At 63.3% G+C, this 55195-nt stretch carries 54 protein-coding genes and 2 pseudogenes (1 of these 56 cut by a window edge); 30 read left to right on the top strand and 26 right to left on the bottom strand.

Annotated features, from left to right (window positions below):
* The 4 genes in view from HU770_RS20780 to lexA are tightly spaced (at most 6 nt apart) and all read right to left on the bottom strand, a layout consistent with a single transcriptional unit that may run on beyond the window.
* A protein-coding gene (locus HU770_RS20780) for an error-prone DNA polymerase (protein ID WP_186665265.1) crosses the window boundary here: on the bottom strand, window positions 1-1823 show its 5' portion. It extends 1258 nt beyond the left edge of the window; 1823 of the gene's 3081 nt are visible here — the first part of the coding sequence; the start codon lies at window positions 1821-1823; its stop codon lies beyond the left edge, outside the window.
* The gene (locus tag HU770_RS20775) at window positions 1820-3238 is read right to left on the bottom strand and encodes a DNA polymerase Y family protein (protein WP_186665263.1); all 1419 of its coding nucleotides are present in this window, start codon (window positions 3236-3238) and stop codon (window positions 1820-1822) included. The genes HU770_RS20780 and HU770_RS20775 overlap by 4 nt, the downstream gene beginning before the upstream one ends.
* 6 nt (window positions 3239-3244) lie before the next feature.
* The gene (gene imuA, locus HU770_RS20770) at window positions 3245-3865 is read right to left on the bottom strand and encodes a translesion DNA synthesis-associated protein ImuA (protein ID WP_047583090.1); all 621 of its coding nucleotides are present in this window, start codon (window positions 3863-3865) and stop codon (window positions 3245-3247) included.
* Window positions 3865-4482, bottom strand: coding sequence for a transcriptional repressor LexA (gene lexA / locus HU770_RS20765; RefSeq protein WP_033698044.1), 618 nt, complete (start codon window positions 4480-4482; stop codon window positions 3865-3867). The genes imuA and lexA overlap by 1 nt, the downstream gene beginning before the upstream one ends.
* A 93-nt stretch (window positions 4483-4575) precedes the next feature.
* On the opposite strand from lexA, the gene HU770_RS20760 reads away from it, so the two are divergent.
* Entirely contained in the window at window positions 4576-5232 is a 657-nt protein-coding gene (locus HU770_RS20760; protein ID WP_033698046.1) for an HAD-IA family hydrolase, read from the top strand.
* A 123-nt stretch (window positions 5233-5355) separates the two neighbouring features.
* Window positions 5356-6267, top strand: a complete 912-nt coding sequence (locus tag HU770_RS20755) for a LysR substrate-binding domain-containing protein (RefSeq protein WP_186653628.1) — start codon at window positions 5356-5358, stop codon at window positions 6265-6267.
* Window positions 6268-6302: 35 nt separating this feature from the next.
* On the opposite strand, the gene HU770_RS20750 is transcribed toward HU770_RS20755, so the two are convergent.
* Genes HU770_RS20750 through HU770_RS20735 form a run of 4 tightly spaced genes read right to left on the bottom strand, consistent with a single transcriptional unit; the run spans window position 6303 to window position 10569 of the window.
* On the bottom strand, window positions 6303-7646 hold the full coding sequence (locus tag HU770_RS20750) for an MFS transporter (RefSeq protein WP_186653630.1): 1344 nt from the start codon (window positions 7644-7646) through the stop codon (window positions 6303-6305).
* Window positions 7647-7694: 48 nt separating this feature from the next.
* Entirely contained in the window at window positions 7695-8024 is a 330-nt protein-coding gene (locus HU770_RS20745) for an NIPSNAP family protein (RefSeq protein ID WP_186653632.1), read from the bottom strand.
* On the bottom strand, window positions 8024-9742 hold the full coding sequence (locus tag HU770_RS20740) for an FAD-dependent oxidoreductase (RefSeq protein ID WP_186665261.1): 1719 nt from the start codon (window positions 9740-9742) through the stop codon (window positions 8024-8026). The genes HU770_RS20745 and HU770_RS20740 overlap by 1 nt, the downstream gene beginning before the upstream one ends.
* Complete coding sequence (locus HU770_RS20735) at window positions 9739-10569, bottom strand: SDR family oxidoreductase (RefSeq protein ID WP_186665253.1); 831 nt, start codon at window positions 10567-10569, stop codon at window positions 9739-9741. Before HU770_RS20735 ends, HU770_RS20740 begins: the two co-directional genes overlap by 4 nt.
* 180 nt (window positions 10570-10749) lie before the next feature.
* On the opposite strand from HU770_RS20735, the gene HU770_RS20730 reads away from it, so the two are divergent.
* Window positions 10750-11637 carry a helix-turn-helix domain-containing protein gene (locus tag HU770_RS20730; RefSeq protein ID WP_186653641.1) on the top strand — a complete coding sequence of 296 codons (888 nt, stop codon included), beginning with the start codon at window positions 10750-10752 and terminating at the stop codon, window positions 11635-11637.
* Window positions 11638-11652: 15 nt separating this feature from the next.
* Here HU770_RS20730 and HU770_RS20725 read toward each other — a convergent pair whose 3' ends face one another.
* The 4 genes from HU770_RS20725 to HU770_RS20710 form a co-directional block, all read right to left on the bottom strand.
* A complete protein-coding gene (locus HU770_RS20725) occupies window positions 11653-12426 on the bottom strand; it encodes an IclR family transcriptional regulator (RefSeq protein WP_033698056.1) in 774 nt (257 codons plus the stop codon).
* Between the two features lie 69 nt (window positions 12427-12495).
* On the bottom strand, window positions 12496-13953 hold the full coding sequence (locus HU770_RS20720) for an amidase (RefSeq protein WP_186665251.1): 1458 nt from the start codon (window positions 13951-13953) through the stop codon (window positions 12496-12498).
* Window positions 13950-15260, bottom strand: coding sequence for a citrate-proton symporter (locus HU770_RS20715; RefSeq protein ID WP_186653647.1), 1311 nt, complete (start codon window positions 15258-15260; stop codon window positions 13950-13952). Before HU770_RS20715 ends, HU770_RS20720 begins: the two co-directional genes overlap by 4 nt.
* A gap of 96 nt (window positions 15261-15356) precedes the next feature.
* A complete protein-coding gene (locus HU770_RS20710) occupies window positions 15357-16532 on the bottom strand; it encodes a M20 aminoacylase family protein (RefSeq protein WP_186665249.1) in 1176 nt (391 codons plus the stop codon).
* A 208-nt stretch (window positions 16533-16740) separates the two neighbouring features.
* On the opposite strand from HU770_RS20710, the pseudogene uvrA reads away from it, so the two are divergent.
* The 3 genes and pseudogenes from uvrA to HU770_RS20695 all read left to right on the top strand — a co-directional run.
* A pseudogene (gene uvrA, locus HU770_RS20705) lies at window positions 16741-19086 on the top strand (excinuclease ABC subunit UvrA); the annotation flags it as partial.
* Window positions 19087-19146: 60 nt separating this feature from the next.
* Window positions 19147-20796: an MFS transporter gene (locus tag HU770_RS20700; RefSeq protein WP_033698066.1), complete on the top strand. Its 1650-nt coding sequence runs from the start codon at window positions 19147-19149 to the stop codon at window positions 20794-20796.
* A complete protein-coding gene (locus HU770_RS20695; RefSeq protein WP_186665247.1) occupies window positions 20793-21926 on the top strand; it encodes an HlyD family secretion protein in 1134 nt (377 codons plus the stop codon). Before HU770_RS20700 ends, HU770_RS20695 begins: the two co-directional genes overlap by 4 nt.
* 403 nt (window positions 21927-22329) lie before the next feature.
* Here the strand turns inward: HU770_RS20695 and HU770_RS20690 are convergent, their stop codons facing one another.
* Genes HU770_RS20690 through fdnG form a run of 5 tightly spaced genes read right to left on the bottom strand, consistent with a single transcriptional unit; the run spans window position 22330 to window position 28750 of the window.
* Window positions 22330-23205, bottom strand: a complete 876-nt coding sequence (locus HU770_RS20690; protein ID WP_186665245.1) for an AEC family transporter — start codon at window positions 23203-23205, stop codon at window positions 22330-22332.
* Window positions 23206-23261: 56 nt separating this feature from the next.
* Entirely contained in the window at window positions 23262-24173 is a 912-nt protein-coding gene (fdhE, locus tag HU770_RS20685) for a formate dehydrogenase accessory protein FdhE (protein ID WP_186661398.1), read from the bottom strand.
* Window positions 24170-24805: a formate dehydrogenase subunit gamma gene (locus HU770_RS20680; protein WP_033698072.1), complete on the bottom strand. Its 636-nt coding sequence runs from the start codon at window positions 24803-24805 to the stop codon at window positions 24170-24172. Before HU770_RS20680 ends, fdhE begins: the two co-directional genes overlap by 4 nt.
* Entirely contained in the window at window positions 24802-25686 is an 885-nt protein-coding gene (gene fdxH / locus HU770_RS20675) for a formate dehydrogenase subunit beta (RefSeq protein ID WP_186665243.1), read from the bottom strand. The genes HU770_RS20680 and fdxH overlap by 4 nt, the downstream gene beginning before the upstream one ends.
* A 13-nt stretch (window positions 25687-25699) precedes the next feature.
* Window positions 25700-28750: a formate dehydrogenase-N subunit alpha gene (gene fdnG / locus HU770_RS20670; RefSeq protein WP_186665241.1), complete on the bottom strand. Its 3051-nt coding sequence runs from the start codon at window positions 28748-28750 to the stop codon at window positions 25700-25702.
* Between the two features lie 757 nt (window positions 28751-29507).
* Between fdnG and HU770_RS20665 the strand changes: the two genes are divergently transcribed.
* From HU770_RS20665 to HU770_RS20615, 11 genes are all read left to right on the top strand, one after another.
* Window positions 29508-30797, top strand: a complete 1290-nt coding sequence (locus tag HU770_RS20665) for an MFS transporter (RefSeq protein WP_033698075.1) — start codon at window positions 29508-29510, stop codon at window positions 30795-30797.
* Between the two features lie 229 nt (window positions 30798-31026).
* On the top strand, window positions 31027-31338 hold the full coding sequence (locus tag HU770_RS20660; RefSeq protein ID WP_186665239.1) for a hypothetical protein: 312 nt from the start codon (window positions 31027-31029) through the stop codon (window positions 31336-31338).
* Window positions 31339-31386: 48 nt separating this feature from the next.
* On the top strand, window positions 31387-31938 hold the full coding sequence (locus tag HU770_RS20655; protein ID WP_033698083.1) for a YbhB/YbcL family Raf kinase inhibitor-like protein: 552 nt from the start codon (window positions 31387-31389) through the stop codon (window positions 31936-31938).
* Window positions 31939-32486: 548 nt separating this feature from the next.
* Window positions 32487-33548, top strand: a complete 1062-nt coding sequence (locus tag HU770_RS20650) for a 3-deoxy-7-phosphoheptulonate synthase (protein ID WP_186661391.1) — start codon at window positions 32487-32489, stop codon at window positions 33546-33548.
* A gap of 79 nt (window positions 33549-33627) precedes the next feature.
* Complete coding sequence (locus HU770_RS20645) at window positions 33628-33909, top strand: peptidylprolyl isomerase (protein ID WP_186661390.1); 282 nt, start codon at window positions 33628-33630, stop codon at window positions 33907-33909.
* 64 nt (window positions 33910-33973) lie between these two features.
* Complete coding sequence (locus HU770_RS20640) at window positions 33974-35809, top strand: extracellular solute-binding protein (RefSeq protein WP_238347561.1); 1836 nt, start codon at window positions 33974-33976, stop codon at window positions 35807-35809.
* On the top strand, window positions 35806-36864 hold the full coding sequence (locus HU770_RS20635; RefSeq protein ID WP_186665236.1) for a microcin C ABC transporter permease YejB: 1059 nt from the start codon (window positions 35806-35808) through the stop codon (window positions 36862-36864). The genes HU770_RS20640 and HU770_RS20635 overlap by 4 nt, the downstream gene beginning before the upstream one ends.
* Window positions 36864-37880, top strand: coding sequence for an ABC transporter permease (locus tag HU770_RS20630; RefSeq protein ID WP_186661385.1), 1017 nt, complete (start codon window positions 36864-36866; stop codon window positions 37878-37880). Before HU770_RS20635 ends, HU770_RS20630 begins: the two co-directional genes overlap by 1 nt.
* A gap of 44 nt (window positions 37881-37924) precedes the next feature.
* Window positions 37925-38695, top strand: a complete 771-nt coding sequence (gene hbdH / locus HU770_RS20625) for a 3-hydroxybutyrate dehydrogenase (RefSeq protein WP_186661384.1) — start codon at window positions 37925-37927, stop codon at window positions 38693-38695.
* Window positions 38696-38750: 55 nt separating this feature from the next.
* Window positions 38751-39230: a serine protease inhibitor ecotin gene (gene eco, locus HU770_RS20620; RefSeq protein ID WP_033698096.1), complete on the top strand. Its 480-nt coding sequence runs from the start codon at window positions 38751-38753 to the stop codon at window positions 39228-39230.
* Between the two features lie 59 nt (window positions 39231-39289).
* Entirely contained in the window at window positions 39290-39565 is a 276-nt protein-coding gene (locus HU770_RS20615) for a peptidylprolyl isomerase (protein ID WP_016499499.1), read from the top strand.
* A gap of 20 nt (window positions 39566-39585) precedes the next feature.
* Here the strand turns inward: HU770_RS20615 and HU770_RS20610 are convergent, their stop codons facing one another.
* Window positions 39586-40209, bottom strand: coding sequence for a LysE family translocator (locus HU770_RS20610; protein WP_033698098.1), 624 nt, complete (start codon window positions 40207-40209; stop codon window positions 39586-39588).
* A 130-nt stretch (window positions 40210-40339) separates the two neighbouring features.
* On the opposite strand from HU770_RS20610, the gene HU770_RS20605 reads away from it, so the two are divergent.
* Window positions 40340-41152, top strand: a complete 813-nt coding sequence (locus HU770_RS20605) for an AraC family transcriptional regulator (protein WP_186665234.1) — start codon at window positions 40340-40342, stop codon at window positions 41150-41152.
* Between the two features lie 65 nt (window positions 41153-41217).
* Window positions 41218-41832: a LysE family translocator gene (locus tag HU770_RS20600; RefSeq protein WP_186661371.1), complete on the top strand. Its 615-nt coding sequence runs from the start codon at window positions 41218-41220 to the stop codon at window positions 41830-41832.
* On the opposite strand, the gene HU770_RS20595 is transcribed toward HU770_RS20600, so the two are convergent.
* The gene (locus tag HU770_RS20595; RefSeq protein WP_186661368.1) at window positions 41780-42505 is read right to left on the bottom strand and encodes a metallophosphoesterase; all 726 of its coding nucleotides are present in this window, start codon (window positions 42503-42505) and stop codon (window positions 41780-41782) included. The two genes, HU770_RS20600 and HU770_RS20595, sit on opposite strands and share 53 nt — an antisense overlap.
* A 75-nt stretch (window positions 42506-42580) precedes the next feature.
* Between HU770_RS20595 and HU770_RS20590 the strand changes: the two genes are divergently transcribed.
* The 3 genes from HU770_RS20590 to HU770_RS20580 all read left to right on the top strand — a co-directional run bounded on the left by HU770_RS20590 (window position 42581) and on the right by HU770_RS20580 (window position 44156).
* Window positions 42581-43096, top strand: a complete 516-nt coding sequence (locus tag HU770_RS20590) for a DUF3016 domain-containing protein (protein WP_186665232.1) — start codon at window positions 42581-42583, stop codon at window positions 43094-43096.
* Between the two features lie 77 nt (window positions 43097-43173).
* Window positions 43174-43917 (top strand): carbon-nitrogen hydrolase family protein, encoded by a 744-nt coding sequence (locus HU770_RS20585; RefSeq protein WP_186665230.1) that lies wholly within the window; start codon window positions 43174-43176, stop codon window positions 43915-43917.
* Window positions 43914-44156, top strand: coding sequence for a hypothetical protein (locus HU770_RS20580; RefSeq protein ID WP_186661361.1), 243 nt, complete (start codon window positions 43914-43916; stop codon window positions 44154-44156). The genes HU770_RS20585 and HU770_RS20580 overlap by 4 nt, the downstream gene beginning before the upstream one ends.
* 23 nt (window positions 44157-44179) lie before the next feature.
* On the opposite strand, the gene HU770_RS20575 is transcribed toward HU770_RS20580, so the two are convergent.
* Both HU770_RS20575 and HU770_RS20570 read right to left on the bottom strand, forming a co-directional pair.
* Window positions 44180-44680, bottom strand: coding sequence for a methylated-DNA--[protein]-cysteine S-methyltransferase (locus HU770_RS20575; protein ID WP_033698112.1), 501 nt, complete (start codon window positions 44678-44680; stop codon window positions 44180-44182).
* 77 nt (window positions 44681-44757) lie between these two features.
* Window positions 44758-45558, bottom strand: a complete 801-nt coding sequence (locus HU770_RS20570; protein ID WP_186665228.1) for a lipopolysaccharide biosynthesis protein — start codon at window positions 45556-45558, stop codon at window positions 44758-44760.
* 305 nt (window positions 45559-45863) lie between these two features.
* Here HU770_RS20570 and HU770_RS20565 point away from each other — a divergent pair, with 305 nt between their 5' ends.
* Window positions 45864-46070 (top strand): hypothetical protein, encoded by a 207-nt coding sequence (locus HU770_RS20565; RefSeq protein ID WP_033698116.1) that lies wholly within the window; start codon window positions 45864-45866, stop codon window positions 46068-46070.
* 61 nt (window positions 46071-46131) lie between these two features.
* On the opposite strand, the gene HU770_RS20560 is transcribed toward HU770_RS20565, so the two are convergent.
* Window positions 46132-46491, bottom strand: coding sequence for a hypothetical protein (locus HU770_RS20560; protein ID WP_156310050.1), 360 nt, complete (start codon window positions 46489-46491; stop codon window positions 46132-46134).
* A gap of 193 nt (window positions 46492-46684) precedes the next feature.
* Here HU770_RS20560 and HU770_RS27150 point away from each other — a divergent pair, with 193 nt between their 5' ends.
* The 3 genes from HU770_RS27150 to HU770_RS20550 all read left to right on the top strand — a co-directional run bounded on the left by HU770_RS27150 (window position 46685) and on the right by HU770_RS20550 (window position 47788).
* On the top strand, window positions 46685-46906 hold the full coding sequence (locus tag HU770_RS27150; protein WP_238347560.1) for a hypothetical protein: 222 nt from the start codon (window positions 46685-46687) through the stop codon (window positions 46904-46906).
* Window positions 46907-47008: 102 nt separating this feature from the next.
* Window positions 47009-47470, top strand: coding sequence for a GNAT family N-acetyltransferase (locus HU770_RS20555; protein WP_186665226.1), 462 nt, complete (start codon window positions 47009-47011; stop codon window positions 47468-47470).
* A gap of 75 nt (window positions 47471-47545) precedes the next feature.
* Window positions 47546-47788 carry a hypothetical protein gene (locus HU770_RS20550; protein ID WP_186661355.1) on the top strand — a complete coding sequence of 81 codons (243 nt, stop codon included), beginning with the start codon at window positions 47546-47548 and terminating at the stop codon, window positions 47786-47788.
* Here the strand turns inward: HU770_RS20550 and HU770_RS27145 are convergent.
* The 4 genes from HU770_RS27145 to HU770_RS20535 form a co-directional block, all read right to left on the bottom strand.
* On the bottom strand, window positions 47760-48059 hold the full coding sequence (locus HU770_RS27145) for a hypothetical protein (protein WP_238338687.1): 300 nt from the start codon (window positions 48057-48059) through the stop codon (window positions 47760-47762). The genes HU770_RS20550 and HU770_RS27145 overlap by 29 nt on opposite strands.
* 151 nt (window positions 48060-48210) lie before the next feature.
* Complete coding sequence (locus tag HU770_RS20545; protein ID WP_186661353.1) at window positions 48211-48408, bottom strand: hypothetical protein; 198 nt, start codon at window positions 48406-48408, stop codon at window positions 48211-48213.
* 63 nt (window positions 48409-48471) lie between these two features.
* The gene (locus HU770_RS20540) at window positions 48472-48768 is read right to left on the bottom strand and encodes a hypothetical protein (RefSeq protein ID WP_186665224.1); all 297 of its coding nucleotides are present in this window, start codon (window positions 48766-48768) and stop codon (window positions 48472-48474) included.
* Window positions 48769-49825: 1057 nt separating this feature from the next.
* The gene (locus HU770_RS20535; protein WP_186665222.1) at window positions 49826-50179 is read right to left on the bottom strand and encodes a hypothetical protein; all 354 of its coding nucleotides are present in this window, start codon (window positions 50177-50179) and stop codon (window positions 49826-49828) included.
* A gap of 475 nt (window positions 50180-50654) precedes the next feature.
* Between HU770_RS20535 and HU770_RS20530 the strand changes: the two genes are divergently transcribed.
* The 4 genes and pseudogenes from HU770_RS20530 to HU770_RS20515 form a co-directional block, all read left to right on the top strand.
* Window positions 50655-51011 (top strand): hypothetical protein, encoded by a 357-nt coding sequence (locus tag HU770_RS20530; protein WP_186665220.1) that lies wholly within the window; start codon window positions 50655-50657, stop codon window positions 51009-51011.
* 423 nt (window positions 51012-51434) lie between these two features.
* Window positions 51435-53492, top strand: a pseudogene (locus HU770_RS20525) (type I secretion system permease/ATPase); the annotation flags it as partial.
* Window positions 53493-53714: 222 nt separating this feature from the next.
* Complete coding sequence (locus HU770_RS20520) at window positions 53715-54554, top strand: hypothetical protein (RefSeq protein WP_186665218.1); 840 nt, start codon at window positions 53715-53717, stop codon at window positions 54552-54554.
* 259 nt (window positions 54555-54813) lie between these two features.
* Window positions 54814-55195, top strand: a 382-nt coding sequence (locus tag HU770_RS20515) for a hypothetical protein (protein ID WP_186665216.1), incomplete at its 3' end; no start/stop codon positions are given.

Here is a 55195-nt window from a genome sequence, read left to right as displayed (position 1 = left end):
CCCTGGATCGGCCCGGGGCGCACGATGGCCACCTCGATCACCAGGTCGTAGAAGGTGGTGGGCTTGAGCCGAGGCAACATGGCCATTTGCGCCCGTGATTCGATCTGGAACACGCCCATGGTCTCGGCCCGGCTGATCATCGCGTAGGTAGCCGGGTCCTCAGCAGGAATGCTCGCCAAGGTCAGCTGCCGGCCACGGTGGCGTTGCAGCAAGTCGAAACAACGGCGCAAGGCGCTGAGCATGCCCAGGGCCAGCACATCGACCTTGAGCAGCCCGACCATGTCCAGGTCGTCCTTGTCCCACTGGATCACCGTGCGGTCTTGCATCGCGGCGTTTTCCACCGGCACCAGTTGGTCCAGCGGTTGCTGCGAGATGACAAAGCCGCCAGGGTGTTGCGACAGGTGCCGGGGAAAGCCGATCAGCTCAGCGGCCAGAATCAGCACCCGCCGCAACGATGGGCTGCTGGCCTCGAAACCCGCTTCGGCCAAGCGCTGTGCATCGGGGATGCGATCGCTCCAGCGGCCGCAGCACTTGGCCAGTGCATCCACCTGATCGGCCGGCAGCCCCAGTACCTGCGCCACATCACGCACCGCACCGGCAGCGTGATAGGTGTTGACCACTGCGGTGAGTGCGGCGCGATGCCGGCCATAGCGACGAAACACGTACTGGATCACTTCTTCGCGGCGGTCGTGCTCGAAGTCCACGTCGATGTCGGGCGGCTCGTTGCGCTCGCGTGACAGGAATCGCTCGAAGAGCAGGCGGTGCTGCATGGGGTCGAGTTCGGTAATCCCCAGCACGAAACACACCACCGAGTTGGCTGCCGAACCCCGGCCCTGGCAGAGGATACGCTGGCTGCGGGCGAAGGCGACGATGTCGTGCACGGTCAGGAAGTAGCTTTCGTAAGCCAGCTCTTCGATCAATGCCAGCTCCCGTGCCAGCACTTCGCGCACCTTGTCGCTCGGCCCGGCCGGCCAGCGCAACGGCAAGCCTCGCTCGCACAGTTCGCGCAGCCAGCTTGCGGGGGTATGGCTTTCGGGCACCAGCTCACGCGGGTACTGGTACTTGAGTTCGCTGAGGTCGAAACGGCAGCGTTCGGCAATGGCCAGGGTCTCGGCCAGCAAATCGGCGGGGTACAGCTCCTGCAGCTGCTGCGGGGTGCGCAGGTGGCGCTCGCCATTGGCGAACAGGTGGCGCCCGGCCTCGGCTACCTGGCAGTGCTGGCGGATGGCGGTCATGCAATCCTGCAGGGCACGGCGACCGCGTACGTGCATGTGCACGTCGCCGCAGGCCACGGCGCGGATACCGACCTTGCCCGCCAGTTCGCGAAGCTTGCCAAGGCGCACTTCATCATTACTGCCACGGTGCAGGTGCACCGCCAGCCAGAGCCGCTCGGCGAACAACGTGTGCAGCCAGTGGCCAGGCGCAGAGTCATCGGGGTCGTCGGCAATCCATAGCACCAGCAACCCTTGATTGTGCGCGCGCAGGTCATCGCCGAACACCTGATACGCGCCCTTTTCCGCCCGCCGTCGCGCACGGGTAATCAGTGCGCACAGGCTCTGGTAGCCCGCCAGGTTTTCCGCCAGCAGCACCAGCCTGGGGCCATCCTGCAGGCGTATTTCACTGCCAACAATCAGTTGCAGCTGGTGCTCCTTGGCCGCCTGCCAGGCGCGCACGATACCGGCCAGGGTGCACTCATCGGTGATCGCCAAGGCTTGGTAGCCCTGCTCGCGGGCACGCCGGAACAACTCATCGGCACTCGACGCACCCCGCTGGAAGCTGAAGTTCGACAGGCAATGCAATTCGGCATAGCCGAATGTATTCATGCGAACCAACCTTGCAGCCACAAGGGGCCAGGCTGGCTGAGGTCGCGGTAGGCCCAGCCACGCAGCCCTTCGCGGGTTTCGATGCGGTAGTAGTCGCGACGCACGTCGCCACCGTCCCACCAGCCCGATTCGATGCGCTCGGCTTGGCCCAACAAGCGGTGCCCTGCGTCGTCAAGTGCCAAAGGCGTCGGGAGCAGCCAGCCGGGGCGGCTACCTGGCATCAGTTGCAGGCTCGCGCGTGCGCCCTGCTCCACCGCTTGCCAGGCACATTCGGGGCGATGGTCGGCCTCGGCGCTCAGCCCTTTTACCGCCTCATCGCCCAAGCGCGCACGCAACCGCTCACGTAGCTGCTCCCAAGGCTGCGCCTGCTGCGCGCGGGGGTCGAACAGCGCCTGGCGCTGGGGCACGAAGGGTGGCAAGTCATCGGCGACCAGGCGCAGGTTGCGTACCGGGGCGCGCAGCTGCAGCGGCTCCAGCCGCCCTTTGGCCAACTCGAAGAGCATGCCGGCATCACGCTCGGCCGCCAGCAGGCCCACCTGCAGTTGCGTGTCAGGCCCTTCGGCATGCTCCAGGTGCAGGCAGAAGCGTTGCACGCCGCAATCGCGCCCGGCCAGGAAGGCGCCAAGGTCATTGAGCATTCTGCGCAATGGGAACAGCAGCGCCTGGTGCGATTCAACGTCAAAGTTCAGCTCCAGACGCGCTTCGAAGCGGTCAGGCGGCTGGTAGAAAGCCAACCCCAGGTTACGCAGGCCCAGCAACTGGTCCAAGTGCAGCTGTACCTGGGCAGAAAAGCGTTTGGCCAGGGCATCGCGAGGCAAGGCCATGACCTGGCCGAGCTGGCGCAGCCCCATGCGGGCAAAGGCCTCGGCGGCCTCCTGAGGCAGCCCGACACGCTCGATTGGCATGCGTGCCAGCACTGCGCGCGCCTCTTCGGCGCAGGTCACCGCCAAGCCATCGTGGCCATTGGCGAGCATGCGCGCCGCCACCGGGTTGCTGGCCAGCACAATGCGCTGACGCAAGCCCAACTCGCCAAGCTCTTGGCGCAGCCGTGCCTCGAACAAGGGCCAGGGGCCGAACAATTGCAGGCTGGAGCCTACTTCAAGCAGCAGCGCCCGTGGGTAATGCAGGCTCACCTGGGCGCTGAAGCGATAGGCCCAGGCTGCCAGCAGTTGTTGCAACTGTTCGATGCGTTTGCCGTCGGCCTCCACGCAGGTGAAGCCATCGGCCAGGGCACGGGCTGCTGTCAGGGTCTGCCCGGCACGCAGGCCCAATGCCGCAGCAGCGGGGTTGACCGCCTGCAAGACGCGCCGCTGAGTGGGGCCGCCAATCAGCACCAGTGGCGTATCGGGGTCGTCGCGTTCACGCAGCACTGTGTCCAGCGCCAGCTGTGGCAGCAGAATGCAGGCCCAGAGCATGATGCATCAGCCCTGCCCGGGGCAGGCGATGGGCAGCGCCGGGGGCATGCCACCTCGGCTCTTGAGCACGCGCCATTGTGCTGGCCGGGTGTCGATGGCAATGCGCAAAGCGGCTGGCGACGGGTTGTTTGCCGCCTGCTGCGGGCGGCAGGCGAAGGCCAGCGCCTGGCCGGTCTCGGCGGCCACCTGCAGGCGCCGCAGTGCACGGTCATCGGCGCGTTCTGGCCAGCACAGCACGGCGGCGCAACTGCCCGAGCGCAGGCATTGCTCAGCCGCCCAGAGCGCGTCGACCGGGGCGGCGGCGACCTGAACCAGCCAGCGTAAATCCACCCCCGCTGCCTGCCAGGCCGGGGCAAAGGGAATAAACGGCGGCGCGACCAGCACTACCCGCCCGCCTTCAGCGGTCAGGCGTGCCAGCGAAGGCCACAGCAACTGCAGCTCACCGCAACCGGGGCTGGCCAGCAACAGTTCGCTGAGCGCTGCGGCCGGCCAGCCGCCCTCGGCAAGGCGTTGGTCCAGCGCGGCATGGCCGGTGGGCTGCAACCCCAGGGGCCGAGCCTGAACCTGCCGACCGCGCCAGACCTGACGCTGGTCGAGCAGCCTGTCGAGATCGACCACCGCGCCCATCAGTCGCGCCTCAGCAGGCCGCAGAACACGCCTTCGATGAAGAACGCCTGTTCAGGCCCCACATCGATCGGCGCATAGGCCGGGTTGCGTGGCAGCAGCCGGTAACCACCGGCCTGGCGCTGCAAGCGCTTGATGGTCACCTCGCCGTCCAGGCGGGCAACCACGACCTGCCCGTCACGGGCCTCGCCCTGCTGGCGAATGCCGACCAGGTCACCGTCGAAGATGCCGTCGTCGATCATCGAGTCACCGCGCACCTTCAACAGGTAATCGGGAGTGCGCCGGAACAGGCTGGGGTCGATCAGCAATTGCTCGTGGATACCGAGGTCCGGGCCGATCGGCGCACCTGCGGCGACCTGGCCCAACACGGGCACTTCGAGTATTTCCGGGCGGCGCAGGGGCTGGGCCAGGCGAATGCCACGCGCCTGGTTTGGCGTGACGTCGATGTAACCGGCCTGGCACAGGGCGGTGATGTGCTTGCGCGCGACACTGCGCGAGGCAAAGCCGAAGCGCGTGGCGATGTCGGCGAGGCTCGGCGGCTGGCCGTGGTCGGTGATGCGCTCACGAATGAATTCGAGAATGGCGCGGCGTTTGGGGGTCATATTGTCCATGGAGCACATTTGTACTCTTTTCCCAGCGCACTGAACAGCCCCCTTCGTCGTCAGCTTTGGTTATGATCGTTGGGCTTGTGTTTTTTCATACCTGGATACCTGATGCTGACTGCCCTGCTGTTCGACCTCGACGGAACCCTTACCGATACCGATACCCTGCACTTGCAGGCTTTCCGCCAGTTGCTGCGTGAGCATGATGGCCGCGAACTGTCCCAGGCCCAGTTCGATGCGCAGGTTAGTGGCCGGGCCAACGGCGAACTGTTCGCCGAGCTGTTTGCCGATGCCAGCCCACAGGAGTGCCTGGCACTGGCAGACCGCAAAGAGGCGTTGTTCCGCTCGCTGGCGCCATCGCTCGAGCCGATGCCAGGGCTGTTGCGCCTGCTGGAGCACGCCCAGGCCTATGGCCTGGGCATGTGCGTGGTCACCAACGCGCCGCGGCTCAATGCCGAGCACATGTTGCAGGCCATGGGGCTGGGGGCACGTTTCGAGCATGTGCTGGTGGCCGAAGAGCTTGAACGTGCCAAGCCGGACCCGCTGCCCTACCTGACCGGGCTGCAGCGCCTTGGCGCGGTGGCCGGTCAGGCGCTGGCCTTCGAGGACTCGCTGCCTGGGGTCCGGGCTGCCAGCGGGGCGGGTATCTTTACGGTGGGAGTTGCCACGACGCAGACAGCCGAACGGCTGATGGAGGCGGGTGCTGGGTTGGTGATTCGGGACTTTGATGATCCGCGGTTGTGGGCGTTGATTGAATCGATGGGGTGATGGCTTTGGCGCATGCCTTGAGCGCTCTAGGCGCTGAATATCCCAAGCCATACCCCCAGCTGCCATTACCCCCACGACCTGCCAAACTAGACAATCCCACCCGCCCCTGCCCCAGGCCCCCACATGCTCATCGACGAAGAACTGACCCTGAAAAAGCTGGAAACCTTCCTCGCCTTCATGCGCAGTGGCAACCTCGGCCGGGCCGCCGCCGAACTGGCCACCAGTGCCGTCAGCGTGCACCGCGCCATCCACTCGCTGGAAAACGCCCTGCGTTGCCCCCTGTTCAAGCACGAAGGCCGCCAGCTGATCCCGCTGGAGAGCGCCTACGTGCTGGAAAAAAAAGCCCGCCAGCTGATCCAGGACGCCGAGCAGATGGTCCGCCACACCCGCGAGGCCGCAGGCTTCTATGCCGAACGCTTCCGCCTTGGCGCCCTGTATTCGCTGACCGTGAAGACCGTGCCAAAACTGGTCATGGGCCTGAAGCTACGCCGCAGCGAGCTCAACATCGACCTGACCCTGGGCTCGAACGTCGACCTGCTGCAACGCCTGAAAAACCACGAACTGGAGGCCATCCTGGTATCGCTCGACGAAAGTGTCAGCGACCCCGCCTGCGAGCAACTGCCGCTGTTCTCCGACGATATCTTCCTCGCCGTCCCCACCGACTCGCCCTTTGCCGAACAAGCCGAGGTGGACCTGGCAGACCTCGCCGACTCCACGTTCATCACCCTGACCCAAGGCTTCGCCACCCACCGTGACGGTGCGCGGGTATTCCAGCAGGCAGGGTTCGAGCCCAAAGTGGCCATGCAGGTGAACGATATCTTCACCCTGCTGAGCATGGTCAGCTCGGGCGTGGGCTTTGCCCTGCTGCCAGGGCGGATCGCAGCGGTGTACGAGAACCGGGTGCGGCTGATTGCCCTGCAGCCGCGCTATCGTCTGCAACAACATATCGGCGTGGTGTTTTTGAAAGCACGGGAGCGGGAACCGAACCTGCTGGCGTTGCTGGCGCAATGCAGGATGTACAGCCGGGAAAACTGAACAAGGCCTGCAGGGCTTTTGCACGCCAGCACCGATTACACCACCTGCCGTGCAGCGCGTCGGCCTGAACCGGCATGGCGCCCTTGCAGCAGAACGGCCAGCGCAGCCAGCACCGCCGGCACAAGCAACGACGCGAACACCTGCGCGAAGCTCCACCCCATTGCCAGCATCTGGGCGCCGGCAAACGCACTGAGAATCGCCCCGAAACGGCCGATGCCACTCATCCAGCTGGCACCGGTCGCGCGCGCTTCGGTCGGGTAGAACGCTGCCGCCAGCGCATTCATGCCCACACTGGCACCATTGAGGCCAAAGCCCACGGCCCAGGCAATCGTGCACAGCCAGGTGAAGTCCCCGGCCACCTGGCCAATGGCGAAGATCACTGCGCCGCTGAACAGGAAGGTCAGCATCAGCACGCGTTGCGGGTTGCAGCGGTCCATGGCCCAGCCCACCGAAATCGCCCCCAGCGGCCCGCCGATCTGGAAGCAGGCGGTGACGATGGCCGCTTCGGCTACCGAGAAGCCACCGCCCTCCTTCACCAGAGTGGGCAACCAGCCGCTGAACAGGTAGACCAGAAACAACGCCAGCACGTAGCCGGTCCAGAGCATGAAGGTGCCGAAGCGATAGCGCGGCGAAAGGATGGTGCCAATTGCCCCACCGCTGCGCGGCGTGCTGGGCGGCAGCACAAAAGTGCTGTCGGCGCTGATGCGCCCCGGCGCCAGGCGGCTGACAATGGCGCGTACGCGTCGCACATCGGCACCCTTGCTGACCAGGAAGGTGACCGATTCGGGCAGCCGCCAGCACAGCAACGGCAAGGTCAGCAGCGGCAGCACGCCCCCCAGCACCAGCACACTGCGCCAGCCCAGGTTCGGGATCATCCAGGCACTGACAAAGCCGCCTGCCGCCGCGCCCAGGGAAAAACCGCAGAACGCCAGGGTGATCAGCAACGAGCGGCTGCGCGCCGGCGCGTATTCGCTGACCAGGGTGCTGGCATTGGGCATGGCGGCGCCCAAGCCCAGCCCGGTGAGAAAACGCAGGGCCACCAGGGTTTCAAGGTTGGGCGAAAACGCCGAAGCCAGGGTCCAGACGCCAAACAGCAGGACGCTGCCCAGCAAGACCGCCTTGCGCCCGTAGCGATCTGCCAGGGGGCCGGCGATCAAGGCCCCGAGCGCCAGGCCGATGAGGGCGGCGCTCAGCACCGGGCCCAGGCTTTGCGCGTTCAGGCCCCAGTCGCTTTTCAGCTGCGGGGCGATGAAACCGATGATGGCGACGTCCAGCCCGTCCAGGGCGATGATCAGAAACCCCAGAAAGACCACCCACTTCTGGTAGCGGCCGATGGGTTGCTGGTCGATCAGTTGGCGCACATCGATAGCGTTGTTCATGGGTATCACCTGTTGTTGTTTTTATGCGGGTGCAGGGCCCCGGTGGCATTAGCGGTGAGCGAGGCTGTGCAGCCGCACCGGCCTGATGATCCGCGTCTCCTGGGCCACCACCAGGTCACGGGTGGCGTGCAGGTAGGCGGCGAAGTCCGGGTCGGCATCGCGGGCGGCGCTGCGCGTTTCGAAGTCCTCCAGGCTGTCGTAGCCCCACAGGTGCACCACCTGGTTCAGCGGGCCGATGCTGCTGGTGTAGAAGGCCAGTGGCGCCCCCAGATGGCGCAGCAGAATCGGCATCGCCAACTGGTCGAAGGCCTCGAGAAACGCCGCCATGCCACGTGGGCGGATGGTGTAGATCCGATGGTCGACAATGGCCTTGTCCATCACGCCACCTCCCGTGCATTGGCCGCAGTCGCCAGGCCTTGTTCGACGCCTGCCAGATGGCGCCCGGTGATGTAGCCAAAGGTCATGATCGGCCCCAGGGTGATGCCTGCACCGGGGTAGTTGCCGCCCATGATGCTTGCGCGGTCGTTGCCAACGGCATACAGCCCCTCGATGGCCCGCTCATCGGTGCCAAGCACTTCGCCGACCACACTGGTGCGGATCCCGTCGAAGGTACCCAAGTCGCCCATGATCACCTTCACGGCAAAGTAAGGCCCCTCGCCCAGCGGCGCCACGCAAGGGTTGGGCGTGTGTTGCGGGTCGGCCAGATAACGATTGAAGCGGGTAGTGCCACGCCCGAACTGGCGGTCCTCACCCTGAACGGCGCCCAGGTTGTACTCACGCACGGTCTGCTCCAGCCCGGCGGCATCGATCCCGGCCTTGCCGGCCAGCGCTGCGAGGCTGCGCCCCTTGAGCAGGTAGCCATTGCGCAACAGCGGCCCCAGCGGCATTGGCGCGGGCTTGGCGAAGCCCAGGCCATACTTGGCCAGGGTGCGGCGGTCACAGACCAGCCACATGGCGGTTTCCGGCTGCTCGGCACAGGCTTCGATCAACGCTGCCCCCACATCGTGGTAGGAATTCGATTCGTTGGTGAAGCGCTTGCCCGAGCGCAGCACCCCGATCACACCGGGCTTGTAACGATCGAGCAAATGCGGAAAGGCAACATAGCGCCCTGTCCCCATGGGCACTTTCGATACCGGCATCCAGGCCGCTGCGGCTTGCAGGCGGATATCGACCTTGGCGCCCAATGTTTCGGCCATGCGGGCACCATCACCCGTGTTTCCTTCAGGCACCGGCGAAAAATGCTCACCGCCGCGACGCACATGCGGGTAGGCCTGCTTCAACCGCTGCAGGTCGTGGGAGAACCCGCCACAAGCCAGCACCACAGCCCGCCGCGCTTCGATACGCAGCTCGCTGTCGCCTTGCTTGGCCAACACCCCCGTGACCCGATTGCCTTCAAGTAACAGTTGCCTGGCCGGGGTGCCGGTCAGAATCGGAATACCCAGGTCCAGCGCCGACCTCACCAGCCGCGCCGCCAAGGCATTGCCGCTGGTGACCTGAGTACCACGCCGGTACAGCGCCAGCTCTTTGAAATGGGTCAGCAAGCGCTTGGCCACATAAGCGAACGACGTCAGTGAACGCGTGACATTGAAGAAGTGCTTGAGGTCGGCATTCGACGAGTTGAACATCATGCCGATGAAAGTGATGGTCTTGAGCGGTGGCCGCAGGCGTGCCATGTCTGGCCCCAGGCCCCGGATATCGTAGGGCGCCGCCAGTATCGAGCGGCCGACCTCGACGCCACCCTCCACCTGCGGGTGGTAGTCGGGGTACAGGGTGGGGACGAATTTGACGGCTGTCTCGCGCTCGAAGAAGTCCACCATCCGTGGCCCGTGGCGCAGAAACGCCTTGACCGCCGCTTCGTCGAAGCAGTCGCCGGTTTCGTTGCGCAAGTAGGTAAGTGCCGCCGCCTCGCTGTCGTTTACCCCATGTCGGCTGCACGGCACCCACAGCACCCCGCCGGAAAACGCCGTGGTGCCGCCGAAGCAGTCCGCCTTCTCGATCACGATCACATCCAGGCCGTGCTTTTTCGCGGTGATCGCCGTCGCCAGGCCACCGGCCCCCGCCCCCACCACCAGTACATCGCAGCTGCGCGTGTTCATGGGCGAACGCCCTCGAAGCCTGGGCGTGGGATCAATGCCATGGGCATGCTCTCCAACCCACCATCGACGGTCAGCTCGGCACCGTTGATGTAGTCGGCACGTGGGCTGGCGAGAAACAGGACTGCTTCAGCGATGTCCTGCGGCTCGCCGATCCGCTGGTTGGCGGTCATGGCGCTGCGCTGGCGCTCGATGTGCGGGTCGGCGTAGAACGCGGCCGACAACGGCGTGCGGATTAACCCGGGGCACACCGCATTGCTACGCACCCCGCGCGGGCCCCACTCCACGGCTATTTGCCGCGACAACAGGCTGACACCGGCCTTGGCCGCGCTGTAGGCACCGCTGTTGGGTTGTGGGTAATGAGCGGCGATGGACGCAATATGCACGATGCGCCCCTGGCCACGGGCAAGCATCGAACGGCCGAAGGCCTGGGAACACAGCAGGTAGCCGCTGAGGTTGACCGCCAGTACCTGGTTCCATTGCTCCAGGCTCAGCGTTTCAAGGGCACCGGGGCGCAACACGCTGGCGTTGTTGACCAGTACATCGCAGCGACCGTGCAGCGCCTGCACCTGTGCCGCCGCCTGGCTGACGCTGTCGGGGTCGGCGATGTCGCAGCCCAGCGCGCTGACCTCGCCGACGCTGTGCTCGCCCAGGGTCGCCGCCAGCTCGCGGCATTTATCCAGGTCGCGATCCAGCAACACCACATGGGCATGCTGCCCCACCAACGCGGAAGCCAGGGCCGCGCCAATGCCGCCGGCCGCGCCGGTTACCACGCAAACGGCAGAGTCCAGGCCCAGCCAGTGATCAGTCGTCATCTTGTTGTTATGCATGCTGCTCTCCAGAGTGTCGCTTCATCTGGCAAACAGCCTAGGGCTGGCACGTGCCCGGGCAGAATGGACAAAACCTGCAACCCACCCCACATTCCCGACAATTTCGTCCACTGGCCCTTAACCCGGCAAGCCGCTGTGGCACAGTAGCCGGGTAGCGATCACAACAATAACTACAAGACCATGAACAAGATCCCCAACTACGCCCTGTACGGCGAAACCGCGCAGCCGGTGTGGCACGAGTCCCTGCATGTGGAGTCGATCTCGCAACGCTCCGGCGCCCACAACTGGGAGATTGCCGCGCACCGTCATGAAGGCCTGCTGCAGCTGCTGTACCTGCAAAGCGGGGCCGGTGAAGTGCTGTTCGACAGTGACCACGTGCAGGCCCGGGCGCCCTGCGTGGTGTACGTGCCGGCGCAGGTGGTGCATGGTTTTCATTGGGCCGGCGCGGTCGAGGGCCAGGTGATCACGGCGGCGCAGCATCCGCTGGAAAGTATCGCCCAGGTACTGGCACCCAACCTGCTGGCACAGGTGCGCAAACCCCAGGTGATCGCCCTGCCGCAGTGGGACGCCGACGAAGACCCGCTGCTACCGCTGTGCCGCGCACTGCGTGAGGAATACCACAACCGCGCCCGCGAGCATGTGGCGTGCAGCATGTCGCTGCTGCTGACGCTGATGATCCAGGTGTTGCGCCACGAGCCGCAGGCCCGCGCCGGCGAGCAGCGTCTACCGTCGAGGCGCAGCCAGCAACTGACCAGGTTCCGTGAGCTGGTGGACATGCACTACCGCGCGCATTGGTCGCTCGGTGATTACGCCGGTGAGCTCGGGCTGACCTTGGCCACGCTGGGGCGGCTGTGCCAGGAGCATCTGGGCATGACGCCGATGAATGTCATCAATGCCCGCCTGGTGTTGGAGGCCAAACGGGCGCTGGGGCATTCGAGCCTCAGTGTGAAAGAGATCGCCCATGAGCTGGGGTTTGTCGATGTGGGCTACTTCAGCCGGTTTTTCCGCAAGCACTCAGGGGTGAGCCCGAGTGGGTTTCGTGAGGCCGCAGGGCGAAAGGGCCCGTGATCTCGCACAGCACCCTCAAGCCTCCAGCGCCTGCTGCACCTGGCCCACTGTCGCTGCCAAGCGCTGCAGATGCAGGCTCAACACCCGCTCCACCGGCGCCTGGTCCTCCGGCCAGTGCAAGGCAATGCTACCCGCCAGCCGCCCCTCAACCCGTACCGGCAACGCGATCGCCCGGATCAGGAACGGCAACCGCACCGGGTACTCCCAGTGCCCCTCGGTGCGCTGACCAAAGCCCTTGTGCGCATCGTCCTCGATATCGCGCAACAGTGTTTCATCACCCAACTGCTGGTGGCTGGCCAGGCGCTGCACTTCGTCGCTGTGCATTTCCCCCAGGCATGCCCGCCCCATTGCCGAGTGAAACAGGCTGGCATGGTGCCCGACGATCTGGCAGTTGTTCGGGTAGCGCTTGCGCAGCACCAGGGGGATGGCGCTTTCCATCACTTCAAGGCGCTCGCCATCGAAGCACGACAGGTCCGCCACCAGCCCGGTGCGCTCGCTCAGTTCCAGCAACCAGGGCGCTGCGTGTTCGACCAGGCGCCGCTTCAAACGCAACTGGCGGTCACCGAACAGGCGCCGGGCGCACAGGCGATAACGCCGATCACTCAAGCCCCGGTAGACCCAGCCCTGCTCCTGCAAGGTGGCCAGCATTCGCGACACCGTGGCCTTGGGCAGGGCCGTCAGGTAATGCAGCTCCTCCAGCCCTAACGCCTGATGTTCGCCGAGCAAATCGACGATGGCCAGCGCCCGCTCCACCGAGCGCACGCCGCCGCTGTCTGTCGTGGTGCCCATGTGTCTGACCTCCCTGTCTCTGCGTGGATGGTCATGATGCCCAGCAAAAAACGCGCCTGCCCAGGGGGCTCAACGTGATTGCAGGCAATTAGGCGGCTGCCGCTCGACCCAACGGGTCAGTTGTTCATGGGCATACGCCAGCTGCAGCACGGCATGGTCGGCCTGGGCGGGGCCTATGATCTGCAGGCCCATCGGCAGCCCCGCGGCATTGAAGCCAACCGGTACGCTCATGCTCGGCAAGCCGGCCAACGTCGGGCCGATGACTACCTCCATCCAGCGGTGGTAGGTGTCCATCGCCTGCCCGCCGACCACCTTCGGCCACGCTTGGGCTGCGTCGAAAGGGAACACCTGGGCAGCAGGCAACAGCAGAAAATCGTAACGTTCGAACAGGGTGTTCAACGCCTGGTACCAGGCGCTGCGGTCCAGCGAGGCCTGGTAAACGTCCGCCGCCGTCAGGCGCAGGCCCCCTTCAACCTCCCAGCGCGCCTCGGGCTTGAGCAGTGCGCGCTTCGCGGGGTGGGCATAGGCTGCGCTCAGGCTTCCGTGCACCAGGAAGTGGCGGTGAGTCAGCCAGCATTGCCACAGGCGCGCCATCTCGAAGCCTGGCTGGCACGCTTCGACTTCGCAACCCAGCGCGGCAAAGTCCGCCAAGGCCGCTTCGCACAGGCCCATTACCCCGTCATCCATCGGCAGGTAACCGTCATGGCTGCCCAGCCAGCCGACCCGCACGCCCTTGAAATCACGCGGCAGCCCATGGGCGAAGTCGCGCGGGCCGTCGCGCAGTGACAATGGCACCCGCACGTCATGGCCGGCCTGGACCGACAGTAGCCGCGCCACATCTGTCACCGTGCGCCCCATCGGGCCCTCGGTGGCCAGCTGCTGCATGAACAGCTCCGGTGTCGGCCCATATGGCACCCGCCCTTGCGAAGGGCGCAGGCCAAACACATTGTTGAACGCCGCCGGGTTGCGTAGCGAGCCCATCATGTCGCTGCCATCGGCCACCGGCAGCAAGCGCAGGGCCAGGGCCGCAGCTGCCCCGCCACTGCTGCCACCGGCCACGCGGCTCGGGTCGTAGGCGTTGAGGGTGGTGCCGAACAGCGTGTTGTAGCTTTGCGAGCCGAGGCCGAACTCCGGCACATTGCTCTTGCCGATGATGATCGCACCGCTGGCGCGCACCCGCGCCACGCTGAGCGCATCCTGCTCGGGCACATGCTCGGCGAACAGCGGCGAGCCCAGCGTGGTACGCAGCCCCGCCGTGGCCGCCAGGTCCTTGACCGCCTGCGGCATGCCATGCATCCAGCCTCGCGACTGCCCGCCCGCCAGCTCGCGGTCGCGCGCGTCGGCCTCGGCCATCAGCACCGCGCCCTCGCGCAGCGACACCAGCGCATTGACCTGCGGGTTGAAGCGTTCGATATGGCCCAGGTAGGCCTGCATCACTTCACGGCACGACACTTGGCGGGCATGAATAGCCTGGGACAGCGCCTCGGCATCCAGGGCAACGATCGGGTCGATGGCTAACAGGTTCACGGTTTCACTCCAAGGTTGAAGGCAACAGCCTTGCCAGCACGCGGGGCCTCTTTCAGGCAATAGGTGCCCAGCAGCGTCAGCAGGCACGCGAATAGCACATAGAACGACGGCGCTACCGGCGTGCCGAGCACCTTGCTCAGCCAAGTGACGATCAGCGGGGCGAAGCCGCCGAACACCATCACCGCAACGTTGTAGGCTACCGACACCCCAGTGGAGCGCACCTCGATCGGGAACTGCTCGGCCAGGGCGGTCGGCGCCGGGCCGAAGAAGCCGCCGATGGCAGTGCACAGCAGCAGTTGCATCACCAGCAGGCGCTCGATCGAGGGCGCCGCCGCTACCCAGACATACAACGGGTAGACCATCACGAAGAACGCCAAGGTAAAGGCCATCAGCACCGGCCGCCGGCCCAGGCGGTCCGATAACGCACCCGCCAGGGGGATCACCACGGTCATCAGGCCCACGGCCAGCATCTGCACCAGCAGCACCTGGTCCAGCGGCAAGCCCAGGTTCTTGTGGGCGAAGGTTGGCATGTTCACCAGCACGACATAGAACGACACCGTCGCCCCACAGGCCAAGCCCATCGACACCAACAGGCTGCGGCGGTGCTCACGCAGTACCTGCCACAAACTCGGCGCCTGGCCCTTGGCCTGCTTGCGGGCTTCGAGGAACTCCTCGGGCTCTTCCATGTGCTTGCGAATCCACAGCCCCACCGGGCCGATCAGCAAGCCGATCACGAACGGGATCCGCCAGCCCCAGCTGTCCAAGGCCTCGGGCGTGCACAGGTGGGTGACCAGCGCCACCATCGCCGCCCCGCTGAACACCGCCAGGCACTGCCCCACCAGTTGCCACGAACCATACAGCCCCTTGCGGTGGGCCGGTGCGCTTTCCACCAGAAACGCGGTGGCACTGGCGTATTCACCGCCCGTGGCAAAGCCCTGCAGCATGCGCGCCACCACGATCAGCAGCGGCGCGCCCATGCCGATGGCCAGGTAGCTGGGGGCAAAGGCGATCATCGCGATGGACACCGTCATCAGGCGGATGATCAGTTGCATCGCCGCCTTGCGCCCCTTGCGGTCGGAATACATACCTAGCAGCACCCCGCCCACCGGGCGCATGAAAAAGCCCACGCCGAAGGTGGCCAAGGCCATCAGCAGCGAGGCGTACTCGTCGTCGGAGGGGAAGAACTGGCGGGCGATGATGCTGGCCAGAAAGCCGTACACGATAAAGTCATACCACTCCAGGGCATTGCCGATGACCGCCGCGACCACTTGCCGGGTACGCGACGCGCCTGTATTGGAAGTCTGCATGCGGAGCACTCCATCAATCTGTTGGCCAGAAACGCTTCAAGTGATCGCCCAGGCACGCTCGCGCCCGGGTTCCAGCGGCAGTCGTCAATGCAGGGCTCAGGCGGGCTCGAGCCAGCGCTCGGTCAGCGCGCCCCAGTAAGCGGCGCCGGTCAGCAGGATGTCGTCGTTGAAGTCATAGGCCGGGTTGTGCACCATCGGCCGCTTCACGCCATTGCCGATGAACAGGTAGGCGCCAGGGCAGCGCTGCAGCATCCAGGCAAAGTCCTCGCTGCCCATCAGCTTGCGGGTATTGCCATCCACCGCGTCGGCGCCGAGCAGTTCGACACCGACCTGGTGGGCAAAGGCGTTTTCGGCGGCGTGGTTGACCAGCACCGGGTAAGCGGGACGATGCTCGATGCTGGCGGTGCAGCCATAGCTCTGCGCCTGGCTGACGATGATCGCCTGCACCCGCTCCAGGGTCTGTGCGCGCACCTCGGCATTCAGGGCGCGCAAGCTCAGACGCAGCAGGGCCTGCTGCGGGATCACGTTGGCTGCCTCGCCCGCCTGCAGCGCACCGACGGTCACTACCGCCGCTTCCTGGGCATCGATATTGCGTGCCACCACCGTTTGCAGTGCCATCACCACACTGGCCGCTGCCACCAGCGGGTCGACCGTCAGGTGCGGCATGGAACCATGCCCACCGACCCCCTCGATGGTCACCGTGAGCAAGTCCTGCGAGGCCATCATCGGCCCCTCACGGAAGCCCAGGTGCCCGGCTGGCAGCCCGGGCATGTTGTGCATGCCGAACAAGGCATCGCAGGGGAAGCGCTCCAGCAGGCCGTCGGCGAGCATCGCCTCGGCGCCACCTTGGCCCTCTTCAGCCGGCTGGAAGATCAGCGTCAGCGTGCCATCGAACTGGCGGGTAGCAGCCAGGTAACGGGCGGCACCCAGCAACATGGTGGTATGCCCGTCATGGCCGCAAGCGTGCATGCAGCCTTGGTGGCGGCTGCTGTAGGCAGCGCCGGTGGCCTCGTGAATGGGCAGCGCGTCCATGTCGGCACGCAGGCCGAGCTTGCGTGGGCTGCTGCCGTTGCGCAGCACGCCGACCACGCCGGTCTTGCCGATGCCGGTGTGTACTTCGTAGCCCCAGTCTTTGAGCAATTGCGCGACCAGGGCCGAGGTGCGGCTTTCTTCGAAACCGAGTTCGGGGTGAGCGTGGATATCGTGGCGGATGGCGTGCAGGTCGCTGGCCACGTCGTTGAGCCAGGCCAGGATGTGCTGATGGTGCGGCATGTGGAATCTCCTCGCGCGGGTGGGTCCCGTTCTTGTTGTTCGCTTTGAGATCACGACGGGGAAGGCAGGTCGTGGTTACGGACAGATAAGCGCGACGGGGGCCGGAGCACAATTGAATGTGGTTCCACGGGGTGGAACATGGCAGCGAAGGGGGATTGCGGGCGGGCGGCTATGGGTATGTCTTGGGAGTTTTTTCGCCTATGAGATCGAGCGCCGCTACTTCGAATCGGTCGCGCCCTATGCCCGGCGCCTGATCGACCAGGTTGGCGTACCCGACGTGGACGCCATCGAAGGCCTGCCCCCTGCGGTGGCCCTGCAGCAGCAACGCGGCACGCCAAGCGCGCGTTCGTCGGTGGGCAGCGTCACCACATTGTCCAGCTCGATCCGCATGCTCTATTCGCGTGCCGGCCACTACCCGGCCGGGCAGGCCATGCTGTACGCCGAAGACTTCTCGCCCAATACCCCACAAGGGGCCTGCCCCGAATGCCACGGCCTGGGCCGTGTCTACGAGGTGAACGAGGCAACCATGGTCCCCGACCCGTCGCTGACCATACGTGAGCGGGCGGTGGCCGCGTGGCCGATGGCCTGGCAGGGCCAGAACCTGCGCGATATCCTGGTGACCATGGGCTATGACGTTGACACCCCCTGGCACGACCTGCCCCAGGAGCAACGCGACTGGATCCTCTACACCGAAGAAACCCCCACCGTGCCGGTCTACGCCGGGCTCAGCCCGGCGCAGACCCGCGCCGCGCTCAAGCGCAAGCTCGAACCCAGCTACCAAGGCACCTTCAGCGGCGCCCGGCGCTACGTGATGCACACGTTCATGCATTCGCAGAGCGCGCAGATGCGCAAGCGCGTCTCCCAATTCATGCGCCCAAGCCACTGCCCGCTGTGCCAGGGCAAACGGCTCAAGCGCGCAGCGCTGGCCGTGACCTTCGCCGGCCGCGACATCGGCGAGCTGTCACGCCTGCCTTTGCAGACGCTAGCCGAGGTGTTCCGCTCGGTGGCAGCCCCCGGTTATCTGCAACAGCATGAAGACACCCTGACCCTGGAAAAGCGCCTGGCCGCCCAGCGCATCGCCCACGAACTGCTGGAACGAATCGCGCCGCTGATTGACCTGGGCCTCGGCTACCTGGCCCTGGAACGCAGCACGCCGACACTGTCCTCGGGCGAACTGCAACGCCTGCGCCTGGCCACCCAGCTCAACTCGCAACTGTTCGGCGTCATCTACGTGCTCGACGAACCGTCGGCCGGCCTGCACCCGGCCGACAGCGAAGCGCTGTTCGACGCCCTGCAACGGCTCAAGCAGGCGGGCAATTCGGTATACGTGGTTGAGCACGACCTGGATACCATGCGCCGCGCCGACTGGCTGGTGGACGTCGGCCCGGCAGCCGGCGAGCATGGCGGGCAGGTACTGTACAGCGGCCCGCCCGCAGGCCTGGCCGAGGTCGAGGTATCGCGCACCCGCGCCTATCTCTTTGCCCCGCAGCAGCCAGCCGCTCGGGCGCCACGAAAGGCGCAGGCCTGGCTGCAGCTGGAGGGCATCACCCGCAACAACCTCAACAACCTCAGCACCCGGTTCCCTTTGGGGTGCTTCACCTCGGTGACCGGTATTTCCGGCTCGGGCAAGTCGAGCCTGGTCAGCCAGGCGCTGCTGGAACTGGTCGGTGCCCACCTGGGCCATGCCGCACAGCGTGCCGAGCCCGAGGAGCAGAGCCTGGAGGACGAGCCCGAGCAGACCAGCGCAGGCCGTGTCAGTGCGGGCCTGGACAACATCAAGCGGCTGGTGCAGGTCGACCAGAAGCCCATCGGCCGCACGCCGCGCTCCAACCTTGCCACCTACACCGGCCTGTTCGACTACGTGCGCAAGCTGTTCGCCAGCACCGAGCAGGCCAAGGCGAACGGCTTCGATGCCGGGCGGTTTTCGTTCAACGTTGCCAAGGGCCGTTGCGAGAACTGCGAGGGTGAAGGGTTCGTCAGCGTCGAGCTGCTGTTCATGCCCAGCGTGTATGCACCCTGCCCCACCTGCCATGGCGCCCGCTACAACCCCGATACCCTGGCAGTGACCTGGCAGGGCATGAACATCGCCCAGGTGCTGCAACTGACCGTTGACCAGGCCCTTGCGGTGTTCGCCGAACAACCGCCGGTACGACGCTGCCTGCAGGTCCTGCAGGATATCGGCCTGGGTTACCTGCGCCTGGGTCAGCCGGCCACCGAGCTGTCCGGCGGCGAGGCGCAACGCATCAAGCTGGCCACCGAGCTGCAGCGCACCGCGCGCGGGGCGACGCTGTACGTGCTGGACGAGCCCACCAACGGGCTGCATCCGCAGGACATCGACCGCCTGCTGGTACAACTCAATCGCCTGGTCGATGCCGGGCATAGCGTGGTGGTGGTCGAGCATGACATGCGCGTGGTGGCGCAAAGCGACTGGGTGATCGACATCGGGCCGGGGGCTGGGGATGCCGGCGGCAAGGTGGTGGTCAGTGGGACGCCACAATCGGTTGCCCAGTGCAAAGACAGCCGCACCGCCAGCTTCCTGGCCAACGCGTTGTAGGCGCGGCAAACGTGAGCGCAGACAGTTTTAATGCCCATGCCCGTCACGTACAGTCTGCCTATGAACAAATACGCCCCACGCCAGTGGCTCCCGCACGAAAAACCCAGCCTGCCTGGGTCGCCCTCTACTCCCCTGCACACGCCCGGAAAACGCCTGGCCTATGGGGTGGTGGGGCTGCTGGTGGCGATCACCGGTGGCCTGGGCAGCGCGCTGGTAACGGCCAACCTGGTGTTCCTGCAGGGTGCCCTTGGGGCGACCACCGCCGAAATGGCCTGGCTGCCGGCCGCCTATGTGATGACCAACGTGTCGATGAACCTGCTGCTGGTCAAGTTTCGCCAGCAGTTCGGCTTGCGCGCCTTCACCGAAGTGTTCCTGGTGCTCTATGTACTGGTCACCTTTGCCCACCTGTTCGTCAATGACCTGAACTCGGCAATCGCCGTGCGCGCCGCCCACGGCATGGTCGGCGCCGCGCTCAGTTCGCTGGGCCTGTACTACATGATCCAGGCGTTCCCTGCGCAGTGGCGGCTCAAGGCTATGGTCCTGGGCCTTGGCGCCTCGCAGCTGGCCTTGCCGCTGGCGCGGATCTTCTCCGAAGACTTGTTGCAGATCGCTGAATGGCGCGGGTTGTACCTGTTCGAGTTGGGCTTGGCACTGGCCGCACTGGGTTGCGTGCTGATGCTCAAGTTGCCGCCTGGCGACCGCTTCAAGACCTTCGAGCCGCTCGACTTTCTGACCTTCACCCTGATGGCCAGCGGCACCGCCCTGCTTTGCGCCGCACTGTCGCTGGGGCGCATCGACTGGTGGCTGGAGGCGCCTTGGATCGGTGTGGCGCTGGCGTCGTCGATCGGCCTGATATTCAGCGGCCTGGCCATTGAACACAATCGCCAGAACCCCTTGCTGATGACACGCTGGCTGGGCAGCGGCACGATCATCCGCCTGGCCCTGTGCGTGATCCTGATTCGCATGGTGACCTCGGAGCAGTCCACTGGTGCGGTGGGGTTTCTGCAGGCGCTGAACATGGGCAGCGAGCAGATGCGCACGCTGTACGCGATCATGCTGTTCGGCGCGGTGGCCGGCCTTGCCACCAGCGCCCTGACCATCGACCCCAAGCACCTGGTCATCCCGCTGCTGGTTTCGCTGCTGGCAATGGCCGTCGGGGCCTTCATGGACAGCAGCTCAAGCAACCTCACGCGCCCGGCGCAGATGTACCTTAGCCAGTTCCTGCTGGCCTTCGGCAGCACCTTCTTCCTGGGCCCGTCGATGGCCCTGGGCATCAGCCATGTGCGGGCCAACCCGCGCAACCTGGTGAGTTTTTCGGTGCTGTTCGGCATCTGCAACAACCTCGGCGGCCTGATTGGCGCAGCGCTGCTCGGCACCTTCCAGACCTGGCGGGAAAAATTTCACTCCAGCCACCTGATGGACCGGCTCAGTTACCTTGAGCCGCTGGTCAACGCCCGCGTGCAAAGCGGTGGCGGCGGTTATGCCGGGATCCTCGCCGACCCGGCGCTGCGCAGCGAAGCCGGCCTGCGCGTGCTAGCCAGTGCGGCCACCCGGGAGGCCAACGTGATGGCCTACAACGATGTCTTCATGCTGATCGGCAGCATCGCTATCCTGACCATGGTCTGGATCTGCATCCGCAGCACCTGGCTCTGGTACACGGCCGCCAAGGCCACCTCCTCCGACTCTAGCCGTAGCGCGCCTACCCGATGACCGACGAAACCCGCACGACCACCACCACCGCCCTCGCCGAGACCCCGGAAGGCACGCCGCCCCCCAGTGAACCGACCAGCCCGGTACGCTCGCGCCGGGTGCGCATCCTGTCGACGGTCAGTTTTGCCTGCGTAGCCCTGGCCGGCATCCTGTTGGTGCTCTATGCCTGGCGCCTGCCGCCGTTCGGCAGCGCCATCGAGAGTACCGAAAATGCCCTGGTGCGCGGCCAGGTGACCATCATCGGCCCGCAACTCAGTGGCTACATCGTCGATGTACCGGTGCATGACTTCCAGTTCGTCAAGGCGGGCGACCTGCTGGTGCAACTGGACGACCGCATCTACAAGCAACGCCTGGCCCAGGCCATCGCCCAATTGCAACAGCAACAGGCGGCACTGGCCAATAACCTGCAGCAACGCAACAGTGCCGAGGCCACCATCGCCCAGCGTCAGGCTGCCATCGGTGATGCGGCAGCCCAAGCGACCAAGGCCAAGGCCGACCTCGGCCGTAACCAGGCACTGGTCAGCGACGGCTCGGTGTCGCGCCGCGAGCTGGACCTGGCCCGTGCCAGCCAGGCGGCTGCCGTCGCCAGCCTGGCCCAGGCCAAGGCTGCACTGGAAATCGCCCGCCAGGACCGGGAAACCGTGGTGGTCAACCGGGCTGCGCTGCAAGCCGCGGTGGAAAATGCCAAGGCCGCCGTGGAGCTGGCCCGCATCGACCTCGACAACACCCGTGTGACCGCCCCGCGCGACGGCCAGCTGGGGCAGATTGGCACGCGCCTGGGGGCCTACGTGAACTCGGGTGCGCAATTGATGGCGCTGGTGCCCGACACGCTGTGGGTGATCGCCAACCTGAAGGAAACCCAGATGGCCGCAGTGCGTATCGGCCAGCCGGTGAGTTTCACCGTGGATGCCTTGAACCACCTGAAGCTGTACGGCCATGTGCAGCAGATTTCGCCGGCCACCGGCTCCGAGTTCGCGCTGCTGCAGGCGGACAACGCCACCGGCAACTTCGTCAAGATTGCCCAGCGGATCCCGGTGCGCATCACCGTGGATGCCGACCAGCCCCAGGCAAAACGGTTACGGCCAGGTATGTCGGTGGTGGTGAGCATCGACACCCGTGACGGGCAGTAGGTACCTGCCGAGGTGCCGTCTTGCCGCTCTAGGCCGTGGGGTTTGCCTGGCTTTGGCTTGGCGGTGGTGCTGATATCGAGCACCGCCCGCGCGGCGCATCGCGACGCAAGGCCGCTCATTCGTTTCGGGCCAATTATTCCTGTGGCATTGGCGCGCGGCCCCTTGGTGCCCCCTCAATATCGCGTCGTACAAACAAGGCGGTCGCGCGCAAATGCCACTGGCCTCACTGGCCCGAAACGAATGTAGGAGCGGCCTTGCGTCGCGATGCGCCGCGCGGGCGGCGCTCGATATCCGCCCCCCTGAAGAAACCAAGCCAGGCACCTGATGCCCCTCCCTACAATCTCCAGCCCCACCCAAAAAAACTCGAACAACACAACTGCCCCCCACAACGTAAACCTACGCGCTACAACCATGCAGCCAGCACAACCGGCAACCAGGCAAACGACAGCACAGTCGAACACATCACCAGGTTCGCCACCTGCTCGGGCGAGCGATTGGCCCGTACCGCCATCAGGTAGTTGAACACCGCCACCGGCATCGCGGACTGCAGCATCAGCACCGCCCGCTCCAGCGGTTCCATGCCCAGCCCCGCGCCCACGGCCCAACCCACTGCCGCGCCCAGCACGATACGCAGCCCACCCAACAGGATGCCGCTGCCGACATGCTGCAAGCGGATGCTGGCCAACGATACCCCCAGGGTCAGCAGCATCAGCGGTATGGTCATGCCGCCAAGCAGGTCTGCCGTGTTGGCCAACCAATGCGGCAGTTCGAAATCGAGAAAGATGATCGGCATCGCCCCCGCCAGGCTGATCACGATGGGGTTGCGGGCCAGCGCCTTGAGTGACGCCGCCGTGCCCGAGATGGCCATGCCGATGGTGAACTGCACGATCGACAGGGTCAGGAAAAACGCCACCGCCAGGGCCAGCCCATGCTCGCCGAAGGCGTACAGGCTGATCGGCAGGCCCATGTTGCCGGTATTGGGGAACATGAACGCCGGCAACAGCACCCGCCAGTGTTGCCCCGAGACGCGGCACACCAGCAGCCCTGCCAGGGCCATGCCCAGCGTGCACAACAGGCAGGCCACGGCCATGCTGGTGAACGCCGTCGGGTCCAGTTCGGTGCGGCTCAAGGTCGACAGCACCAGCGAGGGCGTGCCGACCGTCATCACGATCCTGGCGATGAACTCGGTGGGGTAGTCCAAGCCTTTGCGAGCCCAGGCGAAACCAATGCCGGCAACGATGAACACGGGTGCCAGAACGGCGAACAACGATGCCAGCATGAGCCTTACCTTCCTGGGTTGGGGAAGGCGTCAGTATGCCGCAGTGTTACGCCGCATCAACCCGGAAACAGAAATGGGTTGATGCTGCTACGGGCAAAGCCTTGCCCTTCAAGCTCGGCATCCAGCCGCAGCGTGGCCAGGTCATCGGCGACAGGTTCCAGCGCCGGGTCGTGCTCGTAATAGAACGCCTTGAGGTAGCTTTCGCAGTCGCCGCAGCTTTCTGCCTTGACCGCACTGTCCTGACGCTCCAGCGACCAATAGTCCAGTTTGCCGGTGTGTTCGCAATTGCTGCACTTGACCCGCACCATGTGCCAGCGGCTCTCGCACAGCCCGCAATGCAAATAGCGCAGCCCGGCACGCTTGCCCGTGAGGATGACGCTGGCCACCGGCGCGCTGGCGCATACCGGGCAGAACTGGCGGTGCTCCCCCACTGCCGCGTGGGCATGGGCAGGCAGTGCCGCCGCAAGTTGCACGAAGTACAGCCCCAGGGCGGCCCACAGGAACAGCGCCTGGCCGCTGTCCACTTCGCCATAGCGGCCCTGCAGCAGGTGCTCGGCGCAGGCTTCGCGCTGTTCGTGGCTCAATGCGGCAAGCGCATCCAGCGCGGCGCGTACCGGGCCGCTGGCCTCAGCGCGCAGCTCTTCGATCAACGCTTCGAGCGCTTGCTGCCAGTAACGCGAACGCGGCAACTGCTGCACCGCTAACGGCGCAGCGTCGCCCATCCGCTGGGCAAGGGCCTCAAGCTCGGGCGCAGGCACCGGAAAACGCTCCAGCAGCCGCTGCTGGGCCTGTGCAACGGTGGCGGCGAAGCCCAGGTAATCAGCCTGCTCATGCCCCTCGGCCAGCTGGCGCAAACGCGCTGCGCGCTTGGCAAAGTGCTGACCCAATTGCGGCAGCAACAAGGCGCTGATAGCGCCCACGCCACCGCTGGGCTGCTCGACCGCCGTCAGTTTGATGCTGCTGCTCATTTCTTCTCACTCTTGTTGCTGATCTGCTGGTACCAGCGGTCATGGTGCGACTTGGCCCAGGTACGCGAGACGTAGCCTGTGATCATGCCGCGAATCGAGCCCTTGACCCAGAACGCCAGGTAAGCGTGGCCGATGATCAGCAAGATCAGCGAGATGCCGGCCAGGGCATGGGTAAACAGGGCAATGCGGATCAGCGGGATGCTGAAGTAATCGGCAAACCACGGCCGCCAGATGATCACGCCACTGCCCATCAGCAAGGTGATCAGGCCCATGATCCCCCAAAACAGGATCTTCTGGCCGGCGTTGTACTTGCCGATGCGCAGCGGCTGGCTGTGATCGCCTGCCAGCACCTTGTTGACGTTGCGAAACCAGATGGCGTCTTCACGTTCGGGCAGGTTGTACCTGACAAAGCGCACGAACAGGAACATCAGCACCACGTACACCACCACCCCGAAAAACGGGTGAAGGATACGCGCCAGCTGTGGCGTGCCGAACACCCCGTTGAGCCAGTTCAGCGACGGGAAGAACCACGACAGCCCCGACATCGCCACCAGGAAGAAACAGATGACCATGAACCAGTGGCTGGCCCGGTCGATGAAGCGCGTGCGCAGAATCAGTCGGTCCTTGTTCATACCTGGGTCTCCTTTTCGTCTTCCTCGACTTCGTTGGGGCCAACACCGATGTAGTGGAACACCGTGCCCGCCAGGGTGGCGAAGAACGCTGCGGCGGCCACCGGCTTCAGCCAGCCTTTCCAGCCCTCGATGGCGCTGCTGATGCGCGGGTCCGGGTTGAGCTTGTGGTACAGCTGCGGCTTGTCGGCGTGTTGCAGCACGTAGAACACATGGGTGCCACCCACGGCCTGCGGGTCGTAGATACCGGCACCGGCAAAGCCGCGGCCTTGCAGTTCGCTCACGCGCTCTTCGGCCCGCACCAGCATGTCGGCCTTGCTGCCGAAGTTGATCGCGCCGGTCGGGCAGGTTTTAACGCAGGCCGGTTCCTGGCCGACCGTGACCCGGTCGACGCACAGCGTGCACTTGTAGGCCTTGTTGTCCTTCTTGCTGATGCGCGGCACATCGAACGGGCAGCCGGCCACGCAGTAGCCGCAGCCGATGCAGTGCTCGGACTGGAAATCGACGATACCGTTGGCGTACTGAATGATCGCACCCGGTTGCGGGCAAGCCTTCAGGCAGCCAGGGTCGGCGCAGTGCATGCAGCCATCCTTGCGGATCAGCCATTCCAGCTTGCCGTTTTCGTCCTGGTGCTCGTCGAAACGCATCAGCGTCCAGGTGTCTGGCGTAAGATCGGCCGGGTTGTCGTACACGCCGACGTTGTGCCCGACCTCGTCACGCAGGTCGTTCCACTCGTTGCACGCTACCTGGCAGGCCTTGCAGCCGATGCAGATGCTGACGTCGATCAGCTTGGCCACCTCGGCCTGGTGGTCGCGGGCACGGGGCGCGGGGGTGAAGGCGTTGGTCGCCGAACGGCGAATGATGTCTTGGGATTGCAGGGACATGTGCGTCGCTCCGTCAGGCCTTTTCCACGTTCACCAGGAACGCTTTGTATTCCGGGGTGTTGGTGTTGGAATCACCCACGCCTGGGGTCAGCGTGTTGGCCAGAAAACCCTTGCGGGTAGCGCCTTCGAAGCCCCAGTGGCAAGGGATGCCGATGGTGTCGACCATCTGCCCGGCAACCTCCAGGCGCTGGACCCGCTTGGTGACCACCGCCTTGGCCTTGATGTAGCCGCGCTTGGTGGTCACCCGCACCAGGTCGCCCTGGACGATGCCCTTCTCCTTGGCCAGCACTTCGCCAATCTCGATGAACTGCTCGGGCTGGATGATCGCGTTGAGCCGCGAGTGTTTGGTCCAGTGGCGGAACAGCTCGGTGATCGAATAGGTGGTGGCCACGTAAGGGAACTCCTCACGGCTGCCCATGCGCGCCCGGTCGCTTTCGTACAGCCGTGCGGTCGGGCTCTTGCTGACATTGGGGTGCAGCGGGTTGGACACCAGCGGGCTTTCGATCGGTTCGTAATGCTCAGGGAACGGCCCATCGTTCATGGCCCCGACCGAAAACAGCCGCCCTACCCCTTCGGGCAGCATGATGAACGGGTTGACATCGCTGCCGGGCGCGGCGGTAACCGGGTAGTCCGGCACATCGCTGCCAGCCCAGCGGCTGCCATCCCAGGCAATGATCTGGCGCTTCGGGTCCCAGGCCTTGCCCTGAGGGTCGGCCGAGGCACGGTTGTAGAGGATGCGGCGATTCTGCGGCCAGGCCCACGCCCAGCCCGGTGTGCAGCCCAGGCCGCTGTCGGCGTTGTCGCGGCGGGCCATCTGGTTGCCGGCTTCGGTCCAGGAACCGGCGAACACCCAGTTAAAGCAGGCGGTACTGCCGTCGTCACGCAATTGGGCGAAGTTGTCCAGCAACTGGCCCTTGCGCAGCACCAGGTTGCCCTTGTCGTCATGCAGGTCGGTCAGGGCGTAGCCGTTGGACTCCTTGGCGACTTCCTCGGGTTCTGGGTCGTAGGGGTTCTTGTAGTCCCAGGCCATGTTCAACACGGGCTCGGGGCACACGCCGCCCTCGCGGCGATACAGCTCGCGCAGCTTCATGAACAGGTGGCCGAGGATCTTGCCATCGTGCCAGGCTTCACCCGGTGGCGCCGCGCCGGCCCAGTGCCATTGCAGCCAACGGCTGGAGTTGACGATCGAGCCGTTCTCTTCGGCGAAGCAGCTGGAGGGCAGGCGGAAGACCTCGGTCTGGATGGCTGCCGGGTCGACGTCGTTGGACTCGCCATGGTTCTGCCAGAAGCTCGATGTCTCGGTCGCCAGCGGGTCGATGATCACCAGGAACTTGAGCTTGGCCAAGGCCTCGGCAGCCTTGTTCTTGTCCGGGAAGGCCGCGATCGGGTTGAAGCCCTGGGCAATGTAGCCGTTGACCTTGCCTTCGTACATGCGGTTGGAATAGTTGAGCACATCGTAGCTGTCGTCCCACTTGGGCAACCAGTCGAAGCCCCAGTTGTTCTCGCGGGTGGCCTGGTCGCCCCACAGGCTCTTCATCAGGCTGATGAAGAACTTGGGTGTGTGCTGGTAGTAGTTGACCTGCCCCGGCAGCTGGGCGCTGGGGGTGGTTTCCTTGAGGTAGGTTTCGACGCTGGTCTGGTTGTCGGACGGCAGGTTCATGTAACCCGGCAGGCGTTGCGACAACAGCCCCAGGTCGGTATAGCCCTGGATGTTGGAGTGCCCGCGCAGGGCGTTGACGCCGCCACCGGCCATGCCGATATTGCCCAGTAGCAGTTGGATCATGCCCGAACCGCGGATCATCTGGGCGCCCGTGGTGTGGTGGGTCCAGCCCAGGGCATAGAGGAAGGTCGCAGTCTTGTCTGGTGCGCTGGTGCTGGCAAGGATCTCGCAAATCTGCAGGAAATCGTCCTTGGGCGTACCGCACAACTCGTTGACCCGCTCCGGCGTGTAGCGGCTGACATGCTGCTTGAGCAGGTTGTACACGCACCGCGGGTGGTTGAGCGACATGTCGCGCTTGGCAAAGCCCTGCTCGTCGAGCTCGTAGGCCCAGGAGCTGCGATCGTAGCGTCGGGTGCCTGCGTCGTAACCGCTGAACAGGCCGTCGTCGAAACTGTAGTCGCTGCGCACGATCAGGCTGGCATTGGTGTAGGCACGCACGTACTCATGCTGGATACGGTCGTGGCTGATCAGGTAATTCACCACCCCCATGAGGAAGGTGATGTCGGAGCCGGCGCGGATCGGCGAGTACAGGTCGGCCACCGAGGCGCTGCGGTTGAAGCGCGGGTCGACCACGATCACCTGGGCGCCGTTGCGGATCTTCGCCTCGATCACCCACTTGAAGCCCACCGGGTGCGCTTCGGCGGGGTTGCCGCCCATGATCAGCACCACGTTGGCGTTCTTGATGTCCACCCAGTTGTTGGTCATGGCGCCACGGCCAAAGGTCGGTGCCAGCGCCGATACGGTCGGGGCGTGACACACCCGGGCCTGGCTGTCGGTGCCGAGGATGCCCAGAGCGCGAGTGAAGCGCTGATCGAGCGAGCCGGTTTCGCTGCTGGCCGCCGAGGAACAGAGCATGCCGGTGGACAGCCAACGGTTGACGGTTACGCCCTTGGCGTTCTTTTCGATGAAGTTGGCATCGCGGTCGTCCTTCATCAGGCGGGCGATGCGCTCGATGGCATGGTCCCAGCTGATGCGCTGCCACGTGTCCGAGCCTGGGGCGCGGTACTCCGGGTACAGCAGGCGCTGTTCGCTGTGGATGTAGTCCACCAGCCCCGCCCCTTTCGGGCACAGCGAGCCCCGGCTGACCGGGTGGTCCGGGTCGCCTTCGATATGGAAGATGCGCGCCTTGGCGTTCTTCGCACCGTCGCCCAGGCTGTACATGAGGATGCCGCAGCCTACCGAGCAGTAGGTGCAGTTGTTGCGTGTCTCTTTGGCGCGCAACAGCTTGTATTGGCGTGACTGGCTGGCATTGGCCACCGCCGGTGCAAAGCCCAGCGACACGCTGGTCGCTGCCGCCGCCCCGGCCGTGCAAAGTTTGAAAAATTGTCGTCTGCCAAGTGCCATGGGCATCTCCTCATCTAAGCCCGGCTCGGTACCGGGCGAACAGGCATTACTTATCAACGGGTGTAATCGGCAAGTCGTTCTAGTTGGGTGACGGGCACTAATCGGCGGCAATAGGTACTCGCAGTGCGTTGATATAAACGCAACTTTTTGGCAAACACTAAATGGGCCGTGGCATCACTCGTTTATCAAGGCGCCCCTTGCAGGTCGCGGCCGCCATTGTAGTGGCAGGATGCCGCAGGGACCAATTGACCGGCTTGATCGCTTGATAAGTTTTATCGATCAATGCACTGCGATGGCAACTAACTGCATAACTGTATTGATTCAGATCAATAAACGGACTCGGCAACTCGATAAATCCATGAATCAATACGACTAAAGTTATTTACCCTTACAAATTATTATTAGCAGGCTGTAGTCTGGGTGCAGCTGCACTCCCCCCTGCGGCGTCTCGTCGCAGGCCAATGCCCCTTGGGCAAATCGATGCAAGCACGTAGAATCGCGCTTCCTTTTCGCCCGTCGCCTTGAACGGTGGCAACCGGCAGCAACGACAGAGTCCGTGCCTGAACACATGAACGCACATGTGAAATAGGCTCAACCCACCCCGCCCGGCCCAGTTCTTCCAAGGCCCAGCGGTTGAGTCTTGCCCAGGTCGCATCCCTCCCAGGCACATCCGTGCAGCCTCTTGGCCCCTTATCGGGCCATGTCGGCGTGCGCGTCCGAAGAGGCGCTCATTCCGCTCATCCACCTTGAGGTACATATGTCTCCGCGTTTGCTGGCCATGGCGCTGGCGCCCCTGCTCGGGCTGTTTATCATTGCCCTGGGCAACGGCTTCATGTCTTCCCTGACCACCCTGCGCCTGGGCGCTGCCGGTGAATCGGCAACCACCATCGGTATCGTGTCGTCGAGTTACTTCATTGGCCTGACCCTTGGCGCGATCTTCAATGACCGGCTGATCCTGCGCATCGGCCATATCCGCGCCTACACCAGCTTCGCCTCGCTGATCGCTGCAACCATCCTGCTGCAGGGGATGTTCTACGACACTACGTGGTGGTCGATCCTGCGTTTGATCAACGGCTGGGCCGCGGTGGGCGTATTCCTGGTGATCGAGAGCTGGCTGCTGCTGGCCGGCGACGCGAAGATCCGGGGCCGCCTGCTGGCGCTGTACATGATTGCCTTCTATGGCGCTGGCGTGATTGCCCAGGCAGGCCTTGGCGAGATCACTCGCCTGGGCGATACCGCACCGTTCATGCTCGCCGGCATGCTTGCGGCGCTGTCGGTGCTGCCGATCGTGATCCTGCCGCGGGTGTCGCCGCTGCTGGACCAGGTCGAGCCACTGAAACCGCGGCAACTGCTGGGTGTTGCACCGTCGGGCCTGGTCGGCTGCTTCGGTTCGGGCGTGGCGATTGCCGGCATTTATGCCCTGCTGCCGCTGTACCTGCAGCGCATCGGCCTGGACGTGGGGGAAGTCGGCAACATGATGGCCTGGGTCATCCTCGGTGCCATGCTGCTGCAATACCCGGTTGGCCGCTGGTCTGACCGCAAAGACCGCCAGGACGTGCTGATTGCCCTGGCCGGGCTGTGCGTGGTGCTGTCGTTGATCACGGTGTTCCTGCCGTCTGAATCGTCATTGCTGCCGGCGATGCTGTTCCTGCTGGGTGGCGGGGTGTTCGCCCTGTACCCGGTGGCGGTCAGCCACGCGGCCGACCGTGCACCGTCCGACGCCCTGGTGCCGATGATCCAGGGCTTGCTGCTGATCAACTCGCTGGGCTCGGCGCTGGCGCCATTGGCGATTTCGCCGATGATGACGTCGTTCGGCGAAGCGGGGCTTTTCTGGGCCTTTGCGGTGGTCAACTTGGGGATGGTGAGCTTCTTCCTGTGGCGCCGTGGCAAGCGCCCGGCGGCGGAGCACCCGGCACCGTTCACCGCCTCGACTACCTTCTCGCCCACAGGCGCTGAGCTGCGGGTGACCGAAGACCTGATGCATGCGGCGCAGGAGCATCCGCCGCTGGAACCCGTGGAAAGCACCCGCCCCGACCCCATCCGCTAATCGCTTTTTGTAGGAGCGGCCTTGCGTCGCGAACGGGCTGCGCAGCAGCCCCGGCAATCTCTGCGGCCAAGCTGAAATCCCGGGGCTGCTGCGCAACCCGTTCGCGACGCAAGGCCGCTCCTACACAAGGCCGGATCCGGGCTGTGCGTGACCACCCGTCGCCCGAAGGGCACCGCGCCGGCGCTGCCCGGCCAAAGGAATGACAGATCATCCGCAAGGGAGATACACCATGATCCGCATTCGTCCCCTCTCGCTGTGCCTGGCCCTGGCCTTGGGCGTCATCAGCGGCACCAGCTTTGCCGCCACCGAGCCCACCAATACCGACAGCCACCCGCAAACCGATCAATCCGGCGGCAAGACCGCCGGTGATGACAGCAGCGTCAACAGCCCCGGCAGCGGCCAAGACAACGACAGCAGCAACACCGGCACCAGCATCGATGCTGCAGACGGCGCCAGTGGCGGCTCCAACAGCACGGGCGAGGCCACAGGCTCGGGGGCTGGCAGCAGCGGCGGCACCGCCGAGGACCAGGACAGCCGTTAAGGCCAGCCTGGACTACACTGCGCCCCATTGCCCTGCCAAGGAATTGCCATGAACATCAAACCGTGGCTGCTCGCAGCCCTGCTGCCGTGCAGCGCACTGGCCGCAGGGCCGGGTTCTGGTGCGCTGTCGATCAGCTCATCGTCGTTCACTGACGGCGGGGTGATCGCCTTGCAACAGGTCGGGCCAGACCCGGCCTGTGGTGCCGGTGAGGAACGCACGCCGCAGTTGAGCTGGGACAACCTGCCCGCAGGCACCCGCTCGCTGGCGTTGGTGATGTTCGACCCCGATGGCGGCAAGGGCCTCGGGGTGGTGCACTGGATCGCCTACAACATCGACCCGGCCCTGGATGGTTTGAAAGAAGGTGTGGCCGGGCAAACCACCCATGCCGTGACGGTGGGGCGCAATTCCCGCGGCACCGCCAGCTACCGAGGCCCCTGCCCGCCCGCCGGGGACAACCCGCACCACTACGCACTGACCTTGATCGCCACCGACCTGGCACCCGGCATCCTGCCAGCTGAACTGGACCGCAATGGGCTGCTTGAATTGCTGCAAGGCCATGCACTAGGTGCGCAAACCTTGGTAGGGCGTTACGGCCACTGATATTGGCAGTAATGATCTGCCCCATAGCATTTACCCATTGAACGGCACGCCCGATCTGCAGTAAGCTCGGGCTCATTCACTGGAGAGCAACATGCCGAAACACACCTGCAATCACGCCAACCACACCGGTCGCACCCTGCGCCCTGTGCTGGCCGTTGCCGGTAGCATGGCCCCTGCCAGCTTTTATTTTGGGTATTGGTTTAGCCACTAGGCGCCGCTGATACCTACACGGCGCCCACTTTCGAGGGGCCGCCGAACATGAGAATACTCAAACCCCCGGTCGGCTCCCCGACCGGGGGTTTTGCTTTTCAGGCCTTTGAACAACACCGATTCATATTGAGGACAGATCCATGAACTACGCCACTTATTACTCCGCAAGCACCTATGCCTGGCGATTTAGCCAATCCCGTTCGGGCCAGCCTGCCGCCTCCGTTCGGTCCCTCAAAGGTGGCAACGCTGCAGACAACACACACTCAACGATCTGTCGAACACCTCGATAGGGCCGACCGCGCGGGCCACAACCCGCCGTCCGCCCAGGGAAAAACGCCATGCAAGCCTCGAACCTCGCCCTGCCCCTGACCCAACCGCAAGCTGCCAATACCACCGTCAGCCAGCGCCTGCCCAGCCCGCACCTGCTCAAGCAGCAAATGCCGCTGACCGCTGAACTCACCCAGCAAGTCCATGCCCATCGCCAGGCCATCCGCGCCATTCTCGAAGGCCGCGACGAGCGCCTGCTGGTGGTAGTCGGCCCATGCTCGATCCATGACCCACGCTCGGCCCTGGAATACGCCGACCGCCTGGCCGCGCTGAGCCGCGAGGTGGACGGCAAGCTGCTGTTGGTGATGCGCGCCTACGTCGAAAAACCCCGCACCACGGTGGGCTGGAAAGGCCTGGCCTACGACCCGCGCCTTGATGGCAGCGATGACATGCATGCAGGTATCGCCCTGTCGCGCGGCCTGATGTTGAACATGATCGAGCGCGGCCTGCCGATTGCCACCGAACTCTTGCAACCGATGGCCGCGGGCTACTTCGACGACCTGCTGGGCTGGGCCGCCATCGGCGCGCGTACCACCGAGTCGCAGATCCACCGCGAAATGGTCAGCGGCCTGGATTTGCCCGTAGGTTTCAAGAACGGCACTGACGGCGGCATCGGCGTTGCTAGCGACGCCATGCGCAGCGCCGCCCACCCGCATCGCCACTTCGGCATGGATGCGCAGGGCTACCCCGCGATCATCGAGACCCTCGGCAACCCCGACACCCACCTGGTGCTGCGTGGCGGCCACAAGGGCCCGAACTACGATGCGGCAAGCATCGCCCAGGCCCGCCAGGGGTTGGCCAAGGTCGGTTTACAGGCGCGGATCATGGTCGATTGCAGCCATGCCAACAGCGGCAAGGACCCGGCACGTCAGCCAGCGGTGTTCGAGGACGTACTGGCGCAGCGCCTGGCCGGTGACCGCTCGATTGTCGGTGTGATGATCGAAGGGCATCTGTTCGATGGCTGCCAGGCCTTGGGCAAAGGCGCTTTGAAGTACGGCGTGTCGATCACCGACGGTTGCCTGGGCTGGGCCGCCACCGAAACGCTGTTGCGCGAGGCTGCACAAAAACTGTAGGAAGCCACCAGCAAGCCTTGCGAGACATTTCCCGAACAAGTGCGCTAGGCTTGCATTTTTACCCTAAGGAGCAGTACCCATGGCCCGTGCCACCGCCCGCCACATCCTGGTCAGCAGCGAAGACAAGTGCAACGAACTCAAGGCCCAGATCGAAGCAGGTGCCGACTTCGCTGAAGTCGCCAAAACCAACTCCACCTGCCCTTCCAGCCGCCAAGGCGGCGACCTGGGCTCGTTCGGCCCAGGCCAGATGGTGAAGGAGTTCGACACCGTGGTCTTCAGCGCGCCGCTGAACGTTGTCCAGGGCCCGGTCAAGACCCAATTCGGTTATCACCTGCTGGAAGTGACCAGCCGTCAGGACTGATGCCACGTTGTTCCTCTGGAACGACGTATCACCTGTAGCAGCACCGGCGTGCTGCTACCGGGGCTTGTATCGCCTGGGCTGGCTGGCATTGGCACTGTGCCTGGCCCAGCCCGCCCACGCCGGCCCCAGCCACGCCTTGACCGTCTATGGCGAAGCACCCCGCTACAGCGACACCTTCCGCCATTTCGACTACAGCAACCCCGACGCCCCCAAGGGCGGCATGCTGCGCCGCTCGGCCCTCGAGATTGGCCAGTTCGACCACATTCTTCCGTACATCGACAAAGGCACCGGCGTCAGCGAAGTCGATGGCTGGCTGTACGCGCCGCTGGCCGTGCGTGCGTTCGATGAACCCTACACCGTTTATGGCCTGATCGCCCGGCGCATGGAACGCGGCCCTGAAGATGCCTGGCTGCGCTTCGAGATCGACCCGCGCGCCACCTTCGCCGACGGCAAGCCGGTGCGCGCCGAAGACGTGCGCTTTACCTTCGAGCTGCTGATGCGCAAGGGCAGCCTCAAGTACCGCACGCAGTTCGCCGATGTCGTCGGGGTGACGGTCGAAAGCCCCCATCGCGTGCGCTTCGACTTCAGGCAAGGCCATGGCCGCACCCTGCCGCTGGACCTGGCGAGCCTGCCGGTGCTGCCCGAGCATGACTGGCAGCAGCGCGACTTCGCCAACGGCGGCGGCTTCGAGCGGCCGGTGGGCAGCGGCCCGTACCGCATCGGGGCTATCGATAATGGCCGCAGCATCACCTTTGAACGGGACCGCAACTGGTGGGCCAAAGACCTGCCTGTCAGCCGTGGCCGGTTCAACTTCGACAAGCTGCGTATCGAGTACTTCGGCGACACCGAAGTGGCGCGCCAAGTACTCAAGGGCGGCGGCTACGACTACAACCGCGAATTCTCCGCCACCGGCTACACCCTAGGCTACAAAGGCGCACAGCTGGACGACGGCCGCCTGCAGCGGGCACACCTGGGGCCAGCCAAACCGCAAGTCGCCCAAGGTTACGTGTTCAACCTGGACAAACCGCAGTTCCACGACCGCCGCGTGCGCCAGGCGCTGGGCATGCTCTGGGACTACGAGTGGAGCAACCGGCAGATGATGCGCAACCTCTACATCCGCCAGCAGAGCGTGTTTTCCAACACCCCGCTGGCAGCCCGCGAACTGCCGGACGCCAGTGAACTGGAACTGCTGGAACCGTTGCGCGGCAAGGTGCCTGATGAAGTCTTCACTCACGTCTTCACGGCCCCGGTCACCGATGGCACTGGCATTGTCCGCACTCAGCAGCTGCAAGCGCTGGCCTTGCTTGAGCAAGCCGGCTGGCGCCCCGAGGGCGATCGCCTGGTGAACACCCACGGCGAACCGCTGGAATTCACCTTCCTCAATGGCCAGGCTGGCCTGGAGCGCCTGCTGCTGCCCTGGAAGCGCAACCTGGCGCAGATCGGTGTCACCCTCAACATCCGCAATGTCGACTCGGCCCAGTACGTCAACCGCCTGATGGCGCGTGACTACGACATGATCGTCACCGGCTACCCGGTGACGCTGTCGCCCGGCGCCGAGCTGTACAACTACTTTGGCTCGCAAGCGGCCCACGACCCCGGCTCGAACAACCTGATGGTGCTCCAGGATCCGGCCGTCGACAGCTTGGTCGATGGCCTGGTGCGCGCCAGTACGCAAGCCGACATGCTGCGCCATGCCCATGCCCTGGACCGCGTGCTGCAGTGGAACTACTACTGGATCCCCAACTACTACCCACCCGGCAGTTCCACGCTCTGGTGGAACCGCTTCGGCCTGCCCAAGGTGCAGGCCACCTATGACGAAGGCCTGGACACCTGGTGGGAAGTCAGCCCTACCGCGCTGACCAACGCGCAGATGGCCGAGCGCAGGAATGCCACCCCATGACCGCCTATGTGCTGCGTCGCCTGTTGCTGATCATCCCGACCCTGCTGGCGATTTTGTTGGTCAACTTCGCCATCGTCCAGGCCGCGCCGGGCGGCCCGGTAGAGCAAGCGGTGGCGCGGCTGCAGGGCATCGGCGGCGGCGCGCCAGGCGCGCGTGCCGAAGGGGTGCACAGCGAATCGCGGGCCACCCGTGGCCTGGACCCGAAACTGATCGAAGAGATCAAGCGCCAGTACGGCTTCGACAAGTCAGCCCCCGAGCGCCTGTGGCTGATGCTCGGCCAGTACACCCGGCTCGACTTCGGCCAGAGCTTCTTTCGCGGGGCCAAGGTCACCGACCTGATCCTCGACAAGCTGCCGGTCACCTTGTCACTGGGCTTCTGGGCCACGCTCATCACCTACTTGGTGTCTATCCCGTTGGGCATCCGCAAGGCCGTGCGCCACGGCAGCCGGTTCGATGCCTGGAGCAGCGGGTTGATCGTGATCGGCTATGCCCTGCCCTCGTTTCTGTTCGCCTTGTTGCTGATCGTGCTGTTTGCCGGTGGCACGTCACTGAACTGGTTCCCGGTGCGCGGCCTAGTATCGGAGAACTTCGACCAGCTGAGCCTGCTGGGCAAGGTCGCCGACTATTTCTGGCACCTGGTGCTGCCGGTCGGTGCGCTGGTGATCGGCGGTTTCGCCACCCTGACGCTGCTGACCAAAAATGCCTTTCTCGACGAGATTTCCCGCCAGTACGTGGTCACCGCCCGGGCCAAGGGCCTGAGCGAGCGCCGCGTGCTCTACGGCCATGTGTTGCGCAATGCCATGCTGCTGGTGGTGGCCGGGCTGCCCCAGGCGTTGATCACGGTGTTTTTCGCAGGGTCGCTGTTGATCGAAGTGATCTTTTCCCTCGATGGGCTTGGGCGGATGAGCTATGAGGCAGCCGTGTCGCGCGACTACCCGGTGGTGTTCGGCACGCTGTTCATCTTTACCCTGGCAGGGCTGTTGATCCGCCTGATCGGCGACTTGTGCTACACACTGCTCGACCCGCGCATCGACTTCGACACGAGGGCCAACTGATGCTCTCGCCCGTCTCGCGCCGCCGCCTGCAACGCTTTCGCCGCAACCGCCTTGGCTGGGTCTCGCTGTGGCTGTTTGCCGGCCTTTTGCTGCTGAGCCTGGGCGCGGAGCTGGTGGCCAATGACAAACCTTTGCTGCTTGGCTACAAGGGCGAGCTGTACACCCCGGCGCTCAAGCGTTACACCGAGCAGCAATTCGGCGGCCAGTTGCCGTTTCAGCCGGACTACCGCAGTGCCTACGTGCGCCAGTTGATCGACAGCCAGGGTGGCTGGATGCTGTTCGCACCGATCCCGTTCAGTGCCGACACGCCGAACTACGATTTGCAAGTACCGACCCCCAGCCCGCCCAGCGCAGCCAACTGGCTGGGCACCGATGACCAGGGACGTGACGTGCTGGCGCGGGTGCTGTACGGCACACGGGTGTCGCTGCTGTTCGCCTTTGCCTTGACTGTGGTCAGCGTGCTGATTGGCGTGACCGCAGGGGCGCTGCAGGGCTATCACGGCGGTTGGGTCGACCTGCTCGGGCAGCGCCTGCTGGAAGTATGGTCGGGCTTGCCGGTGCTGTACCTGCTGATCATTCTCAGCGGCTTCGTCGAGCCGGACTTCTGGTGGTTGCTGGGGATCATGGCGCTGTTCTCCTGGCTGGCCCTGGTCGATGTGGTGCGTGCCGAGTTCCTTCGGGGGCGCAACCTTGAGTACGTCAAAGCCGCGCGCGCGTTGGGGCTGCCCGACAGCCAGGTGATGCTGCGGCACATCCTGCCCAATGCCATGAATGCCACCCTGACGTATGTGCCGTTCATGTTGACCGGGGCGATCACCACCTTGACCGCGCTGGACTTTCTGGGCTTCGGCATGCCGGCCGGGAGTGCTTCGCTGGGCGAGTTGGTGACCCAGGGCAAGCAGCACCTGGAGGCCCCTTGGCTTGGGTTTACCGCGTTTTTCGCGCTGGCACTGGTGCTGTCGTTGCTGGTGTTCATCGGCGATGCACTGCGTGAGGCGTTCGACCCACGCGGGTAACAGCCGCCCCATACATTTTGATCACGTAGACAGGGAGCATCCGCATGACCCTCAAAGGCAAGACTGCACTCGTCACCGGTTCCACCAGCGGCATCGGCCTGGGTATCGCCCAGGTGCTGGCCGGCGCTGGGGCCGACATTCTGCTCAATGGTTTTGGCGACCCGGCACCGGCACTGGCCGAAATCGCCCGCCACGGCGTGAAGGTTGCCCACCACCCCGCCGACCTGTCGGACGTGGCGCAGATCGAATCCCTGTTCGCCCTCGCCGAACGGCAATTCGGTGGCGTGGACATCCTCGTCAACAACGCCGGTATCCAGCACGTGGCTCCGGTGGAGCAGTTTCCGGTCGAAAGCTGGGACAAGATCATAGCCCTGAACCTGTCGGCGGTATTCCACGGCACCCGCCTGGCCCTGCCCGGCATGCGCGCGCGCAACTGGGGGCGCATCGTCAATATCGCCTCGGTGCATGGCCTGGTCGGCTCCACCGGCAAGGCCGCCTACGTGGCCGCCAAGCATGGCGTGGTCGGCCTGACCAAGGTCGTGGGGTTGGAAACCGCCACCAGCAATGTCACCTGCAATGCCATCTGCCCAGGCTGGGTGCTGACCCCGCTGGTGCAAAAGCAGATCGACGATCGCGCCGCCAACGGTGTCGAAGCGCAGCAGGCACAACAGGACCTGCTGGCCGAGAAGCAACCTTCATTGGCCTTCGTCACCCCCGAGCAGCTGGGCGAGCTGGTACTATTTCTGTGCAGCGAGGCCGCAAGCCAGGTCCGCGGTGCCGCCTGGAATGTCGATGGCGGCTGGTTGGCCCAGTGAGGGCCGGCCTTGATCTGGCAAAGGTCTCGCACCTTTCGACTGCAAGGAGGCCTTAATGCGCCCAATCACACTCTCCGCGATCCTGACCTTGACCCTGGCTGCTGCCGCTCCGGCGATGGCCGCCAGCTTGAAGGACGTCGCGCCCTATCCCGAGGCGGAAAAAGGCTACACCCGGCAAGTCATCCACCTGCCCGCCCAGGCCGATGAGTCGGCCTACAAACTGGAAATACTCGCTGGCAAGACGCTCAAAGTCGACTGCAACCGCCAGCACCTGGGGGGCAACCTCGAAGAACGTACCCTTGAAGGCTGGGGCTACAACTACTACCGTCTGGACAAGGTCGCCGGCCCCGCCAGCACGCTGATGGCCTGCCCGGATGGCAAGAAGACCGACGCGTTTGTGCCCGTAGTCGGTGAAGGCTTCATGCTGCGCTACAACAGCAAGTTGCCGGTGGTGGTGTATGTGCCCAAAGGGGTCGAGGTGCGCTACCGCGTATGGTCGGCTTCGCAAGACGTGCAAAAGGCAAAAGTGGAGTAAGCACGTTGCACGATCAGGCATAATGGCGCCCTTTTTTTACCCCGAAGCACAGGTGCCCCATGAAAGCTCAAGCCCGCCACATCCTGGTCAAGACCGCTGACGAAGCCGAAAAGCTCAAGCAGCGCATCGCCAATGGCGAGGCTTTCGATGTGCTGGCGAAGAAGTTTTCCATTTGCCCGTCAGGCAAGCGCGGCGGTGACCTGGGTGAGGTGCGCCCCGGCCAGATGGTCGGGGCGATCGACCAGGTGATCTTCAAAAAGCCGCTGCGCGTGGTACATGGGCCAATCAAGAGCAAGTTCGGCTACCACCTGGTGCAGACCTTCTATCGCGATTGACCCTGCCCTCACGCGCCGTCTTAGCGGCGCGCCGCCAGCAGACCAAGGCCAGCGCAGCCCAGCAAGGCGGCGCTGACCCGGTTGAACAGCCGACGCGGCCCTGGCTGGCTGAACCAGCGCTGCATGTAGGTGCCAAGGCCGGCATAAATGGCGATGGCCGCCCACTCCAGCAGCAGGAACATCACACCCAACCACAAAAACTGCTCACTGACCGGCGTGGCGCTGCCGACCGATACGAACTGGGGCAGGAAGGCCGTGAAGATCAGAATGGCCTTGGGGTTGCCCGCTGCCACCCAGAACTCTTGCCGCGCCAGGCGCCAGGTACCGCGTGGATGGTCGGCCGCGACTACGGCCTCAGCCACCGGTGCCCGCCACAGCTGCCAGGCGATGTAGAACAGGTAGGCAGCGCCGACCACCTTGATGGCGAGAAACAGGTATTCGCTGGTATGCAGCACCACCGCCAAGCCCATGGCGGCCAGCGCGATCATGCCGCTGAAGGCGACAATGCGGCCACCGCCGGCCACGCAGGCCGTGCGCAGGCCATAGCGGCTGGCATTGTGCAAAGACAGCAGGTTGTTGGGCCCGGGCGCCATGTTCAGGGCGAAGCAGGCAGGGATGAACAGCAGCAGGCTGGAAAGGTCCATTTTTGTTTTCCTATGACTTCAAGCGCTTATTTCGACGGCTGACGCGCGCAGGGTCAAGCTACAGCCAGGCGAAAAAACTGTATGGGTCACCTGCAGCTGTTAAGCTTTTGCCCTTGCCGAGGACCCCGTCATGCCCTGCTCACAAGCCTCTGTCTGGCGCGATGCTGCCCTGCCCTTCGTCGAAAGCCGCCGCGCCTGCCAAAGCCGGGCCTGCTACAAGGCGCATAGCCATCCAACCTTCTCCATGGGCGCAGTCGATGCCGGCTTCAGCCTTTTCACCGGCGCGGGCCGTGCTACGGAGCGCCTGACACCCGGCACCTTGGTGATGGTACCGGCAAGGCGTGTGCACGCCTGCAACCCTGAGCCGGGGCAGGCTTGGAGCTACCAGATGCTGCATGTGGATGCCAGCTGGTTGACGCACCTGCGCCAGGAGTCTGGGCTGCGCGGTGCACGACCTGGCGAGCCGGCCCGCATCAGCCGCGCGCCCGCCCTGTACCGTCAATTCTGCGCACTGAATGCACTGCTGTTCTCCAAGGCCAGCCATGGCGAGAAAGAGGCGGCGCTGATTGCCTTCATGGGCGATCAGGACTTCTACGTACACCCCACACTGGAGGCGGAACCCGCGCTGGGGGCGTCCATGCTCAGTGGGCTGGTCGAGCGTATCGAGGCAGCCGACCCCGCACGCTTGAGCCTCGATCTACTGGCCCGGGAGTCGGGGCTGGGGCGCTACCAGTTGATCCGAGCGTTCCGCGCCGCCACCGGGCTGACCCCGCATGCCTACCTGCTCAATGCCAGGGTCAACCGGGGCCGGCAGTTGCTCAACCAGGGCCAGGCGTTGGCGGAGGTCGCCTACCAGCTCGGGTTTGCCGACCAAAGCCATTTTCAGCGGGTGTTCAAGGCGCATGTGGGGGTGACGCCGGGTCAATACCGGGGTGCGCAATAATCTTCAATACGCTCACCCGGCGCGACGCCAGACTGCGGCTTTCCCCAGCCGGAGTCGTCCCGTCCATGGAGCAGTTGCTGATCATCGCCCTCGCCCACTTCCTTGCCCTGCTTTCACCCGGCCCGGACTTTTTCCTGGTCGCCCGCACTTCGGTCAGCGGCGGTTGGCGAATCGCCAGCGGCGCCTGCCTGGGCATCGCACTGGCCAATGGCGCCTTCATCGCCATGGCGTTCACCGGCCTGTCGATACTGCATGAAGGTAGCCCGCTGTTCATTGGCTTGCAGCTGGCCGGCGCGGCCTACCTCCTGTACATCGGCACGCAGTTCTTGCGCTACGCGGGGCGCTCCAGCCTGGCCGCTGTAGCCGACAGCGGGGCCGTGCCGGGCTGGTGGCGCAGCTTGGTGCTTGGGTTTCTGTCGGGCATTCTCAACCCCAAGAATGCCCTGTTCTATGCCAGCCTCGCCAGCATGGTGGCCAGCAGCAGCGTCGGCTGGAAGGTGGTCTATGCAAGCTGGATGTTCAGCATGGTACTGCTCTGGGACCTGCTGGTAGCCGTGGCCATCGGCAATCAACGCGTGTTGCAGCGTTTCGCGCGCACCTTGCCATGGCTGGAACGGGCCTCAGGGGTCATGCTGATCGTGTTGGCAGTGGGGCTGGCCCTGCACCTTGCCCGGGGCTGACCAGTTCAAGGGTTGCCAGGTCGATCAGGCTGAAATGGCCATTGGCCCAACCGCCGGTATCCAGATGCCAGACATTGCCCAGCAGCTTGGCTTGCAGCACGGGCGTGTGCCCGACCAGCAAGGCGCGGACACCGTGCACGGGTTGGGTGTCGCCCTCCTTGAGCCGGCGCCGCGACCATTGGCAAACTTCACGCACTTCGGGGTCGTCGTCCAGCTCCAGCCAGGTGCGCAGAACGGCCCAGTCGGCGAACGGGCTGTCGGCATGCAACAGGCCGATCAGCCCCCGCTCGTTTTCGACCTCCATGGCGATCGGCAATTGCTCGAAGCGTTCGACGAAACGCACCTGCTCGTTTCTGGGCAGGTCGAGAAACCAGCCACCACCGGCGGCGCGATACATCTGCAGGTCGAGCCGGCCACCGCGCAGGTAGGTAATCGCCAGCGCCTCATGGTTACCTTGCACCGCGTGGAACCAAGGCCGGTCCAGCCATTGCAGCGCCGCTTCACTGTAAGGGCCACGGTCGACCAGGTCGCCGACGCTGAACAAGCGGTCTACCGCTGGGTCAAACCCGGCCTGCTCCAGGCACATCACAAGGCGCCCGAAGTGCCCGTGGATGTCGCCTACCGCCAGGTCGCGCCCCTGGGTATTGGCGGCTAGCCGTAGAAACCGACTCATTACAATCTTCCTCTGCTGGCGCCAGCCTGGCAGGCGTAGAATGGCGCTACACGCAAACCGCCCCGGAGGTGCATCATGCGTACCGCCCTTGTGTGTGCCGTGCTCATGGCGCTTTCACTGAACAGCATGGCACAAGGCGCCCCGGCTGCGCAGGTCGAGGTGCATTTTGACCAGCCCGAGAAATTTCGCGATGCCAGCCTCGACAGCCCCGGATACGAGCGCGGGGCCGATGCCTATGTCATGAAGAGCCTGACCGAGTACCTGCAGAAGCTCGGCCAGCGCTATTTGCAGGCGGACCAGCAACTGGTCATCAACATCCGTGACATCGACCTGGCCGGCCGCTTCGAGCCTTGGCACAGTCGTGCCTATGATGTGCGCTTCATGCGCGAAATCACCTGGCCGACCATCGACCTCAGCTACATCCTCAACCAGCCCGGCATACCTGCCCAGCAAGCCCAGGAGCGGGTCAGCGACAAGATGTACCTCAGCCGCCCCGGGCGCGTAACCAGCAGCAGCGACCGCCTGTATGCCGAAAAGGCGATGCTGAACGACTGGTTCCGCCAGCGCTTCGCGCCGCATCCGGCTTCCTGATAATCCCTTCACTGGTACAGGTGTTGCCGCCGATAGTATGCTCGGCCTTTCGGTCTGTACCAGGGAAGGAGCTGTTGATGAAACTCTGCGCCGTGCAATTGGCTTCGCTCAAGGGCGACCTACAGGGCAACCTCGAACGCCACCTTGTCTGCATCGAGCAGGCGGTGGCGCTGGGTGCCGAGCTGGTGGTGTTTCCTGAACTGTCGCTGACCGGCTACGAGCCGACTTTGGCCCGCCAGGTCGCCTTGCCGCTGTCTTCGTCGCGGCTCGACCATCTGCAGGCGCTGTGCGATCGACATGGCATCACGGTCGCCGTGGGCCTGCCCTTGCCGACACCTGACGGCGTCCAGATCGGCATGCCGATCTTCAGCCCGGGTGCGCCTCGCCAGGCCTATGCCAAACAACGCCTGCACAGCGACGAGCTGCCCTACTTCACCACAGGTGATCAGCCCTTGCTCCTGGACGTGGCTGGGCATCGGGTGGCGCCCGCCATTTGTTACGAGTCGATGTTCATCGAACATGCGGCAGCGGCTCACGCACAGGGTGCGCAGGTGTACCTCGTGAGTGTGGCGAAAACGGCCAAGGGTATTCGCGAAGGTCATGAGCACTACCCCCAGGTCGCGCGCCAGCTGGGCCTTGGCGTATTGATGGCCAACTGCGTGGGGCCGGCCGATACCTTCATTGGCGCAGGCGGGTCGGCGGCCTGGGACCACCAAGGCCGACTGCTGGCCAGCCTGGATGACCGCTGCGAAGGGCTGATCGTACTGGATACCGCCACCGCCAGCGCGTCTGCCGTACCTTTGAGGGCACTCCCTGCGTGAAGTATCTGTTAGTAATGCTGGCGAGCTACGCGTCGACTCATTACCTGGTCGGGTTGTTGATCCAGGGCCAACTGGCCAATATCGCCGAAGGCCTGCGCCACCGGCCCGATGCCCCGACACCTGGCGAGTACCTGCGCGAGGTCAGGCCGCAGGCACGGCGGGCCCACAGGCAGTACACCTTGATGGCCGGCTCAGCGCTTGCGCTGGTGGCTTGCCTGATCGCGAGTTGGTTTGGCTGATCGATACCTTGCTGTGGCCCGGCTCAAAGCGCCAAGGCCAGGCTCTGTCGCCCTTCCAGCGCCAGCAAGTATTGCTTTGCCGCAAGCCCGCCGGCAAAGCCGGTAAGGCTGCCCGAAGCGCCGATCACCCGATGGCATGGCGCAATGATCGAGATCGGGTTGCGCCCATTGGCTGCGCCCACCGCACGGACCGCGCTGGGGTTACCGATCTGTCGGGCGATGTCGCCGTAGCTGCGGGTTTCGCCGAAGGGAATGGCCAGCAATGCAGCCCACACTTCACGCTGAAACGGCGTGCCGGCGAAGTCCAACGCGAGGTCGAAGCAGCGTCGCTTACCGGCGAAGTACTCGCCCAACTGGCGGGCGGTGTCCAGCAGAACCGGGCAGTGATCATCGCGATGAAGGGCGCCGAGCCGCACGCGGTTCTCCCGCTCCTCCTCCCACAGCACCGCTGCCAGCCGCTCGCCGCGGGCCACCAGCGTCAGCGTGCCGACGGGGGATTGCATCAAGGTGAAGGCACTGGACATAGGGGAGGTTCCTGCTGGCTGCGTTACGGTCAGCGCACTCTACCCATGCCCAAGGCCGCACGCACCCGCTTTCTTGCTCAACCAATCGCGCAACCGGCAATGCGCCTGGCTTCGGACAGGTTGACCTTAGGGATCAGCTCGGTCGGAATACGCGAAGCCGCCGACAGGTTGTAGACGTGAAAGTGCTCATTGACCACTTGCCGCGCCATCAGCGTCAGTGACGGCAGGATACGGCTGTCCCAGTGCTGGTCCAGGCCGCAGGGCGAGTGTTCCCCTTCGGCGGTTTCGTAAAAGCGCCCTACCGCCTGATCAAGATCTACGCCCACCAGCAACACCTCTTCAAAACCCAGGTGATACGCCAGTTGCAGGGCCACATAAGCGACCGTGCGGGCATCGAAAAAGCCCTGCGACAGGTTTTTGCTGAAGGCAATCGAGCGGGCTCGTTTGCTCCACAACGCTCGGTTGCAGACACAACTGTCACCGTGCCCGCGCATACCGTCGAGCAAGCCTGGCGTGTGCGCCTTGTGCAAGGCATAGCATTCGCTGGCGGCGGGAATATCGGCACCTTCGAACTGCTCTGGCCATAACGCCAGGCGCTGGCTGTCACGCAAGGCGGTGGCGAACAGTGCTGGTTGCTGTTGGCCAAAGCTCTTGTCGGTGCACACGTAAAAGAACGGCTTCACGCCATGCTCGGCAGTCATGGCAACTGAACCATTCATGGCGATGATCGGTAGATGGGCAAATTCGCCCAAGGGGAAATGCTTGGCTGAGGCGCCCGAAGCCAGAATTACCACGGGGCCTTGCTGGGTATTGCGACACGCCTCGAAACTGGAGAACGCCCCGCGTTCAGCGCTTGGCTGCGACGGAAGTGTGTTCATCATTGGCTACTTTGGACTGGACAGTACAAAACACGATACCGGTCCTTGTACGCGCAGCGGACGCTTTTACATAAACCTTACACAAAGCGACTGAAGGGTCTAAATCTGTCCAAAAACTAAGTACACACCGTTTTCCACACAGGTGCTGTGTCTTTCAGACCTACGCATTTCGTACCCGTTCCCCGGCCTTCGGCCTGCCTGTGCATTTTTGCCACTTGAACTATTCGTCGTTTCTTCATGAGCCTCCTTGATGGTTACCCATTGCGAGACTAATACTTAAGTCTCTGCCTGGGGAGGCACGAAACATGCAACCAAGATTCGTTATCGTTCCGGCGGTACCCATCGAAAAGGAGTCCTTCCGCATCGCTAGCCGCTACTACGCGGCTACCGTAAGCGGCGGCTTCGACATCTATGACAACTTGGCGAAGGAGCGGCTGAAACCCAGCTACCCGAGCAGAACCGATGCGCAGATGCAGTGTGAGCGGATGAACAACAAGCTCGAAATGAGATGATTGGCATACAGTGCAAGGCCAGTCAGCCAGAGACCAACATGGGCAGCGCGGATTACTGACCTCAGTCCAGACACTCCCTGGCCGCCAGGCGCAGCTTGTCGCCTGACAGGAAGCTGCCCTTGTAGAACGTTGCCCGGCTGCCGTCACGTACGTCGACTACCTCCAGCACATCGTCAGAGGCCACCGCGCTGGGCGCCGTCAACCGATAGCCGTGGGCGATGGACTTCTGGTTGGCAAGTGGCGCCAGTGCTCGCCACTTCGGCATCACGCACGCGGCAAACTGCGCGGGGGTTTTATGGGTCAGCTTACTGGCTGTGGGTTTACCTGGCGTTGCGCAACCGGCAAGGCTGGCAGCCATGAAAGCGCTGAAGAAGATACGAAATGTAGGCATTTGCAATTGGCCATTAGGGGTACGCGGCATTCTACCGAGGGTTGCGCACGGGTACCAATCAACCAAGGTCGTGGCCACTCAGCCTTTGTCCATGCCTGGGCATGTTGCTTGAGTACAAGCGCGCTGGCACCTGTCAATTCTGCCAGTAGCGAAAACCGTAAAGGGGGAAGATAGTTTGCCTTGCGGATGTTGATCCAGCCGGTACAAAGCGAGGACCTACCCTATGCCAACCGACTGCACGCGTTTCTTCTACCAGAACGGCAGCCTCCACACATTGAAGACGGGCGACGAAAGCCGCGTCATCTTTCGTAGTGCAGACATGCCACTTGCAGAGTTGCAGCCTGACACTGTGCAAGGCACTGGGTTGTTGGCTACGGATGATAAAGGCTCAGTGCTCCAGGTGCAGGGTGGCGATATCGAAACGTCAGACACGGACCCCGCTTAGCGTTGAAACAAACCGTGGAAAACACGAGACAGCTTGACTTGCCACACCCTCTTCAATGGTGTGTGATGATGCGTTTTACAGCTTGATCAGCGCAGGACGCCCATGCCTCAAATTGACTGGCTAGAAAACCATATGAACCATTGCGACACTTTCGCTCAATGGATTCATCAGCAATTCCAGTATGAGTTCGAGGACATTGACCTCGCCCAATGGCAGCTGGACTTCGCGCAAGGCCAGGACAATGGCCAATGGCAATGCCTGGTCGCACTGGATCAAGGCCACTTGCTGGGTGGCGCTGCCCTCGCCAAGGAAGACCTGCCGTCCCGCCCGGAGCTAGGCCCCTGGCTCGCCTGCGTGTTCGTGCACCCGGCAGCCAGAGGTGCCGGTATCGCCGAGCAGTTGATCGAGGGCATATGTACTCACGCACGTGACACCGGCGTAGAAACCTTATACCTGCACACCAGTGACAAACAGGCCTACTATGCCAAGCGTGGCTGGGCGGTGATCGAGCAGTTCGAGGCCTGGGGCAAGGCGCAGTGGCTGATGTCGCGATCACTTCGCTGACCCTGCGCCCAAACGATGCCGCAGCGAGGCCCAACTGGGCCGTAGACGCACACTTCAAGGAACGCAGCCAAGATCATGGAACCGCTTCAAACCATCAAATCAGACCTCGTCAAAACGGCCGACCACCTCAATGCACTCAGCAAGGCCATGACCGGGCATGCCAAGTTCATGGAGGCCAGAGCGACCTCTGAAACCAAGATCGATGTACGCGCTCATATCAAGTCCATCGACGGCGTCGCCGATGAGTTGAGGTCAGTTGCCGCAAAAATCACAGACACCGCTCTACCCGCTACTTCGAACAGGCAAATTGCTCGTTGACAGGCACCGCATCGCTCGCAATACGCCGCGCTCGGCCTACGCCCCAGGCCAAAGCGCGAGTCATCGACTCGCCTGGGCGCGAATCGAATGCCTCTTCATGAATCGCCATGCCGCTAGGGGCATAAACACCGATGAACATCTGCGTGCTGCCTGTTCGCGACAGTCGCACCTGGACATCGATGTAGGTTCCATCGTTTAACGTTTCGTCGTGTGACCGATGGTGAAGCGTTGGGTCTGCCCAGCCCCAGAAAACGTCGCCGCGAATCCGCATGCCGCCCTCCTACGACTTTAGTTGTATGCGTAAATGCCACCATAGCCAAAGCCAAACGGCACGCAACTGCACTTAGTCGGAATGAGAGCTGAATCGGACAACTGGCTGTCAGGCGAAAGTGAAGTCATTTTCGCCTCTGCATATCAAGGCCTCAGGGTTTACCGTCCAGCTCTGGCGGCCATGCGCTCATGAAAATGATGACCCCAGGTATGGAGAGCGCGAGCAAGTACTGCCCAGGGTGAACCACCACACCAATGGCCCAGACCGCCATCACAGCCCCGCCGACAATACGCCGGTGTCGGGGCGTGAAGCGCTTTTGAAAGGTCTCCAGTTTTTTACGCCAAGCCATTACCCATTCCTTGTTTGCAGACTCAGGTCCATTGCGTCGGCGCGTGGCTACGTTACAGATTCTTCAATCTTGCTCTGTCAGTTCACAGACACCATTAGCGCGACCCTTGCCGGTGTACGAAACGCCCGGCGATCCGTCAGGGTTAACCATGATCGATACCGTTACCCCAGCGCCCTTGGCTTCGAAGTACGTGTCACTGAATTTCTTCAATGTCGCTTCCTTGCCATTGATGTACACAGGGCCACCCTCATCGGCATGCACCTCGATATTCCCCGGGCATGTGGCATTGACCAGCGGGATCTGCGCATTGGCGATACCCGCAATGGAACACAACGCCGCACCTAGCAGTAACCGCTTCATTAAAACCTCCTGATTTGGCGGGCTATAAAAGTTTTAGAATTAGCCCAGTGCGAATGATCGCGCAACCCCTTCCGGCGGCGATGGATCACTTAATCACAGATGCGCAGATTAGCGCCGCTCTGTCGCCAGGCTCGAATCGACATTCAGCACTCGCAGGAGTTTGAGGGCATCTTCAAGGCAAGCGACCCTCACTGACCAGTGCTCCTTCTGAGCCGAGTCAGTGAAGCCTTCTGGAAACTCGTTTCGCAACAGGGCGACCCGAAACCTGTTTGTTCTTGTCACTGGCGGCCGCCATTGGAATGTTACCCACTTCTTGGCAGGCATGATCGTGTACCAACACTCGCCATCGACTTCTATACCTACCGAGCGGACTTCGCCCTGGGGCTTACGCCCGCAACGAAACTTTCCCAGACACGCGAATGTACCAATCAAAAGCGCGAACGCCTCCTTGGCGCGCTTGTCTTCGATGTACTCATAAAAGCTCGTTATCCATCGCCCATCGTCAGCAGCGCTCAGCATCTCAAAGCCCCCATTTGACCGCTAACTGTATCCGAACCGGCGGGCCCTGCCAGTTCGGCCGTCTGCCGGCAGATGAAATCAAGCTTCTCCTTCACTGCCATTAGCGAAAAGCCCAGCTGAATGCATGCCTATCTCATTCATCACAGGCCAAATCTGCTCGCTGCTCCTGCAGGGTCAGGTATCCCAACTTACGGGGATTGCCACACAGCCAGCAGGAACAGACTTTGCCGTGGTTGGCGAACAGCCCTGCATTGCGTGGATTAGTCGTCCAGCATTCGTGGAAGCGCTGCTTCCGGTAGAAGCGAGCCTTGATTCGGCGTGTATCGTGTCGGCGTTGTGCTCTGGTCATATATCCTCCTAAGCCAAAGCCGACAAAGCCCCGGCAGATTTCTCTGGCGAGGCTTATGGGGATCATTCCTCGAAAACCACAGGAACGACAGGTAAGGCCATACTGGCTCAGTGGTTTACTGCCAGTCAAACCACATTTGCCGTCACCAGGCATCGGCGCAAAACGAAAAGCCCCGGCGATGGCGAGGCGTCAAGGTTGATAGGGGCCGATGGATTCGGCCCAGACCAGCAAGGCTTCTGACTGGATGTCTCGCTGATGCCGGTGCTGAGGCGGCAGGTGCTCCGGCACCGTGGTGACGCCGACGCCTTGAGCCAGGGCATGGCTGGCAATCTGACGACGCTGATGACACACCATCAGGCGATCGCTGTTGACCCGGATATCCACCAGCAGGTGGATATAATGAAACGACACGGAGCAGTGCAGCCAGTCGGCTACTGTTTGGCTGGCCACTGCCGTGGCGTAGAGGTAGCCCGAGGCTCCCAGAGTACCGACACAAACTTGAGCCTTGGATACTTCTCCGGTGTCGCGGTTGACGATGGGCATGGTACGTCCGCAAAAATCCACAAACAGCTTGTCGCCGGGTTTATGGATCTACCGCATGCTGATTTTCTGCTGGTTACGCCAGGCCCGGTAGAGGCGAGTGAACTGCGCGTAGGACACGCTATCCGGCTCGTCCACGCGGAACTCTTGCCAGAGCAGATCCAGCGTGACGTCCCGCTGCTGCAATTGCTCATGGACAGTCGTCCAACTGGGTACAGCTCGACGGCTACCGCCCGTACGCCACCGCTGAAGCGGGCCTGCAAGGCGGCATCCTCCAGGTCGCGCAACTGTTCCCAGCCCTCACCCCGCTGGCTCAGCCGATCTCGCAGGCCGCGAACGGTATTGGGTGATATCTCCACTAGGCACGCCACCGCCCGATGCGATAGCGAAGGATTGCAGGCATGGCGAATAGCCTGCCGGAGTTGCTCAATAGTCAGTTTCATAGGTTCTCCCCGCGACAGGCGTGGTTACGCAGGCGGTGCTGTTCGAACCTATCGGTGGTATCGAGGTTTACTGGCAGCGGGCCAGAGTCACCGTCGTACTGATGAGAAAGCTGGAGCGCATCGCTAGCCTGGATGCCCTGGCGGCATTGACCTGGTTGCTGCGCGAAGCCATCGTGCAGGGCAACCGCAAGAATACGGAGCGATTGGCGCGCAGTATTTATACGGCGCTGCTGATAATGGGCATCGAATGGCAAAACCGGGAGCTGGCGGAGCCGCTGCTCAAGCTGTTTGCGCAGCGTATTCTGCCGCTGGGTTCGCCATCCCATCGGCGCTTCTGCATGAGCGGGCAGGACATGCTTGAGTGCTCTGCCGCACTCAATTTGATTATGTAGCAAACCACCGACGGTAAGCGTCGCGGCCTGACATGGCTGCAGCGGGTGCACATCATGCGTCGGTTACTGGCTGGCATGACGGGCTTCCATGTAGTGCATGCCCTGGCACCCCAGTACATATCCGCAGGCACCAATGTACCGGCAGAAGTCATACACCGACTCGAACAAGATGAGCGCTGCCGGCAATGGGGGTGGAGCAGTATCAACGCTCTCCAGCCTGAGCCATTTCCACCCAAGAGCATTTGGCTTCCTCGTCCATTAGACGCAGAGAGGCCAGCTCCTGGATACCCACCTTTGAGCAGCTGAGGGTTTCCCCACAGGCATCTCTTGGTAGCCAGCACCTTGTCGGAGTGGCGCATGGCCGGTACATTGCGCAGCCATTGGCCACGCATGCTCTCGCGAGGCTCGTGTCAAAGGAATGAAATGCAAGACGAACTCCAAGGATTGGGCGTTTCGCCTGAGGTTGACACAGGCCTTGCGTGTCTGGTCATGCTGGCGCGTTTTCATAACGTAGCCGCCTCCCCCGAACAACTCGCTCACGAATTCGCCGAAGATGGCCGCCGCTTCGGCCGTGCCGAACTCCTCATAGCCGCCAAGAAGCTGGGCCTCAAGGCCAAGTCCGCGCGCAGCTCGCTTAGCCGCCTGGATACCACCCCGCTGCCCGCCATCGCTGCCGACCGTGACGGCCGCTACTTCATCATTGCCCGGATCGACGATGGCAAGGCGTTGATCCACGATCCGCGTGCGCACCGTCCTGAAGTGCTGAGCTTCGAGCAACTGGAGCAACGCTGGACCGGCGAGCTGTTGCTGATCCGCTCCGAAGCCTCGCTGGCCGGTGAGCTGAGCAAGTTCGACTTCACCTGGTTCATCCCGGCCATCGTCAAGTACCGCAAGCTACTCTGCGAAGTGCTGCTGGTCTCCTTCGTGCTCAACATTTTCGCGTTGCTCACGCCGCTGTTCTTCCAGGTGGTGATGGATAAGGTGCTGGTGCATCGCGGCCTGTCGACCCTGGACGTGATTGCTGTCGGCCTGCTCGGCATCATGCTCTTCGAGACGCTGCTCAGCGGCCTGCGCAGCTACGTGTTCGCCCACACGGCCAGCCGCATCGACGTGGAGCTGGGCTCACGGCTTTTCCGCCATCTGGTGACCCTGCCGCTGGCTTACTTCCAGGCCCGACGGGTGGGTGATTCGGTGGCGCGAGTGCGCGAACTGGAGAATATCCGCAGCTTCCTCACTGGCAACGCCATCACCCTGATCCTCGATGTGCTGTTCTCGGTCGTGTTCATCGCCGTGATGTTCTACTACAGCGGCTGGCTGACCCTGGTGGTGGTCCTCTCGCTGCCGTTGTACTTCCTGATCTCCTTGCTGATCACTCCGGTGCTACGCGCGCGGCTCAACGAGAGTTTCTCGCGCGGCGCGGAGAACCAGGCCTTCCTGGTCGAGACGGTCAACGGCATCGACACCCTCAAGGCTATGGCCGTAGAGCCACAGATCAACCGCAAGTGGGACAATCAGCTGGCCGGCTATGTGGCCGCCAGCTTCAAGACCCAAACCCTGTCGACCCTGGCCTTTGAGGCCGTCGGCCTGGTGGGCAAGCTGGTGACAGTGGCCACCCTGTGGCTGGGGGCGCGCCTGGTGATCGACGGCGATATGTCGGTGGGTCAGTTGATCGCCTTCAATATGCTGGCCGGTCGGGTATCGCAGCCGATCATGCGCCTGGCCCAGCTGTGGACCAACTTCCAGCAGACCGGGGTGTCGGTGCAGCGCCTGGGCGACATCCTCAACGCGCGCACCGAACTGTCCCAGGCCACCCGCAGCGCCTTGCCGCCGCTCAAGGGGCAGATCAAGTTCGACCAGGTGCACTTCCGCTACCGCCCTGATGGCTCGGAGGTGCTGCGCGGGGTGAACCTGCAGATCAACGCCGGCGAAGTGATCGGTGTAGTCGGCCGCTCCGGCTCCGGCAAGAGCACCCTGACGCGTTTGCTGCAGCGCCTCTATACCCCCGAGCGTGGACGCGTGCTGGTGGACGGAATGGATCTGGCTCTAGCCGATGTCTCCTCGCTGCGCCGGCAGATCGGCGTGGTGCTGCAGGACAACATGCTGTTCGCCCGTAGCATCCGCGAGAACATCGCCCTGACCGCCCCGGGGGCGCCGCTGGAAGCGGTGATTCAGGCGGCCAGGCTGGCCGGTGCCCACGAGTTCATCCTCGAGCTGCCAGAAGGTTACGACACCGTGGTCGGCGAGCACGGTGCCTCGCTGTCCGGCGGCCAGCGCCAGCGTATCGCCATCGCCCGCGCGCTGATCGGCAACCCGCGGGAGCTTATTTTCGACGAGGCCACCAGCGCCCTGGACTACGAGTCCGAGCGGGTGATCCAGCAGAACATGCAGGCCATCTGCAAGCGCCGCACGGTGATCATCATCGCCCACCGGCTGTCTGCCGTGCGCGATGCCAACCGCATCCTGGTCATGGACCGCGGGCAGAAGCTGGGGCTGGTGTATAGCACGCGGATTCAACTGAAGGAGAACAGCATCCAGGCCGGCGAGAACCGTATCGACCTGTCACCGGGCATGGCAGTGCGGGCGGAAGTGAAGAAAGACAAAAGAAAGGTTATTGATTATTTCTTGAGTCCGCTCCGAGAATACAAAGATGAAAGCTTGATGGAAAGATAGTTTGTATATTTAGCTTTTATTGGGGTGTGAAAAATGATCCGTAATGTGCTGACAAATTGGCGCGGTGCTAGATTTTTATTTACTACGCTAGCAGTTTTTGTAGTGACCTTTATTGGCTACATCGCCAGTGGCTGGGTTGAGCTAGGTAAATTTTGGCTCTCTGAAGGTGTCTGCAGGTCTTGCTCTACCGGAGATATAACTGGGGTGCTCGGCGGGATGAAAATCAAGATCCCACGCGATTGCGCTGAGCTTGTGGAGTACGACGGCGATCCAGGTTTTGGAGAGAGACCGAGCGATGCCACACCAAATAGATATACGCGGAATATTCGTAGTTTGGGAATGGATGTGCGTCTGCCGGAGATGTCCTGCAAAAGCAGCAAAGAACTAAAAGACGATTATCGATCAAATTTCCTGAACAAGCATAGCCTCTGGCTGAGCATTGGGGTTAATTCTGGAGAGATATACCCAGGACCTCAGGCTGCTCAGCGCCAATTGGACGCTGTTTTAAGTAGCATAAGATCTCCGAATGAGTTTTGGCTTGATAATTACGAGCGCACCCCTGAAATGATATATGGTCTAGATGCTTTTGTGGTTTCAGGGACTGACCCACAACTGGGGGGACCTGCAAAAGATAACGAAAGAGCAAGCGATAAATTCTTTGGTCATAACGAATCTGACGCAGCTGACTTATATATCTCCTGTGGCAAAACCTATGTACCGAGAGGTGTCGCGACCTGCGTCATGAAATTCAGCATGGAGCCTAGTGCTAAGGCTATGCTCTCTGTTCGATTTTCTAGAGAACATCTATCGCAGTGGCGTGAAATTAGAAATGTAGTAGTGGGTTTTGTTAGCGGACTTAAACCTGAAAATTGACCTTCAGCGAACACGTAAAAATTATTCGCCCGAGCCCTGCAATAATTTAAATGGAAATTAAATTATGACTCAATCGGTTACGGCTGCCCAGCTTGGAGCTTACCAGCTGTCTCTTCAAAGCGGAGGAGCCAGTGCTGTTGCCAATGCATATAGCAGCCTATATAGCCAATGATACAACTATGCTGGCTGGGCTCAAGGGGTTGCCACAGGGGAGTCTGTTAGTGGCCAAGCAGCATTGAGCTATATGCAAGGTACTGCCATGTCAGGCATGGGCGGGGATCAGTGTCGAGATTTGAGTCAGCAGCAAATTGACAAGATCCGCACTGATATGGCTTACGAGACCTTTGAGAAATATAGAGAAATCGCACCAGATAATGGCAACACACTTAATCGCGATCTTACATATCAAGAAGCGAAAGACATCCATGACAAGGTCTTCAGAGACAACGGATTAAGCCTAGACAATTGGACCCTAAATACCCCAATGGAGCTTATTCGGCAGGAATATGGCGACCAGGCAGTGGAGGGAATGGACTGCCCCCAAGAAGTTGGACAAAAAATCCAACCCTTGGGGGGACCGATGGGCAAATACACAGAGCAGTTCAAACTCACAGCCATCTCAGCCTACCTAGATGGTAGCG

Source organism: Pseudomonas sp. SWRI68 (assembly GCF_014269165.1).
Classification (GTDB): domain Bacteria; phylum Pseudomonadota; class Gammaproteobacteria; order Pseudomonadales; family Pseudomonadaceae; genus Aquipseudomonas; species Aquipseudomonas capeferrum.
This window is presented reverse-complemented; position numbering and strand designations above follow the sequence as displayed.

What these genes read in the sequence shown, in the direction of transcription:
- HU770_RS20680 (WP_033698072.1), bottom strand. Translation starts at nt 24,805, where the DNA reads ATGAACAAGGACCGACTGATTCTGCGCACGCGCTTCATCGACCGGGCC.
- HU770_RS20600 (WP_186661371.1), top strand. Translation starts at nt 41,218, where the DNA reads ATGGAGCAGTTGCTGATCATCGCCCTCGCCCACTTCCTTGCCCTGCTT.
- HU770_RS20700 (WP_033698066.1), top strand. Translation starts at nt 19,147, where the DNA reads ATGAACAAATACGCCCCACGCCAGTGGCTCCCGCACGAAAAACCCAGC.
- fdnG (WP_186665241.1), bottom strand. Translation starts at nt 28,750, where the DNA reads ATGGCACTTGGCAGACGACAATTTTTCAAACTTTGCACGGCCGGGGCG.
- fdhE (WP_186661398.1), bottom strand. Translation starts at nt 24,173, where the DNA reads ATGAGCAGCAGCATCAAACTGACGGCGGTCGAGCAGCCCAGCGGTGGC.
- HU770_RS20575 (WP_033698112.1), bottom strand. Translation starts at nt 44,680, where the DNA reads ATGTCCAGTGCCTTCACCTTGATGCAATCCCCCGTCGGCACGCTGACG.
- HU770_RS20605 (WP_186665234.1), top strand. Translation starts at nt 40,340, where the DNA reads ATGCCCTGCTCACAAGCCTCTGTCTGGCGCGATGCTGCCCTGCCCTTC.
- hbdH (WP_186661384.1), top strand. Translation starts at nt 37,925, where the DNA reads ATGACCCTCAAAGGCAAGACTGCACTCGTCACCGGTTCCACCAGCGGC.
- HU770_RS20550 (WP_186661355.1), top strand. Translation starts at nt 47,546, where the DNA reads ATGGAACCGCTTCAAACCATCAAATCAGACCTCGTCAAAACGGCCGAC.
- HU770_RS20655 (WP_033698083.1), top strand. Translation starts at nt 31,387, where the DNA reads ATGAACATCAAACCGTGGCTGCTCGCAGCCCTGCTGCCGTGCAGCGCA.
- HU770_RS20710 (WP_186665249.1), bottom strand. Translation starts at nt 16,532, where the DNA reads ATGCCGCACCATCAGCACATCCTGGCCTGGCTCAACGACGTGGCCAGC.
- HU770_RS20535 (WP_186665222.1), bottom strand. Translation starts at nt 50,179, where the DNA reads ATGCCCATCGTCAACCGCGACACCGGAGAAGTATCCAAGGCTCAAGTT.
- HU770_RS20750 (WP_186653630.1), bottom strand. Translation starts at nt 7,646, where the DNA reads ATGAACAACGCTATCGATGTGCGCCAACTGATCGACCAGCAACCCATC.
- HU770_RS20555 (WP_186665226.1), top strand. Translation starts at nt 47,009, where the DNA reads ATGCCTCAAATTGACTGGCTAGAAAACCATATGAACCATTGCGACACT.
- HU770_RS20725 (WP_033698056.1), bottom strand. Translation starts at nt 12,426, where the DNA reads ATGGGCACCACGACAGACAGCGGCGGCGTGCGCTCGGTGGAGCGGGCG.
- HU770_RS20545 (WP_186661353.1), bottom strand. Translation starts at nt 48,408, where the DNA reads ATGGCTTGGCGTAAAAAACTGGAGACCTTTCAAAAGCGCTTCACGCCC.
- HU770_RS20610 (WP_033698098.1), bottom strand. Translation starts at nt 40,209, where the DNA reads ATGGACCTTTCCAGCCTGCTGCTGTTCATCCCTGCCTGCTTCGCCCTG.
- HU770_RS20560 (WP_156310050.1), bottom strand. Translation starts at nt 46,491, where the DNA reads ATGCCGCGTACCCCTAATGGCCAATTGCAAATGCCTACATTTCGTATC.
- HU770_RS20695 (WP_186665247.1), top strand. Translation starts at nt 20,793, where the DNA reads ATGACCGACGAAACCCGCACGACCACCACCACCGCCCTCGCCGAGACC.
- HU770_RS20660 (WP_186665239.1), top strand. Translation starts at nt 31,027, where the DNA reads ATGATCCGCATTCGTCCCCTCTCGCTGTGCCTGGCCCTGGCCTTGGGC.
- lexA (WP_033698044.1), bottom strand. Translation starts at nt 4,482, where the DNA reads ATGTGCTCCATGGACAATATGACCCCCAAACGCCGCGCCATTCTCGAA.
- eco (WP_033698096.1), top strand. Translation starts at nt 38,751, where the DNA reads ATGCGCCCAATCACACTCTCCGCGATCCTGACCTTGACCCTGGCTGCT.
- HU770_RS20690 (WP_186665245.1), bottom strand. Translation starts at nt 23,205, where the DNA reads ATGCTGGCATCGTTGTTCGCCGTTCTGGCACCCGTGTTCATCGTTGCC.
- HU770_RS20595 (WP_186661368.1), bottom strand. Translation starts at nt 42,505, where the DNA reads ATGAGTCGGTTTCTACGGCTAGCCGCCAATACCCAGGGGCGCGACCTG.
- HU770_RS20650 (WP_186661391.1), top strand. Translation starts at nt 32,487, where the DNA reads ATGCAAGCCTCGAACCTCGCCCTGCCCCTGACCCAACCGCAAGCTGCC.
- HU770_RS20645 (WP_186661390.1), top strand. Translation starts at nt 33,628, where the DNA reads ATGGCCCGTGCCACCGCCCGCCACATCCTGGTCAGCAGCGAAGACAAG.
- HU770_RS20740 (WP_186665261.1), bottom strand. Translation starts at nt 9,742, where the DNA reads ATGAACACGCGCAGCTGCGATGTACTGGTGGTGGGGGCGGGGGCCGGT.
- HU770_RS20665 (WP_033698075.1), top strand. Translation starts at nt 29,508, where the DNA reads ATGTCTCCGCGTTTGCTGGCCATGGCGCTGGCGCCCCTGCTCGGGCTG.
- HU770_RS20590 (WP_186665232.1), top strand. Translation starts at nt 42,581, where the DNA reads ATGCGTACCGCCCTTGTGTGTGCCGTGCTCATGGCGCTTTCACTGAAC.
- HU770_RS27145 (WP_238338687.1), bottom strand. Translation starts at nt 48,059, where the DNA reads ATGCGGATTCGCGGCGACGTTTTCTGGGGCTGGGCAGACCCAACGCTT.
- HU770_RS20520 (WP_186665218.1), top strand. Translation starts at nt 53,715, where the DNA reads ATGATCCGTAATGTGCTGACAAATTGGCGCGGTGCTAGATTTTTATTT.
- imuA (WP_047583090.1), bottom strand. Translation starts at nt 3,865, where the DNA reads ATGGGCGCGGTGGTCGATCTCGACAGGCTGCTCGACCAGCGTCAGGTC.
- HU770_RS20565 (WP_033698116.1), top strand. Translation starts at nt 45,864, where the DNA reads ATGCAACCAAGATTCGTTATCGTTCCGGCGGTACCCATCGAAAAGGAG.
- HU770_RS20585 (WP_186665230.1), top strand. Translation starts at nt 43,174, where the DNA reads ATGAAACTCTGCGCCGTGCAATTGGCTTCGCTCAAGGGCGACCTACAG.
- HU770_RS20730 (WP_186653641.1), top strand. Translation starts at nt 10,750, where the DNA reads ATGAACAAGATCCCCAACTACGCCCTGTACGGCGAAACCGCGCAGCCG.
- HU770_RS20715 (WP_186653647.1), bottom strand. Translation starts at nt 15,260, where the DNA reads ATGCAGACTTCCAATACAGGCGCGTCGCGTACCCGGCAAGTGGTCGCG.
- HU770_RS20540 (WP_186665224.1), bottom strand. Translation starts at nt 48,768, where the DNA reads ATGAAGCGGTTACTGCTAGGTGCGGCGTTGTGTTCCATTGCGGGTATC.
- fdxH (WP_186665243.1), bottom strand. Translation starts at nt 25,686, where the DNA reads ATGTCCCTGCAATCCCAAGACATCATTCGCCGTTCGGCGACCAACGCC.
- HU770_RS20615 (WP_016499499.1), top strand. Translation starts at nt 39,290, where the DNA reads ATGAAAGCTCAAGCCCGCCACATCCTGGTCAAGACCGCTGACGAAGCC.
- HU770_RS20635 (WP_186665236.1), top strand. Translation starts at nt 35,806, where the DNA reads ATGACCGCCTATGTGCTGCGTCGCCTGTTGCTGATCATCCCGACCCTG.
- HU770_RS27150 (WP_238347560.1), top strand. Translation starts at nt 46,685, where the DNA reads ATGCCAACCGACTGCACGCGTTTCTTCTACCAGAACGGCAGCCTCCAC.
- HU770_RS20755 (WP_186653628.1), top strand. Translation starts at nt 5,356, where the DNA reads ATGCTCATCGACGAAGAACTGACCCTGAAAAAGCTGGAAACCTTCCTC.
- HU770_RS20630 (WP_186661385.1), top strand. Translation starts at nt 36,864, where the DNA reads ATGCTCTCGCCCGTCTCGCGCCGCCGCCTGCAACGCTTTCGCCGCAAC.
- HU770_RS20735 (WP_186665253.1), bottom strand. Translation starts at nt 10,569, where the DNA reads ATGCATAACAACAAGATGACGACTGATCACTGGCTGGGCCTGGACTCT.
- HU770_RS20760 (WP_033698046.1), top strand. Translation starts at nt 4,576, where the DNA reads ATGCTGACTGCCCTGCTGTTCGACCTCGACGGAACCCTTACCGATACC.
- HU770_RS20775 (WP_186665263.1), bottom strand. Translation starts at nt 3,238, where the DNA reads ATGCTCTGGGCCTGCATTCTGCTGCCACAGCTGGCGCTGGACACAGTG.
- HU770_RS20570 (WP_186665228.1), bottom strand. Translation starts at nt 45,558, where the DNA reads ATGAACACACTTCCGTCGCAGCCAAGCGCTGAACGCGGGGCGTTCTCC.
- HU770_RS20745 (WP_186653632.1), bottom strand. Translation starts at nt 8,024, where the DNA reads ATGGACAAGGCCATTGTCGACCATCGGATCTACACCATCCGCCCACGT.